The sequence below is a fragment of the Embleya sp. NPDC025285 genome (genome assembly GCF_055558835.1).
Genome location: NZ_JBVHLU010000079.1, coordinates 1 through 54844, shown reverse-complemented (window position 1 = coordinate 54844; position 54844 = coordinate 1). Strand labels below are relative to the sequence as shown.

37 protein-coding genes and 1 pseudogene are annotated in these 54844 nt (G+C 70.8%); 21 read left to right on the top strand and 17 right to left on the bottom strand.

The features are described from left to right. The 7 genes from ACZ4FV_RS37715 to ACZ4FV_RS37685 form a co-directional block, all read right to left on the bottom strand. Positions 1 to 4043 (bottom strand): type I polyketide synthase (locus tag ACZ4FV_RS37715; RefSeq protein ID WP_465325091.1); only part of this gene is annotated, 4043 nt, incomplete at its 3' end. A gap of 405 nt (positions 4044 to 4448) precedes the next feature. Beyond that, positions 4449 to 5243: a thioesterase II family protein gene (locus ACZ4FV_RS37710; protein WP_402229648.1), complete on the bottom strand. Its 795-nt coding sequence runs from the start codon at positions 5241 to 5243 to the stop codon at positions 4449 to 4451. After that, entirely contained in the window at positions 5240 to 6343 is a 1104-nt protein-coding gene (locus ACZ4FV_RS37705; protein ID WP_465325089.1) for an alpha/beta hydrolase, read from the bottom strand. The genes ACZ4FV_RS37710 and ACZ4FV_RS37705 overlap by 4 nt, the downstream gene beginning before the upstream one ends. Beyond that, positions 6340 to 7191: a 2-oxo acid dehydrogenase subunit E2 gene (locus tag ACZ4FV_RS37700; protein ID WP_465325087.1), complete on the bottom strand. Its 852-nt coding sequence runs from the start codon at positions 7189 to 7191 to the stop codon at positions 6340 to 6342. The genes ACZ4FV_RS37705 and ACZ4FV_RS37700 overlap by 4 nt, the downstream gene beginning before the upstream one ends. Continuing rightward, the gene (locus tag ACZ4FV_RS37695; protein ID WP_395872950.1) at positions 7188 to 7424 is read right to left on the bottom strand and encodes an acyl carrier protein; all 237 of its coding nucleotides are present in this window, start codon (positions 7422 to 7424) and stop codon (positions 7188 to 7190) included. Before ACZ4FV_RS37695 ends, ACZ4FV_RS37700 begins: the two co-directional genes overlap by 4 nt. After that, positions 7421 to 9379 carry an HAD-IIIC family phosphatase gene (locus ACZ4FV_RS37690; RefSeq protein ID WP_465325085.1) on the bottom strand — a complete coding sequence of 653 codons (1959 nt, stop codon included), beginning with the start codon at positions 9377 to 9379 and terminating at the stop codon, positions 7421 to 7423. Before ACZ4FV_RS37690 ends, ACZ4FV_RS37695 begins: the two co-directional genes overlap by 4 nt. Then, a complete protein-coding gene (locus ACZ4FV_RS37685; protein ID WP_402229658.1) occupies positions 9376 to 10407 on the bottom strand; it encodes a 3-oxoacyl-ACP synthase III family protein in 1032 nt (343 codons plus the stop codon). The genes ACZ4FV_RS37690 and ACZ4FV_RS37685 overlap by 4 nt, the downstream gene beginning before the upstream one ends. A 457-nt stretch (positions 10408 to 10864) precedes the next feature. Here ACZ4FV_RS37685 and ACZ4FV_RS37680 point away from each other — a divergent pair, with 457 nt between their 5' ends. Genes ACZ4FV_RS37680 through ACZ4FV_RS37660 form a run of 5 tightly spaced genes read left to right on the top strand, consistent with a single transcriptional unit; the run spans position 10865 to position 17630 of the window. Then, complete coding sequence (locus ACZ4FV_RS37680; protein WP_395872953.1) at positions 10865 to 12517, top strand: ABC transporter substrate-binding protein; 1653 nt, start codon at positions 10865 to 10867, stop codon at positions 12515 to 12517. A 2-nt stretch (positions 12518 to 12519) separates the two neighbouring features. Continuing rightward, complete coding sequence (locus ACZ4FV_RS37675) at positions 12520 to 13458, top strand: ABC transporter permease (protein WP_395872954.1); 939 nt, start codon at positions 12520 to 12522, stop codon at positions 13456 to 13458. Beyond that, positions 13455 to 14756 (top strand): metal-dependent hydrolase family protein, encoded by a 1302-nt coding sequence (locus ACZ4FV_RS37670; RefSeq protein ID WP_402229661.1) that lies wholly within the window; start codon positions 13455 to 13457, stop codon positions 14754 to 14756. The genes ACZ4FV_RS37675 and ACZ4FV_RS37670 overlap by 4 nt, the downstream gene beginning before the upstream one ends. Next, positions 14753 to 15658, top strand: a complete 906-nt coding sequence (locus ACZ4FV_RS37665) for an ABC transporter permease (protein ID WP_395872956.1) — start codon at positions 14753 to 14755, stop codon at positions 15656 to 15658. The genes ACZ4FV_RS37670 and ACZ4FV_RS37665 overlap by 4 nt, the downstream gene beginning before the upstream one ends. Beyond that, a complete protein-coding gene (locus ACZ4FV_RS37660) occupies positions 15645 to 17630 on the top strand; it encodes a dipeptide ABC transporter ATP-binding protein (protein WP_395872957.1) in 1986 nt (661 codons plus the stop codon). Before ACZ4FV_RS37665 ends, ACZ4FV_RS37660 begins: the two co-directional genes overlap by 14 nt. Positions 17631 to 17836: 206 nt before the next feature. Here ACZ4FV_RS37660 and ACZ4FV_RS37655 read toward each other — a convergent pair whose 3' ends face one another. Together ACZ4FV_RS37655 and ACZ4FV_RS37650 are read right to left on the bottom strand one after the other, a co-directional pair. Beyond that, positions 17837 to 18958, bottom strand: coding sequence for a glycerophosphodiester phosphodiesterase (locus tag ACZ4FV_RS37655; RefSeq protein ID WP_465325081.1), 1122 nt, complete (start codon positions 18956 to 18958; stop codon positions 17837 to 17839). 163 nt (positions 18959 to 19121) lie between these two features. Then, a complete protein-coding gene (locus ACZ4FV_RS37650) occupies positions 19122 to 20204 on the bottom strand; it encodes a saccharopine dehydrogenase family protein (RefSeq protein WP_402229666.1) in 1083 nt (360 codons plus the stop codon). Positions 20205 to 20889: 685 nt separating this feature from the next. Here ACZ4FV_RS37650 and ACZ4FV_RS37645 point away from each other — a divergent pair. Beyond that, positions 20890 to 22290 carry a M1 family metallopeptidase gene (locus ACZ4FV_RS37645; protein WP_402229669.1) on the top strand — a complete coding sequence of 467 codons (1401 nt, stop codon included), beginning with the start codon at positions 20890 to 20892 and terminating at the stop codon, positions 22288 to 22290. Between the two features lie 65 nt (positions 22291 to 22355). Beyond that, complete coding sequence (locus tag ACZ4FV_RS37640) at positions 22356 to 22712, top strand: aromatic-ring hydroxylase C-terminal domain-containing protein (RefSeq protein WP_465325078.1); 357 nt, start codon at positions 22356 to 22358, stop codon at positions 22710 to 22712. 187 nt (positions 22713 to 22899) lie between these two features. Here the strand turns inward: ACZ4FV_RS37640 and car are convergent, their stop codons facing one another. Together car and ACZ4FV_RS37630 are read right to left on the bottom strand one after the other, a co-directional pair. Next, complete coding sequence (gene car, locus ACZ4FV_RS37635) at positions 22900 to 26472, bottom strand: carboxylic acid reductase (RefSeq protein ID WP_465325076.1); 3573 nt, start codon at positions 26470 to 26472, stop codon at positions 22900 to 22902. Positions 26473 to 26541: 69 nt separating this feature from the next. Then, entirely contained in the window at positions 26542 to 27945 is a 1404-nt protein-coding gene (locus ACZ4FV_RS37630) for an MFS transporter (protein WP_402229677.1), read from the bottom strand. A 294-nt stretch (positions 27946 to 28239) separates the two neighbouring features. On the opposite strand from ACZ4FV_RS37630, the gene ACZ4FV_RS37625 reads away from it, so the two are divergent. Genes ACZ4FV_RS37625 through ACZ4FV_RS37570 form a run of 12 tightly spaced genes read left to right on the top strand, consistent with a single transcriptional unit; the run spans position 28240 to position 40809 of the window. Continuing rightward, positions 28240 to 29832 (top strand): 2-isopropylmalate synthase, encoded by a 1593-nt coding sequence (locus tag ACZ4FV_RS37625; protein WP_402229679.1) that lies wholly within the window; start codon positions 28240 to 28242, stop codon positions 29830 to 29832. A gap of 53 nt (positions 29833 to 29885) precedes the next feature. Next, the gene (locus ACZ4FV_RS37620) at positions 29886 to 30332 is read left to right on the top strand and encodes a MaoC family dehydratase (protein WP_465325093.1); all 447 of its coding nucleotides are present in this window, start codon (positions 29886 to 29888) and stop codon (positions 30330 to 30332) included. Then, the gene (locus ACZ4FV_RS37615) at positions 30329 to 31276 is read left to right on the top strand and encodes an isopenicillin N synthase family dioxygenase (RefSeq protein WP_465325074.1); all 948 of its coding nucleotides are present in this window, start codon (positions 30329 to 30331) and stop codon (positions 31274 to 31276) included. The genes ACZ4FV_RS37620 and ACZ4FV_RS37615 overlap by 4 nt, the downstream gene beginning before the upstream one ends. Continuing rightward, positions 31273 to 32133, top strand: a complete 861-nt coding sequence (locus tag ACZ4FV_RS37610; protein ID WP_395872968.1) for an HpcH/HpaI aldolase/citrate lyase family protein — start codon at positions 31273 to 31275, stop codon at positions 32131 to 32133. Before ACZ4FV_RS37615 ends, ACZ4FV_RS37610 begins: the two co-directional genes overlap by 4 nt. A gap of 14 nt (positions 32134 to 32147) precedes the next feature. Continuing rightward, on the top strand, positions 32148 to 33050 hold the full coding sequence (locus tag ACZ4FV_RS37605; protein ID WP_465325071.1) for a hypothetical protein: 903 nt from the start codon (positions 32148 to 32150) through the stop codon (positions 33048 to 33050). Beyond that, complete coding sequence (locus ACZ4FV_RS37600; protein WP_402229685.1) at positions 33047 to 33964, top strand: alpha/beta hydrolase; 918 nt, start codon at positions 33047 to 33049, stop codon at positions 33962 to 33964. Before ACZ4FV_RS37605 ends, ACZ4FV_RS37600 begins: the two co-directional genes overlap by 4 nt. Continuing rightward, complete coding sequence (locus ACZ4FV_RS37595) at positions 33961 to 35187, top strand: aminotransferase class I/II-fold pyridoxal phosphate-dependent enzyme (protein ID WP_465325068.1); 1227 nt, start codon at positions 33961 to 33963, stop codon at positions 35185 to 35187. Before ACZ4FV_RS37600 ends, ACZ4FV_RS37595 begins: the two co-directional genes overlap by 4 nt. Further along, positions 35184 to 36074 (top strand): ornithine cyclodeaminase family protein, encoded by an 891-nt coding sequence (locus ACZ4FV_RS37590; protein WP_402229690.1) that lies wholly within the window; start codon positions 35184 to 35186, stop codon positions 36072 to 36074. Before ACZ4FV_RS37595 ends, ACZ4FV_RS37590 begins: the two co-directional genes overlap by 4 nt. A gap of 24 nt (positions 36075 to 36098) precedes the next feature. Continuing rightward, positions 36099 to 37574 (top strand): aminopeptidase P family protein, encoded by a 1476-nt coding sequence (locus tag ACZ4FV_RS37585; protein WP_395872974.1) that lies wholly within the window; start codon positions 36099 to 36101, stop codon positions 37572 to 37574. Next, positions 37571 to 37909 (top strand): hypothetical protein, encoded by a 339-nt coding sequence (locus ACZ4FV_RS37580; RefSeq protein ID WP_465325066.1) that lies wholly within the window; start codon positions 37571 to 37573, stop codon positions 37907 to 37909. The genes ACZ4FV_RS37585 and ACZ4FV_RS37580 overlap by 4 nt, the downstream gene beginning before the upstream one ends. After that, complete coding sequence (locus ACZ4FV_RS37575) at positions 37902 to 39542, top strand: amidase (protein WP_465325064.1); 1641 nt, start codon at positions 37902 to 37904, stop codon at positions 39540 to 39542. Before ACZ4FV_RS37580 ends, ACZ4FV_RS37575 begins: the two co-directional genes overlap by 8 nt. Continuing rightward, a complete protein-coding gene (locus ACZ4FV_RS37570) occupies positions 39529 to 40809 on the top strand; it encodes a hypothetical protein (protein ID WP_465325062.1) in 1281 nt (426 codons plus the stop codon). The genes ACZ4FV_RS37575 and ACZ4FV_RS37570 overlap by 14 nt, the downstream gene beginning before the upstream one ends. Before the next feature lie 358 nt (positions 40810 to 41167). Here ACZ4FV_RS37570 and ACZ4FV_RS37565 read toward each other — a convergent pair whose 3' ends face one another. The 5 genes from ACZ4FV_RS37565 to ACZ4FV_RS37545 all read right to left on the bottom strand — a co-directional run bounded on the left by ACZ4FV_RS37565 (position 41168) and on the right by ACZ4FV_RS37545 (position 49362). Then, positions 41168 to 43918: a LuxR C-terminal-related transcriptional regulator gene (locus ACZ4FV_RS37565; RefSeq protein ID WP_465325060.1), complete on the bottom strand. Its 2751-nt coding sequence runs from the start codon at positions 43916 to 43918 to the stop codon at positions 41168 to 41170. Then, on the bottom strand, positions 43915 to 45390 hold the full coding sequence (locus ACZ4FV_RS37560) for an aminopeptidase P family protein (RefSeq protein WP_465325058.1): 1476 nt from the start codon (positions 45388 to 45390) through the stop codon (positions 43915 to 43917). Before ACZ4FV_RS37560 ends, ACZ4FV_RS37565 begins: the two co-directional genes overlap by 4 nt. 1134 nt (positions 45391 to 46524) lie before the next feature. Beyond that, positions 46525 to 47430 (bottom strand): hypothetical protein, encoded by a 906-nt coding sequence (locus ACZ4FV_RS37555; protein ID WP_465325057.1) that lies wholly within the window; start codon positions 47428 to 47430, stop codon positions 46525 to 46527. 400 nt (positions 47431 to 47830) lie between these two features. After that, complete coding sequence (locus ACZ4FV_RS37550) at positions 47831 to 48478, bottom strand: hypothetical protein (RefSeq protein WP_465325055.1); 648 nt, start codon at positions 48476 to 48478, stop codon at positions 47831 to 47833. Between the two features lie 443 nt (positions 48479 to 48921). After that, complete coding sequence (locus ACZ4FV_RS37545) at positions 48922 to 49362, bottom strand: hypothetical protein (protein ID WP_465325053.1); 441 nt, start codon at positions 49360 to 49362, stop codon at positions 48922 to 48924. A gap of 349 nt (positions 49363 to 49711) precedes the next feature. Between ACZ4FV_RS37545 and ACZ4FV_RS37540 the strand changes: the two genes are divergently transcribed. Further along, the gene (locus ACZ4FV_RS37540) at positions 49712 to 50041 is read left to right on the top strand and encodes a HEAT repeat domain-containing protein (protein WP_465325051.1); all 330 of its coding nucleotides are present in this window, start codon (positions 49712 to 49714) and stop codon (positions 50039 to 50041) included. Between the two features lie 62 nt (positions 50042 to 50103). After that, positions 50104 to 54204 (top strand): hypothetical protein, encoded by a 4101-nt coding sequence (locus ACZ4FV_RS37535; protein ID WP_465325049.1) that lies wholly within the window; start codon positions 50104 to 50106, stop codon positions 54202 to 54204. Between the two features lie 117 nt (positions 54205 to 54321). Here the strand turns inward: ACZ4FV_RS37535 and ACZ4FV_RS37530 are convergent. Next, positions 54322 to 54844, bottom strand: a pseudogene (locus ACZ4FV_RS37530) (hypothetical protein); the annotation flags it as partial.

Sequence of the window (54844 nt, the reverse complement as noted above, 5' to 3'; positions counted from 1 at the left end):
GAGCCGCGGAGTACGGCGACGACCGGGTGGCCGTTGCGTTGGGCGTCGGAGAGGCGTTCGAGCAGGAGCAGGCCGACGCCCTCGCCCCAGCCGGTACCGTCCGCCGTCGATGAGAACGCCTTGCAGCGGCCGTCCGGTGACAACCCGCGCTGGCGGCTGAACTCCACGAACATGCCCGGCGTCGCCATCACGGCGGCGCCGCCGGCGAGCGCCAGCGAGCACTCCCCATGCCGAAGAGCCTGAGAGGCGAGGTGGATCGCGACGAGCGAGGACGAGCACGCGGTGTCCACCGTCACCGCCGGACCCTCGAACCCGAACGTGTAGGCCACCCGACCCGACGCGACACTCGCCGTATTGCCGGTGAGCAGGTAGCCCTCGAAGCCGTCGGCGGGCTCGTGCAGGCGCGGGCCGTAGTCCTGACTCATCGCGCCCACGAAGACTCCGGCGTCGCTGCCGCGAATCGTGGACGCGTCGATGCCCGCCTGTTCGAACGCCTCCCACGCGGTTTCGAGCAACAGGCGTTGTTGTGGATCCATCGCGGCGGCCTCGCGCGGACTGATCCCGAAGAACTCCGCGTCGAACCCGTCCGCGTCGTGCAGGAATCCGCCCGCTCGCGCGTATGTCTTGCCCGGTACACCTGGCTCCGGCGCATACAGCTCGTCGACGTCCCAGCCCCGGTTCGTCGGCAACGCGGTGATGGCGTCGATGCTTTGGCTGACCAACTGCCAGAGCTGATCCGGAGATTGCACGCCACCGGGATAGCGGCAGCTCATCGCCACGATCGCGATCGGATCGTCGTCGCGCGGTGCGATCATCCGGGTTCGCGAGTCGTTCGTGGTGCCGATTCCGGAGAACCGGGCCCACAGGTGGTCGGTCAGGACCCGGGGCGTCGGATGGTCGAAGGTGAGCGTCGCGGACAGGTCCAGCCCGGTGGAGGTCGCGAGCCGGTCGCGGAACTCCACCGCCGTCAGCGAGTCGAATCCCGACTCCTTGAAGCTCTGCCCGGGGTCGACGGCGTCGGAGGTCACGTGGCCCAGCGCGATGGCGGCCTGGGTGCGGACCAACTCCAGGAGTACGCGCCTTTGTTCGGCTTCGGACCGGCCGCCGAGGCGGCGCGCGAGCGGGTTGGCCGGCTCCGTGGCCTCCGCGTCCTCGGTGGTCTCCGCGTCCTCCGCGAGTTCCACGCTCGACGCGGGATCCGGGCCCGTCTTCGCGGCGGTTTCGACGGTCGGTCCGGAATCGGCGCCCGGCGCCGGGTCGGCGAGCCAGTAGCGGCGACGCTGGAACGCGTAGGTGGGCAGGTCGTCGACGACCTGGTCGGTGGCGAGCTGCGTGCTCCAGTCGGGGGCGGCGTCCAGGAGCCGGGTGTGCGCGATGGCGGTGGCGACGGTGGGGGCCTCGGGCTGCTTGCGGTGCAGAGTCGGGATGAAGACGGGCGATGCGTCCCGGGCGGAGTCACCCGATCGCAGGCTCTCGACGGTGCCCCGGGCGAGGGTGGTGAGAGTGCTGTCGGGGCCGAGTTCGATGTAAGTGGCGACGTCGTGCCGGTGGAGCGTGGTGACGCCGTCGTGGAAGTGCACGGCGTGCCGGATGTGCTCGGTCCAGTAGGCGGGATCCGTGAGTTGCTCGGTGGTCGCGATCGTGCCGGAGACGTTGGAGACGAGCGGGGTGTGCGGTGCGTGATAGGTCAGCGATTCCGCGATGTCCCGGAACTCCGCCAGCACGGGGTCCATGTGCGGTGAGTGGAACGCGTGGCTGACGGTGAGTTCCTTGGTCTTGTGTCCCGCGCCGCGCACCTGTTCCGCGATCCGGCGGCATCGGTCGCGGTCGCCGGAGATCACCGTGGCCCGAGGCGCGTTGTGCGCGGCGATCGAGACGAAGTCGTGTTGGTCGGAGATGAGTTCCGCGAGCTGCTCCGGCGTGGCGTCGATCGCGATCATCGCGCCGCCGGAAGGTGCGGTCTGCATGAGTCGCCCGCGTGCGGTGACGAGGGTGGCGGCGTCGGGGAGGTCGAGGACTCCGGCGAGGTGGGCGGCGGTGAGTTCGCCGATGGAGTGGCCGATGAGGTAGTTCGGCGTGATGCCGTGATGGATCAACAGGTGGTGCAGTGCGCTCTGGAGGGCGAAGAGCGCGGGTTGGGTGTAGCGGGTCTGGTCGAGGAGCTCGGGGTGGTGGTCGATCACGTCGCGGAGCGGTCGGTCCAGGTGCGGGTCCAGGTGGGCGACGGCCTCGTCGAAGGCGTCGGCGAACACCGGGTACGCGGCGCGGAGTTCCGAGCCCATGCCGGGTCGTTGGCTGCCCTGCCCGGTGTACATGAACGCCGTCCCGCCGGCGGTTCCCGAGTACGTGCCTTGCACGACCGTGGCGCCGCCCTGGTCCTCCGCCAGCCCGGCCAGCCCGGCCAGGAAGCCGGCCCGCCGGTCCGCGACGACCGCCGCCCGATGGGCGAACAACGTCCGCCGGGTCGCCAGCGTCCGGGCGATCGCGGCCGGGTCCGCGTCCGGGCGCGCGGTGACGTACGCGTGCAGGCGGGTCGCCTGGTCCCGCAGCGCCTGCGGGGTACGGGCGGACAGCACCCACGGCGTCGGTGCCGACGGTCGCTCCGCGCCCGAGTCCGAGTCCGAACCGGGACCCGAGTTCGCTCCGGCGCTCGCGCCCGCCGCCGAGACGTCGTCCCGAAGTCGTGCGGTAGGTGATTCCGCGAGTACCACATGGCAGTTCGTGCCGCCCATGCCGAACGAGCTGACCCCCGCGATCAGCGGTCGATCGGGCTGCGGCCAGGTACTCGATTCGGTCTGTACGCGCAGGTTGAGCTCGGCCAGCGGTATGTCGGGGTGCGCCGTCTCGTGGTTGAGGGTGGCCGGGAGTACTCGGTGGTGAATGCTCAGCGCGGTCTTGAGCAGCCCCACGATGCCTGCCGCGCCCTCCAGATGCCCGACGTTGGTCTTGGCCGACCCGACCGTGAGCGGTTCACCGGACGCGGTGCGACGGGTCCCGAGCGCCGCGCCGAGCGCCGCGGCCTCGATCGGGTCGCCCACCTTGGTGCCGGTGCCGTGCAGCTCCACGTACTGCACGTCGTCCGGACGGACGCCGGCGGCGCGGTGCGCGAGGCGGACGACGGCTTCCTGGGCGCGTGCGTCGGGGACGGTCAGGCCCGGCGTGGCGCCGTCGCTGTTGATCGCGCCGCCTCGGATGACGCAGTACACCCGGTCGCCGTCGGCCAGCGCGCGGGCGAGCGGCTTGAGGACGATCGCGCCGCCGCCCTCGCCGCGCACGTAGCCGTTGGCCCGGGCGTCGAAGGTGAAGCAGCGACCGTCGGGTGAAAGTCCACCGAACTTGCTCGCGCCGACGGTGCTTTCCGGTACGAGGTTGAGGTTGACGCCACCGGCGATGGCGAGTTCGCACTCGCCGCGCCGGACGCTCTCGCAGGCCGTGTGCACGGCGACCAGCGCGGAGGACTGGGCGGCGTCGAGGGTGAGGCTGGGCCCGTGCAGATCCAGCGTGTACGAGACTCGGTTGGCGATGATGGCGCGGTTGACGCCGGTGAGGCTGTGCCGGGTGATCGCCGCGGGACCGCCGCGGTGCAGCAACGCGGCATAGTCGTCCATGGTGGCGCCGACGAAGACGCCGGTTCGGCTGCCGGCGAGGGTGCCGGGGACGATGCCGGCGTCCTCCAGGGCCTCCCAGCCCAGTTCCAGGATCAGCCGCTGCTGCGGGTCCATGGCCACCGCCTCGCGCGGGGCTATGCCGAAGAAGGCGGGATCGAAGCCGTCGACACGGTCCAGGAATCCGCCGTGCCGGGTGGCGACCTTGCCCGGGGCCGAGGGGTCCTCGTCGTAGTAGGCGTCGATGTCCCAGCGGTCGGCCGGGACTTCGGTGATCGCGTCCACGCCGTCGTGCAGCAGCCGCCAGAAGGCCGCCGGATGCTCCGCCTTGGGCAACCGGCAGGACATGCCGACGATCGCGACGGCGTCGGTGTCGATGCCGGCGGTGTCGACGTCGGTCGCCGGCGTCGTCGCGGCCGGCACGGGCTTTCCTGTCATCGCGTGTCACTGCCCCTCGTCGTGAACAGGTCGCGGCGGCCGCACCGTGCGGGGATGCCTGAGGACCGTTCGTGTGCTGCCAGGCTCCAAAGTTGTCGCGGGTACTAACGCCGGCCTTTGAATCGTCTAAAGCGGCCGGCCGCGCACCGCCGCCGTCGGCGCGGACCGTCCGGGACCGGGAGCCGACCGGCGCCGGAACGCGACAAGGCCCGGTGGGACGGTGCTTGGGCACCCCACCGGACCTGGTCCGATATCCGGTTTTCGACGTTCGTGGTACAGCCTTCGGCGGCCCGCTTCGGCCGGCTCCCGTCGTGCGACGCCCGACACGCGGCCCCGCCCCCGGGTTGGGAGACGCCCCACGCCCGACGCTCGTGGTCGTACGCCGGCCGGCCCGGCCGTCGGCGGTCAACAGGCCCGGGCGACCGCCGGTGCGCGCAGGAGTGGGGCCAGCGCGCGGGCCGCGAAGGCCGCGCCCGGTTCCTGGGCGAAGAAGTGGCCGCCCGATTGCACGTGTACGCGGCACCGTGCCGACGTGTAGGTGTGCCAGGCCGCGGCGTGCGGGAGCGATACGAGCGGATCATCGACGCCCGCGAAGACCTCGATCGGGCAGGGCAGCCGCGCGCCGTACTCCGGGTGGCCCCGATGCGGGTCGGACGCGCACAACCGCAGGTCGTCGCGCAGCAGTGCGATCGCCGCTCGGCGCCACTCCGGATACCGGAGCAGCGTCGGCGACATGCCGCCGATGTCCAGGAGGAATTGCCCCAGTTCCTCGTCGGTGCGCTCGGCGGCGCCGTCCAGGGGCGTGCGCAGATGCGGTGCCGGGCACGCGCCCACCGCGAGCCGTTCGGGCAGCGTGCGCTCGTGTTCGAAGCGCCGTCGGGTCAACGCGTGGGCCACCAGCGCGCCCATGCTGTGCCCGTAGAAGACGTACGGCCGGTCGCTCAGCCACGGATCCAGGTCGGCGTCGAGCTCGGCGACCAGCTCGGTCAGCTCCCCGGCGCGCGCTTCCCGGGCCCGCCCCTCGCGGCCGGGGAGTTGGATCGGCAGGACGTCGACGCCCGGGCCGAGCGCGCGCCGCCAGTCGCCGAACGACGAGGCCGCGCCACCCGCGTGGTGGAAGCAGAACAGTCGCAGCGGAGCGCCGATCTCGTCGGGTTCACGCGGCAGGAAGCGGGACGAGAGGCCCGCCCGCGCGCTCATCCGCGGCTCCCGGTGAGCCGGCGGCGCAATCGGAGCACGGCCAACAGGCCCTCCAAAACCGCGCGTTGCGGAGTGCGGGCGCCCATCATGCGCAACACCGAGACGATGATCCACAACCTGGTCTCGGTCACGTGCCGAGGCGAACCGTGCACGTCGTCATAGGTGTTCAGGCTCAGCTTGCGCACGTGCGCCCGCAGCAGGTCCGGGTCGGCCGGCGGGATGATCTCGTCGCGCAGACTCACCGTGCAGGCCACCGGGATGTCCAGGGCCGCCAGTTGATCCGGCGTCAGCGCCCAGTCGGCCATCCGGGCGTACAGGTTCTCGGGCTTGGCGCCGGTCAGCCGGGCCAGGGTGTCCACGGTCACCCGGGGCAGCCTGCTCTGCCAGTCGGCGTCGGTGAAGAACGCGCCGACCGGGACCCCGGCGGTGGCGATGCCCCGGATGCGTTGGTCGGACACCGCGCAGCGCAGTGCGAGGTGGCCGCTGAAGCTGAGCGCGACCGCGTACGTACGCGAGACGTCGGCGCGATCGGCCACCGCGTCCAGCACGTCGGACAGGATCCGCCAACTGTCCCGGTCGTAGGCCAGCGTGTTCTCGCCCACGCCGGGCATCTCGGTGACGACCCCGGCCAGGCCGAGTTTGCGGGCCATCAGCAGTACCGGGGCCCACTGTTCCTTGATGCTTACGATGCCGCCGGTGACCAGCAGCAGCGGCTTGCGTACGCCCTCGGGCCCGTCGGTCAACCCGGTGGCCCAGCAGCCCACCCGACCGCCGGGCAGGTCCAGGTCGATCCGCTCCAGATCGGGCTGCTCGGCGGCCCAGCGGCCGAACGTGGACACGCAGCCGTCCAGGGCCTGCTGCCGGGCCGGGCCGTCGACGTAGGGAAAACGCGCCATGTTGTAGTCCCGGCACGCCTCCAGCAGCTTCCCGTCGCCCGCCAGCCGGGCCGCGCCCCGCGACCACTCGCGTGCCCAGGAGCCGGGCGCGCCGTCGTCGTCGTTGTCGATCCGGCCGAGCAGCTCGCCGTAGTGCGCCGGCGGGATGTTCTGGGCCTTGGCGTGCACGAGTACGAACTGCTTGAGCTCGTCGATGTCGTTCACCTCGGGCTGCCTTCCGTGAGGGGGGAGCGGGTTTCGGCGGCCTCGGCCGGCTCCGGGGCGGCGGCCGGCTCGGCCGGTCCCGGGTCGGGCTCGGTGAAGTCCTCCAGGGCCTGCTTGATCTCGGTCAGCACGTCCGCGGCCTCCGCGCCGTCGATGACGCGGTGGTCGAAGGCCAGGTTCAGGCGCATGACCGGAGCGATGACGATCCGCCCGTCGCGCACCACCGGGCGCTGCACGATCCGGCCCACGCCCAGGGTGACGGTGGTGCCGCCGACCGAGTGGAAGCCGTCCACGGCGCGATGCCCGAGCGAGGTGACCGCGAAGGTGCCGAAGCGCCGCGCCCGGGTCCGCAGCGGCCGGACCACCCTGCGAAAGGCGAGGGCGCCGATCAGCCGGGGCAGCCGCTGGAGTCTGGTCAGCGCGGCGAACTCGGGCATGGTCGCCGGGTCTCCGTCGGCGTAGTGCCACACCTGCCGTTGGATCTCGGCCAGACTCGCGCGATCCAGATCGGGCAGTACCGCCGAGAGCACGACACGCCGGCCGCCGAGGGTCTTGTCCAGCGTCAGCTTGCCGTCCACCGAACCGTGCCGCAGCACGCGCGGCACCAGCCCGCCCAGGGCCGCCGCGTTGGCCTCGGGATGGTCGGCGAGCACTCTCGCGGCACCGTGCAGCACATAGGTCACCAGCGAGTACGGCCGGCCGGTGCCCCGGGTCGCGGCCCGGTGTGCCAGCACCGCGCTCATGTCGACCTCGGTGTCCAGGAAGACGGGGGCGAACGCGCGGATCTCGCCGAGGAAGTACAGCGTGTGCCGGCGTTCGCGGGCCGCCGGTACGCCCGCGCCGCTCATCCGGACACCGCCAGCGTGTAGACGGCCTCCAGGCTGGTCGCCTCCAGGACGTCCGGCAGCGAGATGCGTCGACCGGTGTGCCGCTCCAGCGCGGTGAGCAGCCACAGCAGGTGGACCGAGTCCCAGCCGGCCAATCGGTCGAAGGAGTCCGCCGCGTTCGCCGAGGTGATCGGCAGGCCCAGTTCGTCGCGGACCAGCGCGACGAAGTCGTCCAGGGTGTTCAACGTGCTCATCGCTCGGGTTCCCCTTCGAAGGTCTCGGTCAGCGCGACGTGCCCGGGTACCGGGACGATGTGCACCAGGTCGTGCCGGAAGGTCAGCGCGTCCGCGGCGGCCGGATCCACCGGATCCGCGCCGGACACCGCGGGTTGGCCCGGGACGGGCACGAACCCGTATCGGGGGTAGAGGTCGCGGACCTTGCCGTTCCTGGCACTGGCCCGATACGTGCCGTAGACGGCCTCGGCGCCGGTCGCGCGCGCGTGCCGCAGCAGCGCGGACAGCGCCGACTGCTCGACGCCCCGGGCGAACACCCGGCAGCTCAGCAGCATGTTGTCCACGTGCAGCGCGTCGTCGCGGCGGTGCGCGAGGATCGCGCCGACCAGACCGTTGTCGCCGAAACGGTCGGCGGTGTGGATGGTCAGGACGAGTGCGTCCGGGTCGGCGAGCAGGGCCTGGACGGCGGGCTGTTGCAACCGCGCGGTGGTCAGGTTGAACTGATTGGTGCGCAGCGTGAGCTGGGACACCCGGGAGGTGTCGTCGGGCCCGGCGGGGGCGACGCGCACGGTCACGCCCAGTTCGTTCAGGTAGTCGTCGAGCGAGGTGAACGAGTCGAGGAAGTCCCGCCGATCCAGCTCGTCCCGGTAGCGCGAGGTCCGGGCCCGGTCCTCGGTGGTCAGTTCGCGGGTGTCGAACCAGCCGTCGGCGAGCAGCCGGCCCGGGTGCAGCGCCGGCTCCTCGTCCAGCCGGACCACCGCGACCTCCGGCAACTCGCGTCGGACCAGGCCGCATTCGTAGGGGCTGTCGTCGACGAAGACGAAGGCGTCCACACCCAGGTTGAGCGAGGCCGCGAGTTCGGCGAGGTTCTCGTGCTTGGGCGCCCAGTTGGCCACGACCCGAACGAAGTCGGCCTCTCGCAGCGTCATTCGGGGATGCTCGCGCAGCGCCTCGCGGACCGGGTCGGGGTCGTTCTTGCTGACCGCCGCGAGCAGGACGCCCTGTGCGCCCAGTTGTTTGACCACGCGTTGGAAGGCGGTGAACGCCTCGCCCCGGTAGCCGGCGCCGACCTCGATGCCCTCGATCCCGTCGTCGCCCAGGACGCCGCCCCACAGCGTGTTGTCCAGGTCGAGCACCAACACCTTGCGGGTCCGGCCGACCACGTTGTTGGCCAGGTGCGCGGCCTCGCGGGCGTACCCGGCCAGGAGTTCGGCGGACAGGTGCGCCTTGGCGTACACGTGCAGCCGCGGCTCGGTGGCCACGATGCCGTCGGCGAGCAGCGGGTCCAGGTCCAGGACGACGACGCTCGCGTGCGCGTCGGCGATCCGGAGCAGGCGCGCGTTGGCCTCGCGCCAGACCGCGCCGAGCCGGGCCCGGGAGCGGTGGTCGACCAGTTGCGCCGAGTGCGCCCGGGGCAGCGGCAGCGTGTTGAGCACCAGCGTGCCGGTCCCGGTGCCGGCGTAGCGCGCGGCGAGTTGTTCGAGCAGGCCCACCTTGGCGGACAACACCTGTTCCACGTCGGCGGGGGTCCACGGCAGGGGCACCTCGTCGAAGACCACCGACGCGTCGAGCACGCACAGCACCAGGTCCGCCTTGGCCGCGTACAACGAGCTCTCCGGGTCCGAGAGTTCGAAGACGTAGCTGTCGAAGTCGGTGACCTGCGGACGGGACACCAGTCCGTGTCGGGCCAGTTCGCCGGTGAGCGCGCCGGTCAGCGCGGACAGGGTGCCGTGTCCGGTGATGGTGACCGAGACGGTGCGCACGCCCGGGTGGGCGGCCAGGACCGCGTCCGGCTCCAGGCGGGACAACAACACTCCGGCCCGGGCCAGTTCCGCGGGCGTCGCGTCGGTCAACAGTTCGCGCACGGTCGGGTACCGCGCGATTAGTCGATCGGCCCGGTGCAGCGCGAGCAGCGCGTCGACTCCGGTCGGGGCAGGGGAGACGCTCTCGGCCGTGGGCGATGGGGTGGTGGTCATATCCTCTCCAGGGCGAAGCCCGCCTTGATCCACTTGCTGGACTCCACCGCGATGCCCACGGCACGGTCGCCGGCGGCCATCTTGGGCAGCGCCCGCTCCAATTGCAGGAACGGCAACGCGTTGCCGTTGTTGCCGGTCTCGTGCACGCAGGTGATCTCCTGCGCGCGAGGCGCGTCCAGGGTCCGCATGATCCGGGCGGTCATCCGGCCGGACAACTGCGGCGGCAGAAGGTAGTCGACGTCGTCCGCGTCCCAGCCGAGGCCGTCCAGGAGTTCGGCGAGGATCTCGCCGGCCATCACCGGCACCGACTCCTCGATCATCTTGTAGTCCTCGCTCGCGGCGGGCCGGTCGGCGTGCCGATCGGCCAGGCCGAACCACTCGATGACCTGCCCGGGCGCCCGGCCCAGCCCGGTCAGCCGGTTGACGATCGCGCGGATGGCCACCGACCCGGACACCGGCTCGGTGCTCAGCACGGCGGCCCCCGCGCCGTCGCCGAAGAGCACGAAGTTGACCAGCTCCTCCGGGGACAGCGCGCGCAGGTCGACGTCGAGGTCGAAGTGCTTCGCGGACACGTCGCCGCCCAGGACGAGCGCGGTGCGGTGCCGGCCGGTCGCCAGCAGGGTGCTCGCCACGTCCAGCGCCTGCACCGCACCCGCGCAGCCGGACTGAAGCTGATAGGTGGGCAGTTCGTTGATGCCGAGCCGGTCCGCGACGATGTTCACCGTCGCGGGCATCAGCACGTCCGGGGTGGCCGTACCCAGCACCATCACGTCGATGTCGCCCGCGGCCAGGCCCGCCTCGGCGAGCGCGCGCCCGGCGGCGGCGGTGGCGAGTTCGGCCAGTGAGGAGCGGATCTCGCCGCTGTCCAGGTCGACCGAGAGGTGGCGCGTGCGGGTGCCGATGAAGACGTCGATCCACTGCTCCCACACCGCCTCCATGCCGAACCGCCGTGCCAGGGCGGCGTTGTCCACAGCCGGGCCCGGGAGTGCCGTGCCGACCGCGAGGATGTGGATATCCGAGGCGTGCATCCTTGCCCTTCCTTCACGTGTGCGAATGCCGGCGGCGCCGTCGGCCCGCAGCGGTGACGAGCCCGCGTCCGGTGCCGCGTACGCGCCTTCCGGCTGCCCCCGTGGGTGCCCGTGCTGCGGGGACGGCTGCGGCAAGGCTGTGCGGGCGCGCTAAAACGCGGCTAAGACCGGCTCGCCGAGCCGGGCGCCGACGGGCCGCGGGCCGTTGCCGAAGAGTCCGCGGACCGCGCGCCGACGGGCTCGCGGGCCGGCTGTCGGAGGGCGTGCGGGCCGGTTGCCGAAAGGCCCGCGGACCGGTTGCCGCGCCCGACTTCAGCACGGCTTTAGCGCCCGTACCGAGAGTGATCGATCAACGTCCCCGTGCCCGGTTCCCCGGCGCCCCGGTGCCGGCCCGTCCGCACCGCACGGGTTCCGCGTTCGTCGGGCGGAACCGGCCACACCCTCGAGGAGCCCCAGCATGCACACGATCGTTCGACGCACGGCTCGGGGCAGACCCCGCCTGCTCGTGGCCCTCGGCGCGGCCCTGGCGGTGCTCCTGTCGGGTTGTGCGGCGGACGACGGGCCCGCCGAACAGGCGGGCGCGGCACCGCGCCCGGGCGGCACGCTGAGCTTCGCCACCGACGTGGAACCGGCCTGCATCGACCCGGCGGTCAGCCCCCTGGACGTCACCGCGCTGATCGACCGCAACATCTTCGACTCGTTGGTCAACCTCACCCCCGACGGCGTGATCCACCCCTGGCTGGCCCAGAGTTGGGACATCTCGCCGGACGGCCTCACCTACACCTTCCGGCTGCGATCGGGAGTGCGCTTCCACGACGGCGCCACGCTGGACGCCGCCGCCGTCAAAGCGAGCCTGGACCACGTGGTCGACCCCAAGACCAAGTCGCAGGGCGCGGCCGGCCTGATGGCGGCCTACAAGGGCAGCGCGGCGCCGGATCCGAGCACCGTGCGGATCACCCTGTCCCGCCCGTATGCGCCCTTCCTCCAAGTGCTCAGCACCGCCTACCTCGGCATCCAGTCGCCCAGGTCGCTGACCAACCCCGCCGCCCCCTGCGCACGGCCGGTCGGCTCGGGGCCGTTCCGGTTCGAGAAGTGGACGAAGAAGCAGAGCATCTCGCTGCGCCGCAACCCCGACTACGCGTGGGCCCCACCGACCGCCGCGCACGACGGACCGGCCCACCTGGACGGGCTGAGCATTCGTTTCATCACCGAGAACGCGGTCCGCGTCGGCGCGCTGACCAGTGGTCAGGTCGACGTGATCGGCAGTCTGCCTGCCGCGAACGTGCGCACCGTCAAGCGCGACGGCTCGCTGCAACTGCTGCGCGCCGACGCCCCGGGCGGCGTGTACAGCGTGTTCCTCAACTCCGGGCGCGGACCCTTCGCCGACGAACGCGTCCGGATCGCCTTCCAACGCTCCGTGGACGTCGAGGGCCTGATCAAGGCCATCTACTTCGGCCAGTACCGCCGTGCCTGGGGCGCGCTCAGCCCCAACGGGGTCGGCTACAACCCCGCCGTGGAAGGCAGTTGGCCGCGCGACCCGGCGCTGGCCAACCGGCTCCTGGACGAGGCCGGGTGGACCGGGCGCGACTCGGACGGCGTACGGACCAGGAACGGCGCCCGGCTCAGCCTGCGTTGGCCGGTGCTGACCGCCAAGATCCGCGAACAGCGCGACATCCTCGGCGAGGGCATTCAGGCCCAGGCCAGGCAGGTCGGCATCGAGATCGACCGGGTGGGCCAGGACACCGGCACCTACAGCAAGGACGTCTACGCCGGGAACATGGACATCTGGGACACCAGCAACGTACGGGCCGAACCGGACGTGCTGCGCTCCCTGTTCGGCTCCGGACAGACTCTGGCCAAGGGCGGCCTGAACGTCTTCAAGCTGGCCGACCGGCAGATCGACACCTGGCTCGAGCAGGCCGTGACGACCACCGACCCGGCGATCCGCGCGGCCCGCTACGGCGAGATCCAAAAGTACCTGGTCGAGCACGCGCTCACGCTGCCCATGTACGTACCGACCTACCTGATCGGCGCCGAGAAGAAGGTGCACGGCGTGACCTTCGAGGCCGCCGCCTATCCGCTGTTCTACGACGCCTGGCTGGGGAAGTGACCATGCGCTCGACCACCCTGCGATGGCTGATCCGCCGCGTCCTGCTCGCCGTCCTGGTCCTGCTGGGCGCGGCCACACTCGCCTTCGGCGCGATGCGCCTGACCCCGGGCGACCCGGTGCGGGTGATGCTGGGCGGCACCACCCCCACTCCCGAGGCGGTCGCGCAGATCCGCGCCGACATGGACCTGGACCGCCCGCTGATCCAGCAGTACGGCAACTTCCTGAGCCGACTCCTGCACGGCGACCTGGGCACCTCCTACCAACTCAACGACTCGGTCTCGGACATCATCGGCAGTCAGTTGTGGCCCACCGTGCAACTGGCGCTGGCCGGCTTCCTGATCGCGATCGTGATCGCGCTGCTCCTGGCGGTGGCCACGGCGGGCCGCCGCCCGGCGCTGCGCCGGTTGTCCTCCGGCATCGAGCTGATCCTCACCTCCAGCCCGAGCTTCTGGGTCGGCGTACTGCTGCTCACCGTGTTCTCCTTCCATCTGCGGCTGTTCCCGGCCACCGGCGGAACGAGCCTGCGCGGTCTGGTGCTGCCCGCGGTCACCCTCAGCCTGAGCATGGTCGGCGTGTTCACCCAGGTGCTCCGCGAGGGACTCGAACGAGCCCTGGAGGAACCGTTCGTGACCAGTTCCCGGGCCCGCGGCACCGGTGAGACCACGGTGCGCCTGCGGCACGCGCTGCGACACGCGATGGTCGCGATGATCACCCTCTCCGGCTGGGTGGTCGGCGCGCTCCTGGGCGGCGCCGTGGTGGTGGAGAGCGTGTTCAGCCGGCAGGGCATCGGCCGCACCCTGGCGACCGCCATCTCCTCGCGGGACCTGAACGTGGTCACCGGGATCGTGGTCGTCTCCGCGCTGCTGTTCACCGTCATCAACCTGGCCGTCGACTGGCTGTACCGGGTCGTGGACCCCCGACTGAAAGAGGCGAGCTGGTGACCACGAGGATCCTCAGCGCCGATCTGCTCCTGGCCGGACCCGAGGGAGAGGCGATCGCCGACGGCGCGGTGCTGGTCCGCGACGACCTGATCGCCGACCTCGGCCCACGCGCGGACGTCCTGGCACGCGCCGAACCCGGCACGCCGCACCACCGGTTCCCGGGCGCGACCATCCTGCCCGGGCTGATCGACACGCACGTGCACCTCAGCCTGGACCCCACCGCGGCGCAGGCGTCCGCGATCGGCAAGGCCGGCGACGGCGAACTCCTGTTGGCGATGGCCGGGCACGCGCGGCGCCTGCTGGACATCGGCGTCACCACCGTGCGCGACCTCGGCGGCCGGGGCAACCTCGCCGGCTGCCTGCGCGACGCGGTCGCGGCCGGCGACCTGCCCGGCCCGCGGATCCTCACCGCCGGCGTGCCGATCACGGTCACCGGCGGCCACTTCTGGTTCCTCGGCGGCGAGGCGGACGGCGTACCCGAGATCCGCGCGGCGGTACGGCGCAACCTGCGCGCCGGCGTCGACGTGATCAAGCTTCTGGTCAACGGCAGCCGGCTGACCCCCGGCGGCCCGCGTGGATGGCACCGCCAACTGACCGACGAGGAGATCGCCGCCGCCGTCGAGGAGGCCCGCAGGTTCGGCCGACCGGTGGCCGCGCACGTGCTGGGCGCGGACGCGATCGAGGCGTCCATCGAGGCCGGCGTGCGCACCCTGGAGCACTGTTCGTTCGGCACGCCCGCCGGCCCGGTGATCGAACCCGCCGCGCGGGACGCGTTGATCGCCACCATCGCCGCGAGCGGCGCGTTCGTGTGCCCGACCTGGAGCATCACCATGAGCGAGACCGCCGCGCGGATCGGCGACGCCCGCATGCGTCCGTGGCTGGAGGTGGCCCGCCACCAGTACGAGAACGGCGTGCGACTGATCGCGGGCACCGACGCGGGCACCCCGGGCGTGCCGTTCGAGTTGTACGTCGACGGCCTGGAATGGTTCGTGCGCGCCGGCATCCCGACCACGGCCGCGCTGGAGAGCGCCACCGTGATCGCCGCCGAGGCGCTCGGCCTGGCAGAGCGCACCGGCCGGCTGGCCCCGGGCCTGGACGCGGATCTGATCGTGGTGACCGGCGACCCCCGCGAGGACTTGGCCGTACTGCGCGCGATCCGACTCGTGCTCGCGCGCGGCCGGGTACACACCCCGGCGGACGGCGGCCTGGGCGCCGCACTCGGGTCGCCGGCGGTCGAGGGCGAACCGGACGCCCGGCGCGCGCCGGTGCCGGTCGGCGCGGAAGGGATCCCGCGATGACCGCCGTCGACGTCGGCGCCTTCGCCGGCACCGCCACCGGCGGCGGCCGAGTCGGCGCGCGGGCCCGGACCCGCGACTGGGTCCGTCTGCTGCGCCCCGGAGTCGCGGTGGCCTGGGTGGTCCTGGCGCTGATCGCGCTCGCCGCACTGTGGCCGGGCCTGTTCGCCACCGACCCGCCGAACGCCGTCGACCCGGTGCACGGGTTGCAGGGCCCCAGCGCGGAACACCTGTTCGGCACCGACCAACTCGGCCGCGACGTGTTCAGCCGGGTCGTGCACGGCGCCCGCCCGTCGCTGCTGATCGGTCTCGGCTCCACCCTGGTCGCGGTCGTGGCCGGTGCCCTGCTGGGTGTGCTCGCGGCGACCGGCAGCCGGGTGCTGGACGAGACGATCATGCGCGTGACCGACATCCTGCTGGCCTTCCCCGGCCTGCTGCTCGCGCTGATCGTGGTCTCGGTGCTCGGCCCCGGAACCGGCAACGCCACCCTGGCCATCGGGATCGCCGCCACGCCCGGATTCGTCCGGCTCTCCCGAGGCCAGGCACTGGTGGTGCGCGAGTCGGACTATGTGCGCGCCGCGATCACCTTCGGCCGCCGGCGCAGCGGCATCTTCCTCGGCCACATCCTGCCCAACGCGCTGCCGCCCCTGCTGGTCTTCGCCACGGTCAACATCGGCACCGCGATCATCGCCGGTTCCTCGCTGAGCTTCCTGGGCCTGGGGCCGCAGGCGCCCACGGCCGAATGGGGCGCGATGCTCGCCCAGTCCCGGGACCTGCTGGAGATCGCCTGGGCCCCGGCGGTCTTCCCGGGCCTGGCCGTGACCGTGACCGTGGTCGCGGTGAACGTGGTGGGCCGTACCCTGCAACGTCGATTCGAAGGGCGGCGCGTCGATGCCGGCCAGTGACACGAGAGCGACCGGGACCGCCTCGGCGGTCGACACCGCGACCTCGGCCCCGGACGATCCCACGCTCGTCGTCGAGGGGCTCGACGTCGCCTTCGGCAGCGGGCGGGACCGGATCCACGCGGTGCGCGGGGTGAGCCTCACGCTCGCCGCCGGCGAATGCCTGGCCATCGTCGGCGAGTCGGGCTCCGGAAAGAGCGTCACCGCTCGCTCGCTGGTCGGCCTGGCCGGCGCACGATCGAGCGTGCGGGCGGATCGCCTCGAACTCGACGGCGAGGACCTCACCGGCCTGGACAACCGCCGGTGGCGGGCGATCCGCGGGCGCCGGGTGGGCTTCGTGCTCCAGGACGCGCTGGTCTCGCTGGACCCGCTGCGCCGGGTGGGTGCGGAGATCGCCGAGACCCTCGCCAACCACCGGGTCGTCCCGGCCCGCGCACGCGCCGCCCGGGCCGTCGCCCTGCTCGACGAGGCCAGGGTGCCCGAACCCGAGCTGCGCGCCCGGCAATACCCGCACCAACTCTCCGGTGGCCTGCGCCAACGCGCCCTGATCGCCTCGGCGCTCGCCGCCGAGCCCTCGGTGCTGATCGCGGACGAGCCCACCACGGCGCTCGACGTCACCGTGCAGGCCCGGATCCTGGACCTGTTGGCCGCGAAGAAGGCGGCGGGCACCGCGATCCTGCTGATCAGCCACGACCTGTCGGTGGTGGCGCGACTGGCCGATCGGGTCGCGGTGATGTACCGCGGGCGGTTCGTGGAGGAGGGGACCGTCGAGGACCTGCTGCGCGCGCCCGCCCATCCCTACACGCGGGCGCTGCTCGCGGCGGTGCCGTCGGCGCACGCGCGACGGACCCGGCTGTCGCTGCCGGGAGCGGCGGCTTCGGCGGGCTCGGGCTCCTCCACCGCCTCGGATTCCCCGGCCGGCTCGGACTCTTCCCCGGATTCCTCGGCCGGTTCGGGCCCCGCCGGTGTCCCGGGGCCGGTGATCGAGGACGCCTGCCCGTACGCGGCCCGCTGCCCGTTGGTCACCGACCGATGCCGGACCGAGCCGCCCCCGCGCGTCGAACTCGCCGCCGGACACACCGCCCGCTGCCGGCACACCGCGAAGCCGTGGCCGCGACCCGAGTCCGTGCGGATCGTCGCCGAGCCGACGACCGCGCGCGAACGGGGCACCGACGACGTGGTGTTGGACGTACGCGGCGTCGCCAAGAGCTACCGCGGACCCGATCGGGTGGAGCGCCCCGCCGTCCAGGACGTCTCGTTCACGCTGCGGGCCGGGCAATCGCTGGGCGTGCTCGGCGAGTCCGGCTCGGGTAAGACCACCGTCGCACAGTTGGTGCTGGGACTGCTGGCACCCGACGCGGGCGAGATCGATCTGCTCGGACGACGGTGGTCCGACCGACCCGAATCCGAGCGCCGAGACCTGCGCCGGCACATCCAGCACGTGCAGCAGGACCCACTGGGCTCGTTCGACCCGCGCTGGACGGTGGAACGCATCGTCGGCGAGGCCCTGGGCGCGTTCACCCGCCGCGCGACCCGCGCCGCCCGGGACCGCGTCGTCGAACTCCTGCGCCTGGTGGGCCTGGACGAAACGGTGCTGACCCGCCGCCCGCAGCAACTCTCCGGCGGCCAACGCCAACGTGTAGCCATCGCTCGGGCGTTGGCTCCCGAGCCGGAGATCGTGGTCTGCGACGAGCCGGTCTCCGCGCTCGATGTGTCGATCCAGGCGCAGATCCTGGACCTGTTCGCCGACCTGCGCGAACGCCTGGGCGTGGCCCTGCTGTTCATCTCGCACGACCTCGGCGTGATCCACCACACCAGCGACCACGTGATCGTCATGCAGGCCGGTCGGGTGGTCGAGTCCGGCCCGGTCGACGAGCTCTTCGAGCGCCCGCAACACCCCTATACCCGGGAACTGCTCAGCGCGCTGCCCCGGTTGCCGGCCGACCCGAAGCCGGCGCCGGCACTCGGCGGGTAGCCGGTCGACGAGGCGGTGCGGTCCGCCCGGCAGCCGCCCGGGCGACCCCCCGCCCGGGCGTACGCAGGGCCCCGCGCCGCCGGGTGGACGGGGCGGGGCCCTGCGCGTCGAACCTGTTTGCCGTCACGTGGCGAACGTGCCTGCCGTTACGCGGCGGTCGTGCCGGCGGCAGCCCGGCGATCGTGCCGGGCGGATCCGGGACCTGCCTAGTCGGGCAGCCCCGCGCGGGCGGCGACCGCGGTGTCGGGCTGGTCGGTGAAGACGCCGTCCAGGCCCAGGCCGTAGAAGAGCTCGTACTCGGCGGTGATGTCGCCGCGCGCGTTCGGGTCGGCACCGAGGCGGAAGTCCAGCGGCAGGAACTGGTTCTCCGCGCGGAACGTCCAGGCGTGCACGACCAGTCCGGCGCGGTGCGCGTCGCGGATCACCGAGGTCGGCGCGAGCAGCTTGCCCGCCGCGTCACGCGGGACGAGCAGGTTCTTGTTGGTGCCGATGCCGTCCGCGTACGTGTGGATCCACTTCAGGTTCTCCGGCTTGACCAAGTCCTGGTAGGTGCGCGGGTCGCCGGCCACCACCAGGTCGTACGGCCGACCGCTCGCGTCGAGCAACTGCACCAGCCGGACATCGGTCATCCGGTTCAGCTTGCGCAGGTTCGCGGTCTCGAAGGACTGGATGAACACCTTGTCCTTGCGCCCGGTGAGCCGGTTGTCGCGCAGGGTCCGCACCAGCGGCTCCTCCAGCGGCAGCCCGATCGACTGGAAGTAGGTCGGGTGCTTGGTCTCCGGGTACACCCCGATCGTGCGGTGCACCCGACGGCCCTCGGTCCGGGCCAGGTCCAGCACCTCCTGGAGGGTGGGCACCTCGAACCTGCCGTCGAACGCGGTGTTGGTGGGCCGGACCTGCGGCAGCCGCTCCTTCGCCCGCAGCGTCTTGAGCTCGGCGAGGGTGAGGTCCTCGGTGAACCAGCCGGTGACCGGTGTCCCGTCGATGGTCTTGGTGGTCTTGCGCGCGGCGAACTCCGGGTGCGCGGCGATGTCGGTGGTGCCGGAGATCTCGTTCTCGTGCCGGGCGACCAGTACGCCGTCCCTGGTCGAGACCAGGTCGGGCTCGATGTAGTCGGCGCCCATCCGGATCGCGAGGCGGTAGCTCTCCAGGGTGTGCTCGGGGCGGTAGCCACTGGCACCCCGGTGCCCGATCACGATCGGGTCGGCCGCGGGCCGCGACGAGGCGCGGGACGTGTCGTCCTGGGCCGCGGCGGCGGGTACCGCGACCAGGGTCGCCAGCAGCACGCCGGCCACACCGAGCGCGGGAAGGATACGTCGCAACGCCATCTCCTGTTCTCTGCGTCCGGACGCGGCGAGACCGCGCGGGAGCACCGATCGTGCGAGCACGCCGAGTCAACCCGCATCGGCCGACCCCTCGCCAGGACGAACCCGTGGCCCATGGATGAACCTCCGGAGAACGCCCGGCGGCGGTCGTCTCGCCGCGACCGGGTCAGCTCACGCCGGTCTCGGTGCGGACCTCGAAGCGGGTCAGGTGCTCCGGGGTGAGCGCGCGCAGGAAGTCGGCGGCGGGGAACGCCTCGCCGGCGGCGAGCGCGCCGGTGCCGGTGTGCCGCCCGGCGAGGACACGTTCGGTGGCCTCCACCACGATCGGCGCGGTCACCGCGTAGATGTCGTTCCCGGTGACCACGGCGCGCCGCTCGCGGTCGCCGCGGCGCACGACCGCCTCGACGAGGTAGGTCTGGGCCGAGCGGCCCCGGTCGTCGGCGGCGGAGGGCTCCGGCGTGGCCGGGTGGCGGATGTCCTCCAGCGGCGCGAGGTTCATCACGGCACGCACCTCAGGGGTGCGCAGGTGCCGCGGGATGGTGACCTGGTCGGCCGTGGCGAACTCGTTGGTCCGCTGCTTCCCGAACGGCGCCGGGAACTCCCAGTCGGAGACCTCGGTGCTGTACGAGAACGGGCTCAACCGGCCCCCGGTGTAGACGAGGTGGTGTCCCGCGTTGCTCTCGCCGGTGAGCCGGGTGCCCTGCGTCGGCAACCAACTGTCCAGGGCGAAGGCGATGGTGATCTCGTCCGCCTCCGACCAGTCGCCCATCGCGGCGGTGGCCAGGAGATCGCCGAGACCACCGTAGAAGGCCACGGACGGCGCGAGGACCAGGCCCGCCGCGCGGAACCGTTCGGAGCGGGTGTCGAAGAGGGAGGCCGAGGCCGCCTGTTCGGCCGCGACGTCCAGGTAGTGCGCACCCGCGCGGGCCGCCGCGTCGGCCACCGGCAGCGAGGTGCTCGAGAACGGACCGGCGCAGTTGATCACGGCCCCGACGCCGGCGAACGCGCGGTCCAGCGCCTGGGGATCGTCGGCGGCGGCGACCCATAGCGGCGCGTTCGGGTATCGATCGCCGATCTCCCGGAGCTTCGCGGCGTCGCGACCGACGAGCACCACGGCCCGGCCTCGGGCGATCAACTCCGCGACCACGAAGCGCGCGGTGTGCCCGTAGGCACCGTAGACGGCGACCGGGCGGGCCGAGGCGGCGTCCGAGGTCTCGGCGGCCGGCGGGTTCGAGGCGTTGTGGGTCATCGTTTCTCTTTCCGGTTCCGCTGGATCCGTCCGGAGGTTCCCGGGCGGAAGTTCCCTGGTGGGAAGGAGCGCTCGATCATCCTGTCCGAGCGGTCCGGGCGCCACCAGTGGCTGAAACGACATGGGTCGTACAGTTTCGGACATCGACGAGGGCGCCGTGCCGACCTCGACCGGCAGGGCCGCGCGTCGGCCCGAGCCGAAGTCCGGTGCGGCCGGGATCCGTTCGGGCGCGGGTCCCGGGGTCGGGTCGGTTCGGGCTCGGAGCGCAGCCCGGGCCTGGGCCCGAGCGCGATGATCTTCATCCGGATGATTGCCCGCAGCAGGTTCATCGGTCGGGAGTTCGACCGTAGAGTGATTGCCGGCGCGGAGCGCTTCGCCGCGTGCCTCGACCCGCCCGGCCTGTTCCCGCTTCGCTCCCTCGTCCCGCTCCGGTACGTCCGTCGGCACTCACGTCCCTGATCACGTCCCTCCTCACGTCCCTCCTTACGTTCTTCTTGTCATCCTTCGTCCGACTCGTCCTCTGTCCGACCCTTCGCCGGGTCGGATTCGTGTGTCGCGTCGCGCCATGGCCGGGTCGACGGTCGACGCGCGGAGACCGGCGCGCGGACCCGGCGACGCGTTGATCGTGCGCCCGCCAGATCCGCCGCCGGCTCGGAATTCAGCCACGACACAGGAGGCCCACGCCTTGGCATCGAAGTTCGCTCGTCCCGCCCTCGCGCTCGTCGCGACCCCCGTACTCGCCGCGCTCCTGGTCGGTGCCGCCACCTCGGGAGGTGCCGCGACGCCCGGTGCCCCGGGCGCGGGCGACCCGTACTTCCCGCTGTCCGGCAACGGCGGGGTCGACGTCGCCCACTACGATCTCGATCTCGACTACACCCCCACGACCAGACGCCTGGAGGCCACCGCCGAGCTCGCCGTCACGGCGACCCAGCGGCTGAGTTCCTTCAACCTCGACCTGTCCGGCCTGAACGTGGACAGCGTCCGGGTCGACGGCAGGCGGGCCGGCTTCAGTCGCAACGGCACCGAACTCACCATCACCCCGGCCCGCACGCTGGACAAGGGCCGCAGGTTCACCGTGGTCATCGGCTACTCGGGTGTCCCGGCGCACGTGTACGACCCGGACGGCTCGCCCGACGGTTGGATCATCCAGCCGGACGACTCGGTCTTCGTGGCCAGTGAACCGCAGGGCGCGATGACCTGGTTCCCGAGCAACAGCCACCCGACCGACAAGTCCACCTACGACGTCGAGGTGACCGTTCCCGACGGCTGGACCGCCGTGTCCAACGGGCGTCTTCGCGACCAGCGGCACCGGGCCGGCAAGACCACCTTCTCCTGGCGCGAGGCCAAGCCGATGGCCGCCTACCTGGCCACCGCGAGCATCGGCAGGTTCCAGGTCGAGCAGTACGTGACCGCGGACGGCCTGCCGGTCTACAACGCCGTCGCGCCGAGCCAGGCCGCGGCGACCAAGCCGGTCCTGGACCAACTCCCCGCCGTGATCGAGTGGGAGACCAAGCTGTTCGGCCGCTACCCGTTCGAGGCCGCCGGCGCCATCGTCGAGGACGCGCCCGACGTCGGCTACGCGCTGGAGACCCAGACCAGGCCGATCTACGACCGGGCGCCCAGCATCGGCACGCTCGTGCACGAGACGGCACACCAGTGGTTCGGCAACTCGGTGTCGCTCACCAAGTGGCAGGACATCTGGCTGAACGAGGGCTTCGCCACCTACGCCGAGTGGCTCTGGGACGCCGAGCACGGCGGCCTCAGCACCGCCCAGCAGTTCGCCGCCGACTACGCCCTGCCGGCCACCGACCCGTTGTGGTCCTTCCCGGCCGCCGACCCGGGCGACGGCGGGCACATCTTCGACAAGCCGCCGTACGAGCGCGGCGCCATGGTCTTGGAGAAGCTCCGCCAGACCGTCGGCGACAAGGCGTTCTTCACCATCCTGAAGACCTGGGCCACGGACCGCCGTTACGGCCACGGCGACACCCGCCAGTTCATCGCCCTGAGCAAGCGGATCTCCGGCAAGAACCTCGATTCGCTGTTCAACACCTGGCTCTTCACCGCCGGGAAGCCCGCCACGCCGTAACCGGGGCGAGCCTCGCGAACCACGACTGCGCCGACCTCACGATCGCGGGTGAGGTCGGCGCAGTCGTGTCGGCGGCCCTCGGTGTCGCCGGCGCCGGGCGGCCCGGGCGGGTTCACCCCTCCAGGGCGCGTTCCAAGGCGTCGAAGGCGTCGTTCAGGCGCCTCCTGTGGTCCTCGACCACATCGTCGGCCGACTCGCCCGCCATCAGCGACCTCCGCGACACCCCCGAACTCCGCAAGCCCGCCGCCTACCCCGACCGGATCACCATCCTCACCACCCAGGCCACCACCCCCACCCCCACGGCGGCCCTCCTGATCCGCTCCGACGGCATCACCGCCTGGGCCACCGACACCGCGACCACCGACCCCACTTCCCTCACCGCGGCCCCGCACCACTGGTTCGGCGACCCGACCAGTCCCTGACGTCCGCGGCCGGCATGTGGCTCCCGCAGTCGGACCGTCTGCGGATCAGCGCTGGAACAGGTCGAGTTCGGGCGAATCGGCAGGAAACCCATCGCGGCACCGCGGCCCTGGTTCGGCCCCACCCACTGCCTGACATCCGCGGCCCGCATGTGGCCTCCGGAATCGGACGGTCTCGGACCGTCTCGGATCAGCCCCGGAGCAAACCCAGTTCGGTCAGGTCGGTGAGGTATTTGGTGATGAACTTCGGGGTGATCGACGGGATTCGGCCTTCGGCGACGGGCAGGCCGGCCACCGCCTCGGTGAAGCGGGTGGTGGGGATCGTGCCGGGGGGTCGCGGGATGGCCGGGTGGGCGTAGGCCGGGAGGAGGGGGAGCAGGGACGCACGGCGTTGGTGATCGGGGAGGCCGCGGACGGCCGCCTCGAAGCGCATGCGCCACTGGTCGTAGTCGGCGAATCGGGTGATCGGGCGGCCCGCGTGGACGAGCCAGTCGACGATCTCGTCGAGTGAGACGCCGTCGTCGTTCGCGTTGACGGTGTTGTAGGTGGCGTATCCGTCCCGGTGACGCGCGGCGAGTGCGGTGATCGCCTCGGCGGTGAAGTCGACCGGCAGTCCGCTGTAGTGGGCCCGCCGGCGTTCGCCGCTCTCGTCGAGTCGGTAGAAGGAGTACGGCGCCATGCCGGTGGCGACGACGCTGAGGATCAGTCGGGTGAACCGGTCGGGGACGTTCAGCCGGCCGGGCAGGCGACTGTGCGCCAGGATCATGTCGGGACGGAACACCACGACCGGCAGACCCGTACGCTCGTGCGCGTCGCGCAGCAGGACCTCGGCGGCCCACTTGCCGGTCGCGTATCCGTTCGCGTCAAAGTCGCGCAACCGCCGCGACGGGGAGGCCGTACGCACGTCCACCCGCTCGTCCAGGATCGACCCGTCCGCCTCCATCGCGGCGGCGATCGTCGAGACGAAGGCGAAGCGCTTCATCGGACCGGTGAGCGCGAGCTCGATCAGCTCGGCCGTCGCGACGACGTTCGGCGTGAACAACCGGCTGTACGGGAGCACGTGGTTGACCAGTGCGGCGGCGTGCACGATCTGATCCGTCTCGGCGGCCACCCGCTCCCACGCGCCCCGGTCCAGGCCCAGCCTCGGCGCGGACACGTCCGCGGCCAGCACGTCCAGGTGCTCGGCGGCGACCGTGTCGAACCACTCGAGACGGTCCGCCGCCGCGGCGCGCAGACTCTCCAGCACCCGTCGCCGTGCCGCTGCGTCGTCGCCCGCACGGGCAAGGCAGGTCAGCCGCCCGCCCGTTGCCACCACACGCCGCAGCCACTCGATCGCCAGGAAGCCGCCGAGGTACCCGGTCGGCCCGGTGAGCAGCACGTTCCGGACCGGATCCACAGGGCCCGAAACGGCCGGAGCGGTCGAAGTACCCGGCAGCCGGGCCAGGACACGCTCGTTCACGAACCGGTCGAGGGTCAACTCGCTTGCCCGCACCTCCACCGCGCCGCGGCCGTGTACCGACGCGAACGTGGGACGCGTCACGTCGCCCCCGCGCGCCGCCTCGATGTACTCCGCGACGCCGATCAGCGTCGCGGTGGGCGCGAGGATCACCTGGACGGGGACCTCCAGCTCGAAGATCTGCTCGAGCGCGGTCGAGAACGTGTGCGCGGACAACGAATCACCGCCCAAATCGGTGAAGTTCGCGTCGGGTCGGACCAGCGACGAGGGATACCCGAGGGTGATCTGCACCGCGGCCAGCACGGCGGCCAAAGGCTCGACGCCTGCGCCCGCGTCCCGCAGAGCCGCGAACCGCCCCGCGCGCCCGGCCGCGATGTCCGCGTACAACCGCTCCAGCCGCGCCCCGTAGCGCTCCTTGAGAGCGGGTCGCACCACCTTGCCGGCTCCCGACAACAGGCCGTTCCCGACCGTGAACGGATGCGGTTCCACGATCACGTCGTGCGGCACCTCGTACGGCTGGAGCCCCGCCGCGCGGGCGAGTTCGCGCATCGAGTCGAGGATCGCGGCCCGCAGCCGGTCGTCGTCGGTCGTGTCGGTGCGCGCCCGGTCGGGCACGACCACCGCGAGCAGGAACGCCTGTTCGGCGCTGCCGTAGACATAGAGCTGCGCGATGCGCGGACTAGTGGCGTACAGCGCCTCCAGCGCGGAGATGGCGACGAACTCCCCCTGGGAGAGCTTGACGACGTTGTTGATCCGGTCGACGTAGACCAGTCGGTCGGGCGCGATCTCGGCGAACACGTCGCCCGTGCGGTAGTAGCCGTCCTCGTCGAAGGTCCGGGCGTCGACGTCGGGTTGCCGGTAGTAGCCGGGAACCAACCCCACCGACTTCAGCCGCAACTCGCCTCGCGGGTGCGGCCGGTCGGTCGCGAAGTAGCCGAGTTCGGGTACGTCGACCAACCTGTAGTCGGTCACCGGTGGTCGGCGCACCCGCTGATCGACGACGACCGCCCGGGTCGTCTCCGTGGACCCGTAGCAGTCGACGACCTTCGTGCCCAGGACCGAGGCCATGAACGTGTGCATCGAAGCCGACAGCGGCGCACTGCCGCACAGCGCGCTGACGATCCGGCCACCGAGCATGTCGTCCCGAACCCGTTCGCGCGCGATCGTCTCGGCCGCCGACCACTCGATGCCGGCGTCCGCGGTGGTCCGGCACAGGCGGTCGGCCTCGAGAAGGTACCGCTGGTGGACCATGTCGCAGATCCGGGGCACCAGGCTCAGCACCGTGGGGCGCGACAGACGGATGTCGTCGAACAGGGTCGACATGTCCGCGCGGGCCGCGAAGTACCCGATCCCGCCGGAGGAGAGACCGGAGATCAGCCACGCGCGGCCGTTGACGTGGCTCATCGGCATGTAGTGCAGGACGATCGTCGGCAGCGGGGTGTCGCCGCTAGCCCCCGCGTTGCTCATACCGCCGCGCCCGGTCTGCCACATCCGGGTGAGCATCGACGCGGTGTAGATCGCGCCCTTGGGGGTGCCGGTGCTGCCGGACGTGTAGATCAGGCCGACCAGCCGATCCGGATCGTCGTCGTCGTAGGGTTCCACCGCCGGCAGCCGCGCGCCGGCACGCAACTCGTCCCCGAGCGACACCACCGGGGCGCGCCCGCTCAGCTTGTCGACCGCGGCGACGAGCGCGTCCCGGTGGTCGTCCACGCGCGCGTCGTGATCGAAGACGACCAGGCGCTCGATGGAGTCGCAGCCCAGGACGGTGTCGACCGCGGCCTCGATCGAAGAGACGTCCGCCGCGAGGATCCGCGGCCGGGTCTCGGCGACGACCGGCGCCAGCCGTACGGCCGGCGATCCGGTCGGCAGCGGGACCGGCACCGCGCCCAGGTACATGCAGGCCAGGTCGATCGTCGCGTAGTCGACTCCGGTGAAGCCCAGTACACCCACGAAGTCGCCGACGCCCAGGCGGCCGGCGCCCTCGCCGGCCCAGGCGGTGGCGAGTACGCGTACCCGCTGCCACACCTCGGCATAGGTCGACATCCGGAACTCGGGCAGGAGTTCGAGGCCACTACGACCGGTGGCGGGATCTCGGACGACGCGCTCGGCTCGTCGTCCGAGCGCCGGCCGGTCCGCGTAGCCGCTCATGGCGGCCGCGATCGTGGCGATCAGGCCGCCGTCCGCGCGCCGGATCGTCTCGACGACCTCCGGTGACGGCGCCGCCCGCGCGAACTCGCGGTCACTCGCACGCAGTTGTGCGACCCGGGTGGCAAGGTCGCGAACGCGATCCGGTTGCTGATCGGACATGAGTACTCCGGGATGTGATGAGTTCCGATGAACCGACGTGCGCCCCCGCGTCGCGCGGCGCCGATGTCGCTACGTCGTGCCGTGCGCCGGCAGTCTCCGGCCCCCCAGCCCGGCGGCCACCCCCATCAACAGGTAGGCCACGACCGCACCGATCGCCGGCGCGGCGATGTCGTCGCCGGACTGGAGGCCGCCGAGCAGCGCGACGCCGATCATGGTTCCGGACTGCCGGGCCGCCGACAGCAGTCCGCTCGCGATCGCCATCCGGTGCGCCGGAGCGGTCGCCATGACCAGGGTGATCTGCGGAACGGTCGCGAGACCGAAGCCGAGGCCGATGAAGGTGAGCCCGACACCCACGCCGATCGGCGCGTCCCCGCCGATCAGGGCCAGCAGCACGCCGCCGACCAGGGTCAGCACGATCGCGACGACCAGGACCCGCAGGGGACCGAGTCGCGCGTTGACCCGCCCCGCGACCAGCGGCATGAAGGTGATCGGCAACGCGGAGGGCAGGAAGCACAGTCCGGTGGCGACCGGACCATACCCGTGCACCTGTTGGAGGAACACGCTGATGGAGAAGACCAGTCCGTAGTAGCCGGTGAACAACAACAGCCCCACCGTGACGAAACCGCGGAACCCCGGGGCCCGGAACAGATCGCCCGGGATCATCGGAAACGCGTACGTGCGCTGTCTGATCACGAACGCGACGAGCGCGACCAGCGCCGTCACCGCGGCGGCGACCGGCAGCGGCGCGGTCCAACCCAGCTCGCGGCCCTCGGTGAGCGCCACCGCGACGCCCCCGAGCAGCACAATGGCCAGGAACTGGCCCGGGAAATCCTGGGGTTCGCGCGCGGCGGCCCGCGCCCGCGGATCGTCGCGTGGCATGTGCGCGGCCGACAACCACAACGTGACCAGCACGATCGGCACGTTCACGAGGAAGATGCTGCGCCAACCGATCGCGGTGACCAGGGCGCCGCCCAGGATGGGGCCGAACGCGACCGGACTCCCGGCGACCATCGCCCACACCGCGACGGCCTTGGCCCGGTCGTTCGGATCCCGGTAGGTCTCGGTGAGCATCACCAGCGTGGCCGGAACCAGCAACACCGCACCCAGCCCCTGCGCGGCCCGCATCGCCACGAGCGTGCCCCCGTCGGGCGCGATTCCGCACAACACCGACGTCGCCCCGAACACCGCGATGCCCAACCGGAACATCGACACCGCGCCGAACCGGCCGACCGCCGCCGCGCCGGCCAGCACCAGGCTCGCCAACACGATCACGTACGCGTCCACCACGAGCTGCATCGTGGCCAGGCTCGCGTCGAGACTGGAGCGGATCGCCGGGATCGCCACGTTGACGATGCTGATGTCGATCACGATCATCCCGTAGCCCAGGCTGACCACCGTCAGCACCCGGCCGGTCCGCACGGTCGGGTCGGCCACCTTCGGCGCGTGGTTGTCCGAACTGGTCGAGTTGGCCATGGGCCGCCATTTCGCAGGAGCCGATGAATTCGGTGCCGATCGGTATGCCGAAATCCTAGCCGGGACGAAACCGGTGACGTCAACCGCGGAGTTCACCCCATCGGCCAATATGCGGGTAATTGGCCCGATTCCAGGGTTCGCTCTAGAGGATCCTCTGATTTCCCGGTGCGTGGGCGCTCGGTACCTTCGCAGCGCTGAAAACTGTGAGAGGGAGTCGTCGTGGACGTGAGTGCGCCGGGCTCGCCATTTTCTTTGCCGGGGCCGAGGCGGGGATTTCCGCAACGCCCCTCATCGATGCCGTTCCACCGCTACACGCGGGACGAGCCACCGGGACCGGCGGCCGATTTCCCGCGCGAGTGGCCCACCCGGGCACTGGACCGGGCCCCGATGTGGGCCTCGGTCGATCTCCGGGACGGAAATCAGGCGCTGGCCGAACCCATGGACCTGCGCCGCAAGAAGCGAATGTTCGAACTGCTCGTCACGATGGGTTTCAAGGATATCGAGATCGGATATCCGGCGGCCAGTGTCGACGATTTCGACTTCGTACGGGAAACGGTGATCAAGGAAGGGATTCCCGACGACGTGACGGTGTCGGTTTTCACACCGGCGCGTCCCGAACTCATCGAGCGGACCTTCGACGCAATTCGCGGAGCCGAACGCGCGGTGGTGCATTTGTGCCACGCGACCGCGTGCCTGTGGCGCGACGTGGTGTTCGGCATGTCGCGGCAGGACGTGCTGCGGATGGCCGTCGACGGCGCCCGGCACATGGTGCGCCTGGCGGAGCAGGAGAGCGGCTCGGACATCCGGTTCGAGTACTCGCCGGAGACCTTCAACGTGACCGAGCCGGATTTCGCGCTGGAGATCGCCAACCGGGTTGCGGAGGTCGTCGACGCCACGCCCGACCGGCCGCTCGTGCTGAACCTGCCGACCACCGTGGAGACACACGGACCCAACTTCTTCGCCGACCAGGTGGAGTGGATGCACCGAAACCTCGATCGACGCGATGCGATCATCCTGTCGGTGCATCCGCACAACGACCGCGGCACAGCCGTCGCATCGGCCGAACTGGCCCTGCTGGCGGGGGCCGACCGGGTCGAGGGCACGCTCTTCGGCAACGGCGAACGCACCGGGAACGTCTGCCTGGTGACGCTCGCGCTCAACCTGTTCAGCCGCGGTGTCGATCCCGAGTTGGAGATCCCCGACATCGACGCGGTCCGCGAGATCGTCGAGGACTGCAACCGGCTGCCCGTGCACCCCCGACACCCCTACGCCGGCGACCTGGTCTACACCGCGTTCTCCGGCACCCACCAGGACGCCATCGCCAAAGGGCTCGCCGCCCAGGCCGAACGCGCCCGCAGACACACCGGGGACGCGCCGTGGCAGGTTCCGTACCTGCCGATCGACCCCAAGGACGTCGGCCGCGACTACCGGGCGATCATCCGGGTGAACAGCCAGTCGGGCAAGGGCGGCATCGCCTACGTCCTCAAGAGCGGATGGGGCCTGGACCTGCCGATCGCCCTGCGGCGCGACTTCGCGGCCGTCGTCCAGGACGTCACCGACGCCACCGGCCGCGAACTCGACCCGCCGGAGATCCACCGGCTCCTGCGGGAGACCTACTGCGTCGACGACACGCCCACCACGCACGCCTACGCCGACGAGCACGAGGTGCGCGCCGACGTCGCCGCGGCGCACGGCGTCGAGTTCACCCAGCTGCTCGTCACCGACACCGCGGGTGCGAGCCGCGAGGCCAAGGCCTGCTTCACGGCCCTGGACGCGGACGGACGCACCTTCTGGGGCCTGGGCCTGGCCGCGACCGCCGCCGACGCGGCACTGAGATCGACCCGCTCGGCACTGCGCCGGGCCGGCATCGAAGAAGGAGAACGGTGAAGACGAACTCTTTCATCGCCGTCGGTCCCGGGACCTACCGGGAGGACGGCGGCATGGTCTACGAGGACTTCGTCCCCGGCGAGGTCGTCGAACACCGGCCCGGCCGGACGATCACCATGAGCGACAACGTGTGGAGCTCGCTGCTGTGCCTGAACCAGCACCCGCTGCACATCGACGCCGTCTACGCCGAACAGACCCCCTTCGGCCGCCTGGTGGTCTCCAGCCTGGTCACCTTCGGGATCGTCAACGGGATGACGGTGGCCACCATCAGCGCCAAGGGCGTGGCCAACCTGGGCTGGGACAAGGTACGGCTGACCGCACCGGTGTTCATCGGCGACACCCTCTACGCCCGCACCCGCGTGCTCACCAAACGCGAATCCGCGAGCCGACCCGGCGAGGGCATCGTGACCGTGCACTCCACCGGCCTCAACCAGGACGGCGCGACCGTGATCGACTTCGAGCGGACGATCCTCGTCCCCCGGCAGAAGGAAGACCGATGATCCCGGTCATCAGCCTGCACGCCGAACACCCCCACGCCGAGCGGCGCATCGCCGACGAGATCTCCGACGCGTGCCGGACCACCGGATTCTTCATCGCGCGCGGCCACGGCATCGCCCCCGAGGTCTTCGACGACGCCTACACCGAGTCGCTGCGCTTCTTCCGGCTCCCGCTCGACACCAAGCGCGAGTTCGCGATGCGCACCAGCACCGCGCGCGGCGACAACGACTACAGCCCCTACGGCCACAGCGCGCTGTTGTCCGAGAACGCCTACGCCTACACCGGCAGACAGGGCATGCCCTCGGACTACGTGGAGAAGTTCAGCGTCGGCCGACTGATCCTGAACGACGACGAGGAACTGCCCTTCCCCGCCGACGAGTCCGGGGCCGCGCTGCGGACCGCGCTCAAGCGCTACTTCGTGGCCTGCGAAGCGGTCTCCGGCCGGATCGCCGAACTGCTCGCGCTGGCCCTGGACCTGCCGCGCACCTTCTTCGCCACCCGCACCGACACCTCCAACGACTCGCTCCGCTCACACCTGTACCCGGGCACCGACCCCGAGTTCGTCAACGACCAGGGCATGGGGGAGCACACCGACGGCACCCTGATCACGCTGCTCACCCAGGACGGGCCCGGCCTGCAGATCCGCGACCGCTCGGGCCGCTGGCTGGACATCGAGGTCCGCGACCGGGACAGCTTCATCGTCAACATCGGCGACCTGATGGCCCGCTGGTCCAACGACGAGTACGTCTCCACCCCGCACCGGGTGCGCCTTGCCGACCGGCGACGCCAATCCATCGCGTTCTTCAAGCTCGCCAACGACGACACCGTCATCGAGTGCTTCCCGAAGTTCGCCACCGACCGCCCCGCGCGCTACGAGCCGATCCGCTACGAGGAGTTCTCGCTGCGGAAGATGAACCTGCTGTTCGGACGGGAGAGTGCCCGATGAAGCCGCACGCGAGCCTGCTGTACACCCCGGCGCTGCGCATCGCGGCGGTGGCCGAACCGGGCAAGATGCACGCGGACATGCTCGTCCTGGACCTGGAGGACTCCACCCACCCGGCCAGGAAGGCCGAGGCCCGCGCGATGTTGGCCGCGGCCGATCTGACCCGGGCCGGCCTGCCCGCGCTGGGTCTGCGGGTGAACACCATCGCCACCCTCGACGGCCTCGAGGACATGAAGGCGGTGATCGAACAGGACGCCATGATCGGCGGCATCGCGATCGACGCGATCTTCATCCCCAAGATCGCCGGAGCGGGCGACGTGGCCATCTACCGCTCACTGCTCGCGCAAACCTCGAAACCACCCAGCGTGATCAGCTTCATCGAGACCGTCGACGCCGTCGAGAACGCCTTCGCGATCGCCGCGGAGAGCGACGGCCTGTGCTTCGGCCAGGCGGACCTGACCGCCGAGATGTACACCGCCAACGAGTCCTACCTCGACCACGCACGAGCCCGACTGTGCGTCGCGGCGGCCAAGTACCGGCTGCCCGCGATCGACACCAACTCCTTCGAACTGCACGACCTGGCAGTGGTCCAGGCCCAATGCCAGGCGGCCCGGGAGGCCGGCTTCACCGGCAAGGCGGCCATCCACCCCCGCCAAGTCGACGTGATCGCCCAGACGTTCAAGGTCGGCCCGGACGAGATCGCCGAATACCGGCGCGTGGTCGAGGACTACGACGCCACGCCCTACGGCTTCGCGGTCGAGAAGGACCGCGTGCTGGCCCCACCGTTCGTGCTGCGGGCCAGACGCATGCTCCGGCTGTACGCGGCCGACGCCGAACCCGCCCCGCACCGGCACCACTGAATCGGGAGAACCCAGTGAAGATCCTGCCGCAGCACGCGATCATCGACGTGTCGGCCCACGAGAGCGTGCTCGTCGACGGCCGACTGGAGCGGGCCGACGACGAACTCGTCGACGAACTGGTGCGCCTGGTGACCGGCGGCGCCGGCGTCGCCGTCTGCCACGGCCTCGACCGCACGCTGGCCCGCCACGGGCTGGACATCCACGACGAACGGGACGCCGCGGTGGCCCGCGACTACCTGGAATCGCTCTTCCGCGCCTTCGGCACTCGGGTGGAGGTCGCCAAGTTCACCCCGGTCGCGATCGGCTACGACCGCATCGCCGGCATGGACGTCGACGGCTACAACAAGAACACCCACTTCACCCCGAACGACGACCACACCACGGCACGCGAGTTCCTCACCACCAAATGCGTGCACTTCGACGCCGCCACGCCGTTCATCGCGAACATCTACGGACCCAACACCAACATCGACGGCGGCATCCCGATCCTGTGCGACACCCGCGCCTACTGCCGGGACGCGGACGTACCGCCCGCCGACCTGGTCGAGTTGATGCCGCACAGCTTCAACGTGGCCGTCAAGGAGGAACACGCCGACCGCATCCTGGCCGAGCACGCCACCGCGGTGGACGTCGACCTGGACACCGACCTGGTGATGATCGTGCTGTTCAACGAGGTGGACGGCGGCCTCGCACACGCCGGCTCCATCCCCCGCCCGGTCGACCCCGGCAAGCCCTCGCGCCGGCCCATCCGGCACCTGGAGTACCAGTTCGCCGACAGCGACGAACTGGCCAAGTGGTACCGGCACTACCGCCTCGAGATCCCCGAGCCCACCCTCGAGGTCCCGGACGAGGCCGCCCGCGAGCGCTACCACCGAGGCGTCGACCCGGTCGGCGCCGACGGCGGGACGGCCCGGTGAGCACACCGACCGAACCCGACGTGCCGGTGATGTCCGAGCACGAGGTGGCCGAACTCGACGAACTGCTGGCCGCGTTGACGGCCGACGAATGGCCCGAGGCGATCGACGAGGCCCGTCCGTTCTACGACGCGTGGGGCACCCCGATCGCCGACGACATCAAGGTCGAACACCGCGACGGCGGCGTGCTGTTGACCCCACCGGACGTGCGCGGCGAGCGGACCGGGATCTACCTGCACGGCGGCGGCTACGTCTACGGCTCGTTGCGCAGCCACGGCGGACTCGTCTCCGAGATCGCCCGGGCGGCGCACAGCCGGATGTTCTTCGTCGACTACCGCCGCGCGCCCGAACACCCCTATCCGGCGGCACTGGACGACGCGGTCGCCGCGTACGAGAACCTGCTCGCGAGCGGCGTGCCGGCCCGGGAAGTGGTGTTCGCGGGGGACTCCGCGGGCGGCGGCCTGGTCCTGGGGACACTGCTCAAACTCCGCGACCTCGGACTGCCGCTGCCCGCCGCGGCGGCCTGCGTATCGCCGTGGACCGACCTGGCCGGCACCGGTGAAACCTTCCGCACCCTGGCGGACGACGACCCCCTGGTCGGCAAGAACATCGTCGCACTGGTGGCCGGCTCCTACCTGGCGGGCGCCGAGCCGACCACCCCCTACGCGTCCCCGCTGTACGGGGACCCGACCGGACTGCCGCCCGTGCTCATCCAGGTGGGCAGCCGGGAGATCCTGCTCAGCGACGCGGAACGGTTCACCGCCGCGCTGCGCCGGGCCGGCTCCACCGGCGTCCTGGAGGTCTGGCCCGGCATGGTGCACGTGTGGCACCTGCACTACACGCGGCTGGGCAAGGCACGCCAGGCCATCGTCCGACTCGGCGGCTGGCTGCACGAGCGGGCCGAGGCGGCCCGATGAGCGAGGACATCGTCGGCCCGCACCGATTCCGCAACAACCGCAAGATGGTGCCGGCCGCCGAGGCGGCGTGGGGCCTGTCCGAGAAGCACGGCATGCTCGGACTGGTGGTCGAGGCCGTCGACGGCCAGAACCGGCTGCGCGAGATCGACTCCGGGCACGAGTTCGCCAACCTGTCCTCGTGCTCGTACCTGGGACTCAACAGCCACCCCGCGGTGATCGAGGCCGGGCGCGCCGCGCTCGCCGACGAGCGCATCACCGGCCTGTCCATGGGCGAGTTCCGCATCCGGCTGGGCATCATGAACCGACTCGAGGAGGAACTCGCCGAACACTTCGGCACCCACGTGCTGCCGTCCGTGTCCTGCGGGGTGCTCAGCGCCGCGATCCTGCCGCTGCTGGCCTCCGGGCACCTCGGCGACGGCGAGCCCCTCGTCGTGGTCTTCGACCGGTTCGCGCACTTCTCGATGAACTTCCTCAAGCCGATCGTCGCCGACGAGACGCTGGCGCTGACCTGCCCGCACAACGACATGCAGTTCCTCGAGGACGTGTGCCGGCGATACCCGCGCGTCGCCTACGTCTGCGAAGGCGTCTACTCGGTCGGCGGACAGGCCGACCTGGCCGGCATCAAGGCCCTCCAGGACCGCTACGGGATGTTCGTCTACCTCGACGACTCGCACGCGCTGTCCGCCGTAGGGCCGCGCGGAGAAGGCTACGCACGCACCGTGTTCGAGGACCTCGGCGCACGGACCGTGATCGTCGCCTCGATCGCCAAGGCGTTCGGCAGCACCGGCGGCATCGCCATGATCGGCGAACGCCACATCTACGACTTCCTCTACCGATCAGGGCCGTTGGCCTGGTCACAGGGCCTGCGCACGGCCGCGGTGGGCACCTCCCTGGGCGCCCTGCGGGTACACCGCGACCCCGAGCTGACCCAACGCCAACGGCAACTCGCCCACAACATCGCCCTCTTCGACGACCGGCTACGCGGACACGAGGTCCGCGGCACCGGGTCACACATCAAATTCGTCACCGTCGGCGACAACGACCGGGCCGTACGGCTGTCCACCGACCTCTACCGGCGCGGCTACTACTGCTCCGCGATGTTCTTCCCGATCGTGGCGCAAGGAGACGCGGGCGTGCGGATGATGCTGCGCGGCGACATGCCCACGGAACTGGCCGAGCGGTTCGCGGACGACCTCGTCGACGCCCTTGCGGGACTCGAATGAGCCTCGCCCCGCCCGACACCCGCGCCGGCGACGTCCTGGCCGTGGCCGAGCTGATCCGCGACGGCCTGCGCGGCGGCACGCTCGGCCGGATGACCGTGCCCATGCGCCAAGTCGTCGACGAGGGACACGGCGTCAAGTTCGTGTCGATGCCCGCCGTCTCCCTCGACCACGGCCTCTACATCGCCAAGATCGCCACCATCGGCAACGGCCCGGGGCCGACCGTGACCTCCGTGGTCCCGGTCTTCTCGACGAGCACCGGGAAACTGCTCGCGGTCCTGGACGGCGCCGCCGTCACCAATCTCAAATGCGCCGCCGTCACCGCCGTGGTCACCGACCACTGCGCGGCCCGCGACAGCGCCGACCTGGCGATCATCGGATCCGGCGTCCAGGCCTGGCAGCAATACCTCGGCGTCTCGGCCGTACGGGAGATCACCCGGGTACGGGTGCACTCGCGCAACCCCGCGCACGCCGAGGCCCTGTGCGCGCGCATCCGAGCCGCCGGCCGGGCAACGGCTCACGTCCGCGCCTCGGCCGCCGAAGCCACCTCGGGAGCGGACGTCGTGGCCACCGCGACGACCTCGACGAGCCCGCTGCCGATCGCCACGGACCTCCCGGCGCACGTGCACATCAACTGCATGGGCGCACACACCCCGCAATCACGCGAACTGTCGCGCGAACTGCTGGCATCCGGCCCGCTGATCGTCGAATCCATCGAGACCGCCGTAGCCGAGGCCGGCGAGATCCACCGCACCGCGATCGACCTGGAATCCCTGGAGACCGGCGAGCACCCCGGACTCGACGAACGTCCGACCGTCTTCAGCTCCACCGGCCACGCCGCACTCGACCTCGTCACGTGCGCCCACCTGGTCGCGCACTCGAACCACTGAACCGCATCGAAGGGAATACCGAACGTGCCCAACGTCGGCAAGGAAGAGATCACCGGAGCGCACGACACCGAGATCCCCACCGAGTTCGTCGACTACATGACGAGCGGTTGGCGGGAACAGGAGATCGAGCTCGTCCCGGTACCCCACCTCGACCGGCTGTCGGCGCGCCGCGCCCTGCTGTCGAACGCCTTTCCGGGCGAAACGCTGGTCATCCCGACCGGCCGGATCCAATGGCGCAGCTACGGCGCGCCCTACCCGTTCCGCGGCGGCAGCGACCTGCTGTGGCTGACGGCGGACCAGGACCCGAACTCGGTGCTCGTCATGCACCCGATCACCGGCGGCCACGACGCGGTGCTGTACGTGGACCCGCGGCACGACCCGGCCTCCGGCGTCGGCTACCTCGACCGCATCCTCGGCGAGGTGTGGCAGGGCCGCTGCCTCTCGCCCGAGGAGAAGACCACGGTGCTGGGAGTGCAGACCCGTCCCATCGGCGACCTCCCGACGGTGTTGCGGCGCGCCGGCCGCAACACCCGAGTGCTGCGTGGCTACGACGCGGGCATCGACCGCGGCCTGCTCCCCGCGACCGAGGAGAACGCGGCCCACGACGCGCTGCTCGCGAGCGTGCTCGCCGAACTGCGGCTGCGCAAGGACGACTGGGAACTCGCGCAACTCCAGGAGGCCGTAGACATCACCGTCCGCGGTTTCGAGGATGTCGCGCGCGCCCTGCCGAGCGATCGCGCGGTCTCCGAGCGGCTGCTCGAAGGCATCTTCGCCACCCGCGCGCGCCACGACGGCAACGGCGTCGGCTACAACTCGATCGTCGCCGCCGGCGCGCACTCGACCATCCTGCACTGGGGCCGCAACGACGGCCCGGTCCGACCGGACGGCATCCTGCTGATGGACATGGGAGCCGAGGCGCGGAGCTGCTACACCGCCGACGTGACCCGCGTCCTGCCCGTCTCGGGCACCTTCACCACCGCCGAGCGCGACGTCTACGACATCGTGCACGCCGCGCGCGACGCGGGCCTGGCGGCGATGGCGCCCGGTGTCGCGTTCGACGACGTCAACCTGGCCTGCCGGCGCACCCTCACCGAGGGCCTGCGCGACCTGGGCGTACTCAAGTGCGGCGTCGAGGAGGCCATGCAGGACAAGCGGCAGCCGTACCGGCGGTGGACCCTGTGCGCCTTCGGCCACATGCTCGGCCTGGACGTGCACGACTGCGGGCACGCGCGCCCGGAGTACTACGGACAGGGCGTGCTCGGCGAGGACCACGTGCTGACCATGGAACCCGGTCTGTACCTGCAACCGCACGACGAACTGGTGCCGGAGGGCCTGCGGGGGATCGGCGTGCGGTTGGAGGACGACGTACGGGTGACCGCGGACGGCGTTCAGGTGTTGTCGGCGGCGCTGCCGGTCGGCGCGCGCGAGACCGAGACCTGGCTCGCCGCGCAACGCGAGGCCGGCCCGCGCCTGCCCGGCGGGCACGGGCCCACCGCGTGAGCGCCGACCGGATCGCCGTGGACGGCGCCGACCACACCGGCCACACCGGCCACACCGACCGCGCCGGCCACGCCGACCGCGCCGGCATCGCCGGTATCGCCGGTATCGCCGGCGCCCGTGCCGGCATCGATGACGCCGACCGCCCCGATCCTCCCGATCGCTCCGAACTCCCCGCCTGCGTCGAAGTAGATCCCGCCGACCGGGAGTTCACCGCCACCCTGGAACGGCTCGGCATCGAGATGCCGCGCGACCTGGCGCCCGGTGTGCTGGCCGGCTACCGCGGGCTGCGGGCGAAGATGGAACTGCTGCGCACCACGGAGGCCACCGATGGCTGACCTCGACAGCACCGGCCCCGGCGCGCTCGCCGAACTGTCCGTCGCACAGGCCGGCGCGCTGCTGCGCGCGGGCCGACTCACCTCGGTGGACCTGGTGGAGAACGCGCTCGGCATGATCGAGGCGCGCGACGCGACACTGCACGCCTTCGTACTCGTCACCCGCGAGCAGGCGTTGCGGCGCGCCCGGCAGGCCGACCGGGAACTGCGCGAGGGCCTCGACCGAGGTCCGCTGCACGGCGTCCCGTACGCGCTCAAGGACATCTTCGCCGCCGAGGGACTGCCCACCACGAACCACTCGTGGCTGACCGTGTCGGACGTGGCCGCCGAGGACAGCGCCGTGGAGGCCCGACTGCGGGCCGGCGGCGGCGTGTTGCTGGGCAAGTTGGCCACCTACGAGTTCGCGCTCGGCGGGCCGAGCGTCGACCTGCCCTTCCCGCCGGCACGGAACCCGTGGAACGGCGAGCACATCCCCAGCGGTTCATCGTCGGGCGCCGGGGTCGCGGTCGCCGCGGGGTTCCTGCGGGTCGCGTTCGGCTCCGACACCGCCGGCTCGATCCGCGGCCCGGCGTTCCACTGCGGGACCGTCGGCCTCAAGCCCACCTACGGCAGCGTGTCCGGGTACGGCGCCACCCCGCTGTCGCACACCATGGACCATTTCGGACCGCTGGGCTGGACGGTGGCCGACACCGCCGCCGCACTCCACGTGATCGCCGGACCGGACCCGCGCGACCCGCGCACCCGCGACACACCCGCGCCGGACTTCCTCGGCGCGGCGAGCGAGGACGTCAAGGGCCTGCGCGTGGCGTACTCGACCGCGTGGTACGCCCACGACCCCGCGACGCTGCCGGAGATCACCGAAGGCATCGAGCGGGCCCTGACCCACCTGGACAAGCTCGGCGCGATCGTCGAGGAGTGCGAACTGCCTCCGTACGAGGTGCTCGACGCCTGCGGCCGGGTGATCCTGGCGGCGGAGGGCTTCGCAGTGCACGAGCGCAACCTGCGCGGGTTCCCCTGGTCCTACGGGCGGTTCACCTACCAGAAGCTGATGCCCGGGGCCGGGGTCGGCGCGGGTGACCTGCTCCGCGCGATGGACGTGCGCCGGCGCCTCGTCGAGTCCTTCCAGCAGAAGGTTTTCGCCGACCACGACGTGCTGGTCACCGCCTGCGGCCAGGCCACCGCAGCCCGCTTCGACGACTTTCCCACCGACTGGCCGCCGCCGCGTCTGGCCAACGACATGCAGACGATCCCGTTCGCGGTCACCGGACACCCGGCCCTGTCGCTGCCGCTCGGATTCGCCGCCGACGGGCTGCCGATCGGACTACAGCTCGTGGGACGCAAGTTCGGTGAGGCGAGCCTGTTCCGGGCGGGGGCGGCGCTGGAGGCCGAATTCGGCCGGCGGGACACCAGGCCGCGGTTGACTGGGGCCGGGGCCGGGGCCGGGGCCCGAGCCGTAGGTGGAGCAGCCGGAACCCGAGCCCGAACCCGAGCCGTAGGTGGAGCAGCCGGAGTCGGGGCCGGATCCGGCCCCGGCATCGGGCTTGGCCCCGGCCTTCACCCGGGCCTGCGCCCCGACCTCGCCATCCGCGCCCATCGCCCCGACCCGGAACCGGAGCCCGCCGATGTTCGCCGCTGAGAACCGCGCCTTCCTGAACCGAGTGTTCACCGAACACAGCCCGCACGACCTCGCCCTGGCCCGAGAGATCTCCGACCGGCACCTGCGCGATCTCGGCTTCCTCTTCCCCACGTTGCCCACACACTTCCGGCTGGACCGGACCACCCTCGACGAACTCCACTCGACGACAGCCCGGTTGGTCTCCGCCCACCGCAAGGTGATGCGGCACGTGTGCTCGTCCCTGTCGACCGCCGAACTGGCCGCCACGTTCCGGATCCCGGAGGCGATGGCGGGCTACATCCACTGGCAATGGATGACCGAGGGCACCGCGCTGGCCCGGGCCGACATCATCCCCACCGAATCGGGCTACGCCTTCTGCGAGTTGAACACCTTCTCCGGCGTGGGCGGCGGCGAATGCCAGCACAGCGCGCGACTGCACGCCGAACTGCTGGGACTCCCCGCGGCGGGCGCCTCACCGTTCCTGGACCTGGCCCGGCACTACCTGACGCAGTGCACCCGACTCGGGCTCGACCGCCTGGTCATCCTGGACTCCGTGCGGCACTCCCGGCGCGGCTACGGTCGCGACCAGCCGCTCGTGGACTTCCTCCGGATCATGGCGCCCGACCTGGACGTCGTCTACTGCAACGAGACCTCCTACCGGGCGCAATGGCTGCGCGCGCCGCACGCGCGCCGCATCCTCGTCCACCGACTGATCACCTTCGCCGACACCGACGACGACGGCGCCTTCCTCAAGGCCGTCGACGACAGCGGCGCCACCGTCTCGTGCATGTTCGAGGCCGAACTCGGCATGCACCGCAAGTGGTTCTCCCTGCTGTGCGATCCCGACCTGCACCACCTGCTCGACCCGGAAGAGGTGGAGACGCTCCGACGCCACGTACCGATGACCTTCGACCTCGCGCCGGACATCCTCGACGACGTACTGGCCTCCCGGGGCGACTACGTCTTCAAGCACAGCTACACCTACGGCGGCGACGGCGTCCTGATCGGCGCCGAGCACTCCGCGCCGGCCCTGCGCGCGCGCTTCGTGGCGGACGGGGTCGAGACTTGGACCTGTCAGCGCATGGTCGAAGCGTCCACGCTGGAACTCCCGGTCGCGGACGGTCCGAGCGCCGAGGAGGCCGGGCACCGCAAGACGGCCGAGTTCGACTTCGTGCTCGGCGTCTACGCCTACGGCGATCGCACCAACGGGGCGCTGGTGCGCGGCTCGGCCGACTCCAAGGTGGTCAACGCCTCCCGAGGCGCGATCTCCTGGGCATTCGCGGACTGACCTCGACACCTTCGCGGGGCCTTGCACCGGGCCTTGCGCCGGGCCTTGCACCGGGCCTTTGCCGGGCCTTCGACGACGCACCTGGCCCCTCGACGACATACCCCCTTCGACGACACTCCCCATGCTTTCCCCGACGCCTCCCAAGCCCTCGACGACACCTCCCACGGTTGGGCGCCACCGCCATTCCTGCGGCGCCACCGCCGTTCCTGCGAGGACACCGCCACTCCTGCGACGACACCGCCACTCCTGCGACGACACTGCCGTTCCTGCGACGACACCCGCCTACGACGACACCCGGCCTTCGATGACCCACCCGCCTCCCCCGATCGCTCCCGCCCGGGAGCAACCACGGTCGGCACTACCGGGCCGGCTGGTGCCTGTCCTTGTGTACGAGCGCCACCAGTTGGATCCGCGACCGCACGCCGAGCTTGCGATAGATCCGGGTCAGGACCGCCTCCACGGTCTTGACGCTGACATACAACGACGCCGCGATGTCCCGGTTGCCGCGCCCGTCGGCGACCAGCTCGGCGATGCGCTGTTCGGCGTCGGTCAGGCCCGCGAGCCCGGCCCTTGCCCCGGTTCGCTCCGGCCGGTCCGGCTCCCACAGCGGCGCATCCGCCTTGCGGAACACCGCCTCCGCGGCCGCGTGCAACTCCCGGGCGCGGGCGGGGCGTCTGCGTCGCTGCTCGACGGCCGAGTGGGTCAGCAACACCCGACCGCACTCCAACGGGTAGCCCAGCCGCGCGAACGCCTCCCAAGCCCGGGTGAGCAGCCGCTCGGCCGCCGTGAACTCGCCCGTCGCCGCCGCGCACAGCGCCTGGGCGCGGTCGAGCGAGGCCAGCACGCCGCGCCGCCCCAACTCGCGCGCCGGGTCTCGGGCATCGGCGATGGTGCGCGCGGCGGCCTCGACATCCCCGGCGGCGACCAGGGCCTCGGCGAGGTCGGCGTCGTAGCGGATCGCCGCCGGATCCCGGACGGACAACTCGCGCACCAGATCCCGCACCCGCAGCAGATCCGCCAGCGCGCCGACCGTGTCGCGCAGGAACAGCCGCGTACGGCCGGACAGATGCAGACAGTGCGCCGCGAAGACTGTGTCCTTCTCCTCCTCCGACGCGGTCAATCCCAGCCCCGCGTAGGCGAGCGCCTGTTCCAGGGTTCCGCCCGCGAGTTCGGCGATCGCCGCCGCGTACCACGGCGGACCGGGGGAGGCGCCCAACTCGCGCGCCAGCGCCAGCAATCGGCGGGCCTCCTCGCGCGCGGCCCGACCGTCGCCGCCGTGCGCGTGGATCAGTACGGCACAGCCCAGGAGCCGCCCCGGGTCGGCCCGCCCGGCGACCGACCCGAACCCCGGGCGAAGCGCGTCCAACAACTGCCCGGCCTCGTCCAGGCGGTCCTCCAGGAGGGCGAAGGACACCGCGACCCGGCGCGGATCATCGGAGATCGGAGGCGGGTCACCGGCGCTCGCCCCGGTGCCGCCCGCCGCGCCCGGCTCCAACGCCATGCGCAGTGTCCCGGCGTGCTCCGGCGAGCCGCGGCCCTGTTGGATCCGGGCGGTCAAGGTGATCGCGGCGGCGCGGCTCGCCGGGTCGCCGGCCCGTTCCGCCCACTCCACGGCCGCGCACGCGTGTGCCAGGGCCTCGGCGGAATAGCCCCGGGTCAGGTGCGTGCTCCAGGCGAGTCGCAGATGCGCCGCCGAAACCAGCGCGGGTTCGTCGGCGGCCGTGGCGTCGGCCAGCGCCCGGGCCGCGATGTCCGCCAGCAGCGCGGCGCCGCGGCCGGCGGCGTCCACGACCGCGATGCGTGCCCGGGCGCGCTGCGCCGGTCCGGCCCGGGTGCGGTCCAGCCGGTCCAGGGCCGTCCAGGCGAGGTCGAAGCGCCCCGCGGTCTCGGCGTCCCGGGCGGCACACACCAGCAGATCGGGTCGGGTGCCGCCGGCCCGGTCGACCGCCAGCAGGGCGAACTCCGCGGCCCGCGTGTGGTCGCCGCGCTCGCGCGCCGCCGCGGCGGCGTCGGCGAGCACCAGGACCAGACGCGCCGCGGTCGTGGCCGGGGCCAGGGCGGACGCCTCGTGCCAGGTCCGGTCGTCGGCACCGGTCGACACCGCCGCCAGCGCGCGATGGGCGCGGCGCACCGACTCGCGGCCGGCCTCGGCGACGATGCCCTCGCGCAGCACCGGCGCCGGGAAGGACACGGCACCGTCGACCACCCGGATCAGCCCGGCGTCCTGGGCGGTGGCCAGAGCGGCGTCCGCGGTCGGCGCGGCGTCGGCGGTGTACCCGGTGGCCCGACGGATGCCGTCGAGCGAGGGATCGGCGGCCAACGCCGCCAACAGCAGCACCCGGCGCACCGGTTCGGCCAGGTCCGCCAGCCACGCGCGCATCGCCTTGCGGGCGTGCGGGGCCAACGGTTCGGCGTCCCACGCGGTGGCCGAACGCCCGGCCCGGGCCAGTCCGGCGGCGATGTCCGAGACCAGTCGCGGACTGCCGCCCGTCGCCGCGTGGATGCGACCCGCGGTGCGCAGCGGGATGCCGAACGACCCTACGACCGTCGCCGATTCCTCCGGGCTCAGCGGTGGTATCCCGATCTCGACCGCGCCGCCGCCGAGCACGTCGTGCGGCGACGGGCCGTCGGGCCGCAACGCGGCCAGCAGCGACACGCTGCCGCGACTGCGCCGCGCGGCGAAACCGAAGACGTCCAGGCTGCCCGGACCCCACCACTGCACGTCGTCGGCGGACAACAGCGGCCGGGCCCTGCGTCCCCACGCCTGAAGGCAGGACAACACCGTGCCGCGGAACGTAGCGGTGTCCGGCTCGGGCCCCGCAACGCGCCGCAACACCCAGTCCATCGTCGAGCGTTGCAGTTCGGACAGTTCGCCGCGCACCTCGGCCGGGCACGCGGTGAACAGGTCCATCAGCGGCGCGTAGGCGATGTTCGCGTCGGCGCGCGCCGAGCTGAGCCGGACCACCGGATCCCCGGCCGCCTGCCACGCCGTGCACACCGCGTCCAGGACCGCGGACTTGCCGAACCCGGTGGGCCCGACCACCGCCACCACGCCGGCCTGCCGTAACTGTCCGCAGACCTGGTCCACCAGCGGACCGCGCGCGGTCATCGCAGCGAGGCCATCCAGGCCTCGACCTCGTCCGCGGCGCGTGGCAGGCCCGACGACAGGCACTGTGCGCCGTCGGCCGTGATCAGGAAGTCGTCCTCGATGCGAACGCCGATCCCGCGCAACTCCTGCGGCACGGTCAGGTCGTCGGGCTGGAAGTACAGGCCGGGCTCGACGGTGAGTACGTGCCCGGGTGCCAACAGGCCGTCCGGGTAGCTCTGTCGACGGGCGGCGGCGCAGTCGTGGCAGTCCAGGCCGAGCATGTGGCCCGAGCCGCAGAGGGTGAAGCGGCGATACAGGCCCGAGTCGGGGGCCAGGGCCGCCTCCGCTCCGCCGGGCAACAAGCCCCATTCGTCCAGACCTTCGGCGATCACGCGCATCGCGGCTGTGTGGAAGTCGCCGAACCGCGCGCCGGGTCGCAGCGCGGCGATACCCGCCGACTGGGCGGCGAAGACGAGATCGTAGACCCGGCGTTGCACGTCGGTGAAGCGTCCGCCGACCGGCAGCGTACGGGTGACGTCGCCGGTGTAGAACGAGTCGGCCTCGACACCGGCGTCCAACAGCAGCAGGTCGCCCGTGCGCACCGGTCCGTCGTTGCGCATCCAGTGCAGGACGCACGCGTGCGCGCCGGCCGCCGCGATGGTCTCGAAGCCCAGCCCGTAGCCCTCGAGCCGGGCCCGCCGATTGAACGTGCCCTCGATCCAGCGCTCACCACGCTCGAGACCGGTGGCATGATCCAACTCGCCCACCACGTCGTGGAATCCGGCCACCGTGTGGCCCACGGCCGCACGCAGCTGCTCGACCTCCCACTCGTCCTTGACCAGCCGCGACTCGGACAGGAAGGTGAGCAGTTCGGCCTCGGCCTCGGCGCCGGCTCCCGAGGCCGGCGGCACCAGCGCGTCGACGAGCGGGTCCTCGCCGCGCACCACCCGGGTCGGTACCTTCCGTCCGCGCAGGGCCCGTTCGAGGTCCTCGCGCGGGGCCGACTCGATCCCGAGGGCGTCGGCGGTCTCCGCGAGTGTGCGCCGGCGCCCGACCCAGAACTCGCCATACCGCCGGTCGCCGTAGAACCCCGCACCGTCGGGCCCGCCGTCGCGCGGTGAGCGCGGCCGGGTGAACAGTGTGACCGAGTGCCCGTTCCCGTCGGGCTCGAAGACCAGCACACTGTCCGGGACCGCCTGCGTGCCCTGCTCGGCGGTCAGGTGCACGAACGCCGAGTGCGGCCGGAACGTGTAGTCGAAGTCGTTGCTGCGCGCCTTCAACCCACCCGACGGCACCACGATCCGCTCACCGGGAAAGCGCTCGGACACCGCCGCCCGCCGCTTGGCCGCGTACGCCGCCCCGGACACGGGCGGCGCCTGTATCGCGGTGTCGGCCCACCCATGTCGAAACGCCTCCGCCAGCGCCGCCGGCACCGCGTGGTCATGCTTCTCGGTCCCACGCGCCCTGCCGCCGGTCATGTCGTTGTCACCCATGTCGCCCATGTCACCCATTGCACGCCCCGATCATCGCGTTGTGATATTCCGGACGGTACCATTTCACATGTGACACTTCTATGTTCCGAGCCGGACACCCGAGGCAGCGTGAGCCGGCTCGGCGCCGGGCGAGGAGGGCGTCGGCGGCGGTGACGTGACGGTGTCGTCCGCGCCCGCCCCCACCGGCTTCCCGTCCTCGCCGCGCGCGTGCGCGGCGTCACGCGAACGAGAGCGCGCGGAAAGAGAGTTCATGCCGAACCCGTCGATCCGCCCGAAGCCCCCGCGCGGTACGGACCCGCCTCCGGAACGCGCGCCCGTCTCGGCGCCATGTGTAGTCTCCTCGCCGCGCGCGACGACCGAGCGGTGAAACCCGAAACTCGGAGCCCGCGACACGGGCGCCACCACCGCCGCACGCGGAGCCCCGCGACACAGGCGCTGCTGCCACCGCCGCACTCGGACGCATCGCCGGACCGGATGGACATGGACCGGAACGTGTGGCGGTCCCACCGGCGGGGCCTCCGGGCGCCCGTCGGCATACTGGAGGCATGGACGCACGTGTGCGGTACGCGGACGTTCGGCCGTATACGGTGCCGGACACCTTCGCGGGGTCGGCCGGCCCCGCCGAGGGCGTCGTCCATTTGCCCACGTCCTTGGATTGAGTGGACGTGGCGAGGCACCCGCCGAATCGGTCGCGACCACATCGCGACCACTCGGCCCGGCTGCGCGACCTGTTCAAACCGCTCTACACGACTGCGATCGCGGGCCGATTGCTCGTGAGTCCCAAAGCCGAGCGCCGGTCGTGCGACCACACTGCGACCACACTGCGACCACCACGCCCCAGAACGCAGAAAAGGCCGCCTTCCCGTTTCTGAGAAGACGACCTCCGACCTGCGTAAACGCTGGTCGGGACGACAGGATTTGAACCTGCGACCCCTTGACCCCCAGTCAAGGAGATGGGGCATTTCCGCAGGTCAGGGGCACTTTGCTACTCAATACGTCGTTCGATTTCCAGTATATCGTGCCGTTTCGCGTATGGCGTGTGGTCCACAACTGGTCCACAACGTCCGAGAGTTGGTGCTGTGCGTTCGTCTGGGGCCAGCGGTTCCGCGTCGGAGTTCGAGACCCGAGTAGGGCCTACCGGAAACTACGGTTCGGGTCGCGCGGCGTGACGTTGCCGAAGTCTTCGAACCACGCGAGTGGTTGTGCGTCGCCGATGCCGAGGGTCTGGTTGAGCGGATGGGATGGGGCTTCGACGCCGGTGAACTGGGAGTCGTAGAGCCACGGGATGTCGTGGTCCTGGAAGAAGAACTCGAAGCAGGCAGCCCCGTCGTAGTCGTCCTCGTGCTGGGGTATCGGGATGCTGCCGCCACCGTGACTGCCGGCGCCGATGAGATCGGGTGCGTCTTCGAGGGCGAGGTGGAGGACGATCTCCTCCGCTGTGCAGGTGGGTTGCGGCCAGTTGCCGTTCTCGATGTCGCGTGCCAGGTCGTCGCAGGCTCGGGCGACCTGTTTGCGCCATGCCTTGTTCTGGTGCCAGGTGATGTGTGGGAGGCGCCCGAAGAACTCGTACTCTTCGTCTTCTTCCGAGGTGATCGGCGCGTCGTTCAGCTTCTCGGTGTCGTCGTAGGCGGAGTCCGCGAGCCAGGTCAGGGCGGTGTGCAGGACATCGGCCGTGTGCGGTGTCAGTTGCCAACCGCACTCCTCGCATTCATCGTCTTCGCACTGATGAGCGCTCAGCGGGAAGAGCGTGACGAAGTCCACGGCGTGCGCGTCGACGCCCGGGTAGGCCATTGCCGGTGCGGTCGTGTCGGGCAGTCGCCAGCCGGTACCGAAGTCGGCCCGCACGGGAGCCGTGGACCAGTCGGCGACCTCGTCGCCGTGTGCGACCAGCAGTTCCGCGGCCTGTTGCACGCCGGTCAGACAATCTGCTCCCGGTAGTTCGTCACCGTTCGTTGCCGCGAACATCGAGGCACCGACCAAGTCCTTCGGATCGTTGCCGGGTTCCTCTACCGGCAACGGTGTCCAACCGTCGGCTGCCACGGCGGCGAGCAGTCCATTCTCGTCGTAGACGTGATACTCGCGCAGTTGTACGACCCGAACCTCGGGTCCGGGTAGTTCCGCCAGGGCGCGCCTCGCTCGGCGTACGGGTAGCGGCTACGGGGAGTTCGTCCGGGTGGTCGTCCACATTGCTCGGAGCGAGTGGATCGTCGGCGGGCCATCGGAAGAGGGTGGGTGCGAGACCGGGCCACACTCCGCTGCGGGCCCTGGCCAGGGCCTCACGGAGCGAGGCTGCCGGTGCGTCCGGTAGTGCCGAGTCCAAGTGGCGTGCGACGGCTTGCTGGTAGCGATTCAGATCCCCGTTGAGTGTCAGGTTTCGCAGCAACGCGGCCGCGTGCTGGGCGAGTGTGGCGTCCCGACAGGTGAGCACCGCCTGTAGCACTCACTGAGCGGCGGTTCCAGTCCCCGCGTGATGCTCATTCACCCGGGCCGCGGCATCGAGCGCCCTCGTGATCGCACCACGACCCAACGGTGACCATGCGATCGGCGCAGCGATGAAAACGGCAGCGGCGGCCGACACGTGTGCCCACGTTTTGGCCCTCCCAGCCGTTCTGACACTCAGGGCGGTTGCGCGGCGATGGCGAGGGTTCATGTTCGCCGCAGCGTCGTGGGCCCGATTTGCGATCTCCGAACAGACCTGTGAGGCCCGGGCCAGCAGGCACACCGCAGCAAGCCACAGCCCGATGCAACCACCAAATCCACCGAGCACGCGCTGCGCCGAGGATGGGGGCCCAGCCGCAGAACTGCTCGACGCCCCGGTGACGGCCATCACAATGGATGTCATGGCAACAACAGTGAGGAACATCGCCGCCAATAAGCGACGCAGCGGCCGTTCTGTGTCTTGCTGACCACCCTCCGGTTCCAAATCGGTGGAGCCGAGTGCCGTCTCGGATGGCAAAAGGTCCGCAGCCGAACGGGCCTCACCGGCGTGATGGTGGTGGATATGTACGCCACCATCAACGTTGCCGCCGACGAAAACCCCCGAACCTTCATTGCGTTGCACGTTTGGTCGGCGCGCGGGATCGGACATCCCCCGTCACCGCCGTGTTCGCCGAAGGTCGCAATCCGAAGACTGGAAGTCCGCCAAGCCTTGCTGGAGTTGATGAGTGCACCGCTTCAGTTCGCGAACTGAGCCGGCCAGGCAGAGCACCCCTTCAGGGAACCTCCTGCGGATTGGAGGCCTGGTCACAAGAACGAGGATCTCGGCGGCGTCCGCGAGGCCGCACCGTTCAGCCGGGATGGCTATGAGCTTGGCAGTCTCCCCGCCGCGGGGACGGCCCTCTGCCGCATCGGCGCGCGGCCCTGTCAGCCGAGGTGAGGTCTCGGTGACCGAAACGAGATGCCCTCGCGTCGCTTGATCCAACTCCGCGAAGTGATTGATCACGGTCCCGTAGGCACCTTCGCCGACGCACGTCTCTCGACAGGCGTTGTGCTGGATGTGCGGGCGCGGCGCATCGTCGATCTGCCGACGCGTCATTGCGGTGCGTCACCGTACGTGTTGTGCACGCCTCCGAGGATGTTCCCGTTTACGAACATCCCCGATCCGGTGTTGAGTTGTGCCCCGGCGTTCATCGAGCGTGACGCTTCGGCAAGCGCCTGGAGATCGGTCCATGCTTCCGGGTGGACCGACACGTGGTCGTGCAGACGACCGGCCCATGCCTGCGTGATCCGCTCCCGAGCCAGCGCCAGCTCGCGGCCGAGCGTCGCGTCGCCTTCCGCGGCGCGGGCCAGGTCGCCAAGGTCACGCTCATCGTTGTCGTGTGCGGCGATCGCATCCCGCTGTGCTTCGGGCGCAGCGTGGCGGAACAGCCGTATGAGTCCGGCCCGGGCCGCACGGCTGCCCCCCGACAGCATTGAGGCCACCAGGGTGCCGGCGGCACCAGTGGCTATCGCCATGGTTGCGGGATCGAGCATGGTCCAAACCCCCCGGAATTGGAACGTCATCGCATACACGCGCGGTCCATGGCCAATGCATCCGGCCAGGGCGTGTGCGGACCAATCACCTTACGCGATAACGAAGTACCTGTTGACGTGTCAGCAAAAGGAGGTCGATGTACGCGTCCGTTGGAACAGTCCTCGCGCGCAGAGGCCGCTCGTGCAGCCACCGCGAGGTCGCCTCCAACGCGGCGGGTCCGTTCGGCATGCGCAAGCCTGAAGCATGTCGGAGGCCCACCTCTGCTCTTACCGGTGGTTTGTTGACGGCGGTTCTGATTGGCAGTATGCCGTGAAGTAGCAGTATTCGTGGGCCCGTTCGGGGTGCGCCATGACCGCTCGTGTGTCGCGTCTGCCCGAACTCGCTGGGATCTTGGTGACACTGGTGGCGACCGACAGCGATCCGCGTGTTCGCAGAAGCGCTGCATCCGCGCTCGGAGAATTGTCTGCCCTGCCATCGGTGGACTCCATGATCGAGGCCGGACTACGTACGGCGCTCAGGCACCCATCGGCAGGCGTACCACTGGCGGCACTTGAGGGTTTGCGATCCACCGATCGGTTCGCAGGAAACGCAATCGTGGAGGAGCTGGTCGAGACCCACCCCTCGGCACGCATGCGCCATGCCGCCGGAAGATTGATCGCGAGACGCGAGTCAACGTAATCACCTCGTGTGCCAAGGGTCGTCTGGAGCCACATGTCGGATGGAAATGGGAGCCTCGATGCGTGAGTAGCAGGAAGCGCGAGCAGAGGCGCCCACAGAAGTCTCAAGGAGCGCCCGGCGCTCGACCTGCGGCGCGCGACAAGGCGCGGGTCGCCGGTACGTCGGCGGATGACGACGAAATCGAGCGCGCGCTCGGGTCGGCGAGCACACGTGGCGAAGCCGATGCAGCGGGCGTGCCCATCGACGTCGCCGAGAAGTTGTGGAGTTCGACGCGCAGTGGTGCCAGAGCCGGTCGAGGCTTCCACTATCAGGACGCCGTCGGGGCCTGTTTGTGCGCGCGGATGTTGGCCGGAGAGCTCATGGTCGAATCCGTGGTTCCGGAAGGCGAAGAGGACCTATCCTGCGAGGGGGAAATCGCCTGGCGCGTGCAGGTCAAGTCCCGGGTGGAGCGAAAGGGGGATTTCGGTCCGACCGAGGTCGCCAACTTCCTACTGAAGATGGCCCAACAGAATGCGGCGTGGCGGGCGGTGTCACGTGATGGATCCCTTGTCTTGGTCTTGGAGAGGCCGGTCGCAGGAGAATCCTTCAGCACGTGGGGGCGGCCATTGGCAGACCTGTCGCCGGAACACCCCATTCGGGCAGCCTTGTTCGCAAAAGCGCAAGCTGAAGGGCTTGGGTCGGCTGCGGTGGAGGCGATGGGCCGGCAGTTGAGTATCTACGTGCTGCCGTGGGGTGCGGCGGCACAGGAAGCCCGTCGGATCATCGCCGAGCGCTTCGATGTGCTCGCGCAGGCCGCGGTCCCGGTGGTGCATGCCCTGCGGGAGGCGGTGGCCGATGCCGCGGACGACAACCTGTCCGGCCGGTGGGTTAGTAGGTCGCGCCTGAGCCGCACCCGGGTGCAGCAGATCGCGACGAAGGTCATTGGTCTGGTCGATCACGATGCGTTGGGGGAGGCGCTCTCTTCGGGGGCCTGCGAGCCCGTGGACTTCGACGATCCGCTGCCCGACCCTTCCTTCTTCGAGGGTGTCGGTGCGCAGCCCGGGCATGTGGCGGCGGGTCTGCCGACACCGCAGCCGGCGCTGACCGGTCGTGTGGTCGACGCCCTCAACCGGGGAGCGACGGCCTTGGTCGTCGGTCCCTCGGGAGTCGGGAAATCCACCGTGATGTGGGCTGCGGCGTACTCGACCCGGCACATCCTCTGGTATCGGATTCGGCGCCTTCGTGAGGCGGATGTGCCGGCACTGGTCCGCTTGGCACGTGCATCCGGCGCGTCCATCCGTTGCCCGGTCGGTTTCGTCGTGGACGGCGTCGGGATCGGAGCCGCCGAGGCATGGGACCTGCTTCACCGAGAACTGCTCCCGATCCCGGGGGTGGTGCTGCTCGGCTCGGCCCGATCCGAGGACCTGCTCCCGCTGAGAACACGACCGGAATGCACCGAGGTCACCGTCGGCCTGGACGAGGACGTGGCCGAGCGCATCCACGAGGAACTGCTGCGCACCGGCGTAGCCGTGGTTCCTCACTGGCGCCATGCGTACGAGTCCGCCAACGGGCTTACGCTCGAATTCACCCACTACCTCGCACGCGGCGTGCGCATGTCCGAAGTACTGGCTGAGCAGATCGCCCGTCGTGTGGTCGAGAGGCGACGGACGGAATTGAAGATCCTGGCGCGGGTATCCATGGCGCATTGCTGGGGTGCCGAACTCTCCCTGCGTAAGGTGCAGGCGCAAGTCGGGGTCGACGATGTCGAGTTCCGAATTGCGTTGGAGCGACTGGTCGACGAACATCTCGTATCGTCCCGGGCCGGCCGACTTGGTGGGTTGCACCAACTGAGATCCAGTGCCCTGGTGGATGCCGTTCACGCCACGCCGCCTCCCCTGCTGCACGAGACCATGCGTGACGTGCTCGGCATCCTCGAGGACGATCAGCTGGAGCCCTTCCTGGCGGGTGCACTCGGTCGCCATCCCGAGTCGGAGTCCGAGGTTCGACTGCAGTTGGCTGAAGAACTCCGAAGCCGTTCAAGCCCGGTGGCGTGGATCGGGGTTCTCCAGGCGTTGAGGCTGGTGGACGTCCAGCGCCAGTCCGGCATATGGGCTCAGGTGCTTGACTCCCATGAAGTGGCCCCTGCTGATCGGCAGATGACGCTCCAGTGGGCGCTTCTGGGCAACGACCTGCTCGACAAGATGAAGCCCGAAATCGCCGGCGCGATTGCCGAGATCGCGCCGATCGCCGACCCCGGCTCACCGACGCGGGAGGCTCTGCTCGCGATCCTGGGCACCGCCGAACTCGCGCGCGTGGTAGCCCAGTGCGGCGACATGGCCACTGCCCAGAGCCTTCTCGCCGTCCTTGCCGGCAGCGGTGTGGACATTGCGGACGACATCGCCCGGATAGGTGACGAGGCTCCTTTCCTGACGTTGCTGAGGGATGCGCCCGCCGACGACTTCGGCTCACTGATCACCGCAGCCCGAGCCGTCTCCGAGTCCTTCGCCCGGAGGCTCGTCGAGCTCACCGGTGGCCACGAGGCCGTGTACGACCGCCTTCGCGCGTACTCGCCGTGGGTGACCGACATCGACGCCGCTCACGGGCCCGACGGCGACGTGGCGTACGCACGCCTGCTCCACGTGTCCGCACGCGCCGAGCCCGACATCGAGCGCGCAACCCGCGACTTCGGGCGCGTGCTCCTGCGGTGCTTCCCACACTGCCAAAGCGTCGACGTGCAAGCGTTCCAACCCGGAAACGTTCCGCTGCGGTCCGGCGGTATCACATGGGGGAGAAGCGAACTCGAACGACGCTACGATCACCTCTCCACCGAGATCGCCTGGAACTCGGTACGCGCCCCGCTCGCACTCGCCGCGGCCGGATCCGCCGACCCGACGATCCGCGTGCAGCAGGCGCTGTCGATCGTCAACGACATGCACGTCTATCTAGACGGGCTGACGCGCACGTGGTGCACCGGCAAGGGCGCACCCAAGCAGATCGCGCAACTGACGAAACTGCACGGCGACCTGCTCGCCCGCGCCGAAGCTCTGTTCCCGCTCATCGACACATCCGCGCTGTTCGCAAGCGCGGCCGACAACGCCCCCAAGGCAAAAGCCTTGGACCGGCTGCGCTTGCTGACGGTCGGCGTCGTCGCGAATCTCACGACTCGCATCGCCGACCCGCAAGCAAACCAGGCTGCCTTGGCGTCCTTCGTGCACCGGCTGCGCATCGACATCGGGGAAGTCCGTACCGGGGAACGATGGAACCTCATGGGCACGGAAGCGCCCGTGACGCTCGACGAGATGGAGCGCATCCTCGGCAACCTGTACACGGTGCTGGCCGAAGTCGCCTGGGGCGGAATGAATGCGCGTGATGTGGTTCGCTCGGCCCGGTCGGGACTGTACGCACAGGCGCTGGCCAGGTGCGCGGCAGTTGCGGAGTCGTCCATGCGGGCGCGCGCATCCGCAGACCAGGACCACATGCTCCAAGCCGCACGCGCAGCAGGTATCACGGCGCACATCTACAGCTGGGAGACGCAGAACGCGGAAGCCGCGCACTGGCCACCTATGGAGTACGCGGTGGGCATCGATATCCGAACCTTCGCGGACTGGTGCGCCGTCGTCGCACAGCTGCCCGGACTCGTGAACCGGAGACCACCCTCGGAGGGTTGGCAGCCTGGGATCCTCCTGGTTGCCCTCCGCGACGGACGCCCGATCCGCAGGCTGGCCGTTGACTCGGCGAGCGGAATGGCGGCGACAGATGCACTCTTCGACGCCTGGCAGGGCGAGTTGTCCAGTTCCCATCCCACGCCGCTGGCCGACGCGGCGGCGGCAGCTTGCGAGGCGCTGGAGGCACTGTCCGGTCTCTTGCTCCTCGGCAGGCAACGGGAGGTATCCGCGACCCACCAGGCGTTCGTGGACCAGGAGTCGGAGCGACTTCGTGATGCCATGCGGCGGATCTCGGAGTTGCCTCGGGATGACACGACCGCAGAGGTCAGCGGCTTCTTGACCAATCTCGCGGTCCGTGTGCAAGGAGAGGCCGCGGCAGCCGAGGGCCCGCAGGACGCAGTGTCGCCAGTGTTCGTCGTCGAGAACGTCACCAAGACTTCGATTGGGTCCGGCGAGGACTTGACGGAAGTTCAAGCCCTCATTGTTGTCAGCCTTCAATGGGACATCGACCAGATGTGAATTCGACGCTGCCACAATGCTTCAAACCGTGCGTCCGAGGCGACCCACGCGGAGTTGGTCAGGGACCGGAAGATCGGTCGGCGGTCGAGGCGTTTGGGCGCTTTGGCAGAGTGGTCCTCAGTCACTGAGGGTGTAGAAGTGGACCGGGGCGTCGATCTCGCTGGGCGTAAACCAGTCCGAGATCGATTCCTGTTCGTCGAAGGGGTCTTCTTCGTAGAGCCATTCGGGGTCGAGGTCTCCCAGGACCATTTCCCTGAACGCCGCGAACGCGCTTTCGATGTCTTCGTCGTACAGCTGAAAGAGGTCGAGTACCGGGACCGCCTCCCGCACAAGCAGGTGCAGGGCGAGTGCCTCGTCGGTGGTGCAGGGTGGCTGCCACGCCGTCGAGGTCAGTCGTTGGAGCACCGTAGCGGCGGCGGCGACGAATCGACGGATGAACAGTTCGGTGTACTGCGCGGCGAAGGCGGGTGGAAGCTCGTCCAGGATGAAGAAGACGGCGTCGCAATCCTCGACGTTGTCGGCCGCGTCCTCCTCGGCGAGGCTGACTACTGAGGTTTCCGAGTCCGATTGACGGTGTGTCAAATGAGGGCATACCCGTTGTATGGGGAGCTTGGGGATGACCCCGGTGGAGCGGGAGCGC

Coding starts and splice junctions, on each gene's coding strand:
- ACZ4FV_RS37710 (WP_402229648.1), bottom strand. CDS start 5,243: ATGAGCGCGCGGGCGGGCCTCTCGTCCCGCTTCCTGCCGCGTGAACCC.
- ACZ4FV_RS37700 (WP_465325087.1), bottom strand. CDS start 7,191: ATGAGCGGCGCGGGCGTACCGGCGGCCCGCGAACGCCGGCACACGCTG.
- ACZ4FV_RS37695 (WP_395872950.1), bottom strand. CDS start 7,424: ATGAGCACGTTGAACACCCTGGACGACTTCGTCGCGCTGGTCCGCGAC.
- ACZ4FV_RS37690 (WP_465325085.1), bottom strand. CDS start 9,379: ATGACCACCACCCCATCGCCCACGGCCGAGAGCGTCTCCCCTGCCCCG.
- ACZ4FV_RS37685 (WP_402229658.1), bottom strand. CDS start 10,407: ATGCACGCCTCGGATATCCACATCCTCGCGGTCGGCACGGCACTCCCG.
- ACZ4FV_RS37680 (WP_395872953.1), top strand. CDS start 10,865: ATGCACACGATCGTTCGACGCACGGCTCGGGGCAGACCCCGCCTGCTC.
- ACZ4FV_RS37675 (WP_395872954.1), top strand. CDS start 12,520: ATGCGCTCGACCACCCTGCGATGGCTGATCCGCCGCGTCCTGCTCGCC.
- ACZ4FV_RS37665 (WP_395872956.1), top strand. CDS start 14,753: ATGACCGCCGTCGACGTCGGCGCCTTCGCCGGCACCGCCACCGGCGGC.
- ACZ4FV_RS37660 (WP_395872957.1), top strand. CDS start 15,645: ATGCCGGCCAGTGACACGAGAGCGACCGGGACCGCCTCGGCGGTCGAC.
- ACZ4FV_RS37655 (WP_465325081.1), bottom strand. CDS start 18,958: ATGGCGTTGCGACGTATCCTTCCCGCGCTCGGTGTGGCCGGCGTGCTG.
- ACZ4FV_RS37650 (WP_402229666.1), bottom strand. CDS start 20,204: ATGACCCACAACGCCTCGAACCCGCCGGCCGCCGAGACCTCGGACGCC.
- car (WP_465325076.1), bottom strand. CDS start 26,472: ATGTCCGATCAGCAACCGGATCGCGTTCGCGACCTTGCCACCCGGGTC.
- ACZ4FV_RS37630 (WP_402229677.1), bottom strand. CDS start 27,945: ATGGCCAACTCGACCAGTTCGGACAACCACGCGCCGAAGGTGGCCGAC.
- ACZ4FV_RS37625 (WP_402229679.1), top strand. CDS start 28,240: ATGCCGTTCCACCGCTACACGCGGGACGAGCCACCGGGACCGGCGGCC.
- ACZ4FV_RS37620 (WP_465325093.1), top strand. CDS start 29,886: ATGGTCTACGAGGACTTCGTCCCCGGCGAGGTCGTCGAACACCGGCCC.
- ACZ4FV_RS37615 (WP_465325074.1), top strand. CDS start 30,329: ATGATCCCGGTCATCAGCCTGCACGCCGAACACCCCCACGCCGAGCGG.
- ACZ4FV_RS37610 (WP_395872968.1), top strand. CDS start 31,273: ATGAAGCCGCACGCGAGCCTGCTGTACACCCCGGCGCTGCGCATCGCG.
- ACZ4FV_RS37595 (WP_465325068.1), top strand. CDS start 33,961: ATGAGCGAGGACATCGTCGGCCCGCACCGATTCCGCAACAACCGCAAG.
- ACZ4FV_RS37590 (WP_402229690.1), top strand. CDS start 35,184: ATGAGCCTCGCCCCGCCCGACACCCGCGCCGGCGACGTCCTGGCCGTG.
- ACZ4FV_RS37575 (WP_465325064.1), top strand. CDS start 37,902: ATGGCTGACCTCGACAGCACCGGCCCCGGCGCGCTCGCCGAACTGTCC.
- ACZ4FV_RS37570 (WP_465325062.1), top strand. CDS start 39,529: ATGTTCGCCGCTGAGAACCGCGCCTTCCTGAACCGAGTGTTCACCGAA.
- ACZ4FV_RS37565 (WP_465325060.1), bottom strand. CDS start 43,918: ATGACCGCGCGCGGTCCGCTGGTGGACCAGGTCTGCGGACAGTTACGG.
- ACZ4FV_RS37560 (WP_465325058.1), bottom strand. CDS start 45,390: ATGGGTGACAACGACATGACCGGCGGCAGGGCGCGTGGGACCGAGAAG.
- ACZ4FV_RS37550 (WP_465325055.1), bottom strand. CDS start 48,478: ATGTCCGATCCCGCGCGCCGACCAAACGTGCAACGCAATGAAGGTTCG.
- ACZ4FV_RS37545 (WP_465325053.1), bottom strand. CDS start 49,362: ATGCTCGATCCCGCAACCATGGCGATAGCCACTGGTGCCGCCGGCACC.
- ACZ4FV_RS37540 (WP_465325051.1), top strand. CDS start 49,712: ATGACCGCTCGTGTGTCGCGTCTGCCCGAACTCGCTGGGATCTTGGTG.